At 64.4% G+C, this 57,671-nt stretch carries 51 protein-coding genes and 3 tRNA genes (1 of these 54 running past the window's edge); 27 read left to right on the top strand and 27 right to left on the bottom strand.

The features are described from left to right. Together AC3IMC_RS18220 and AC3IMC_RS18215 are read right to left on the bottom strand one after the other, a co-directional pair. Positions 1 to 531 carry the 5' portion of a histidine phosphatase family protein gene (locus tag AC3IMC_RS18220; protein ID WP_454485447.1) on the bottom strand. Its footprint begins 54 nt before the window's first position, so 531 of the gene's 585 nt are visible here — the first part of the coding sequence; its start codon is at positions 529 to 531; the stop codon falls past the left edge of the window. Then, on the bottom strand, positions 528 to 2,033 hold the full coding sequence (locus AC3IMC_RS18215; RefSeq protein ID WP_490920146.1) for a CCA tRNA nucleotidyltransferase: 1,506 nt from the start codon (positions 2,031 to 2,033) through the stop codon (positions 528 to 530). Before AC3IMC_RS18215 ends, AC3IMC_RS18220 begins: the two co-directional genes overlap by 4 nt. A 208-nt stretch (positions 2,034 to 2,241) precedes the next feature. Here AC3IMC_RS18215 and AC3IMC_RS18210 point away from each other — a divergent pair, with 208 nt between their 5' ends. The 5 genes from AC3IMC_RS18210 to trxA all read left to right on the top strand — a co-directional run bounded on the left by AC3IMC_RS18210 (position 2,242) and on the right by trxA (position 8,341). Further along, positions 2,242 to 2,742, top strand: coding sequence for an NUDIX hydrolase (locus AC3IMC_RS18210; RefSeq protein ID WP_175317151.1), 501 nt, complete (start codon positions 2,242 to 2,244; stop codon positions 2,740 to 2,742). A gap of 58 nt (positions 2,743 to 2,800) precedes the next feature. After that, positions 2,801 to 4,939 (top strand): murein biosynthesis integral membrane protein MurJ, encoded by a 2,139-nt coding sequence (gene murJ / locus AC3IMC_RS18205; RefSeq protein WP_490920145.1) that lies wholly within the window; start codon positions 2,801 to 2,803, stop codon positions 4,937 to 4,939. Between the two features lie 163 nt (positions 4,940 to 5,102). Further along, positions 5,103 to 6,752, top strand: a complete 1,650-nt coding sequence (locus AC3IMC_RS18200) for an ABC transporter substrate-binding protein (RefSeq protein WP_490920143.1) — start codon at positions 5,103 to 5,105, stop codon at positions 6,750 to 6,752. A 270-nt stretch (positions 6,753 to 7,022) separates the two neighbouring features. Then, positions 7,023 to 7,979 carry a thioredoxin-disulfide reductase gene (trxB, locus tag AC3IMC_RS18195; protein WP_490920141.1) on the top strand — a complete coding sequence of 319 codons (957 nt, stop codon included), beginning with the start codon at positions 7,023 to 7,025 and terminating at the stop codon, positions 7,977 to 7,979. A 35-nt stretch (positions 7,980 to 8,014) separates the two neighbouring features. Continuing rightward, positions 8,015 to 8,341 (top strand): thioredoxin, encoded by a 327-nt coding sequence (trxA, locus tag AC3IMC_RS18190; RefSeq protein WP_490920139.1) that lies wholly within the window; start codon positions 8,015 to 8,017, stop codon positions 8,339 to 8,341. A gap of 4,425 nt (positions 8,342 to 12,766) precedes the next feature. Here the strand turns inward: trxA and AC3IMC_RS18185 are convergent. From AC3IMC_RS18185 to rpmH, 8 genes are all read right to left on the bottom strand, one after another. Beyond that, positions 12,767 to 14,110: a ParB/RepB/Spo0J family partition protein gene (locus AC3IMC_RS18185; protein WP_490920137.1), complete on the bottom strand. Its 1,344-nt coding sequence runs from the start codon at positions 14,108 to 14,110 to the stop codon at positions 12,767 to 12,769. Positions 14,111 to 14,176: 66 nt separating this feature from the next. Next, a complete protein-coding gene (locus AC3IMC_RS18180; protein ID WP_490920136.1) occupies positions 14,177 to 15,244 on the bottom strand; it encodes a ParA family protein in 1,068 nt (355 codons plus the stop codon). Between the two features lie 89 nt (positions 15,245 to 15,333). Beyond that, on the bottom strand, positions 15,334 to 15,984 hold the full coding sequence (gene rsmG, locus AC3IMC_RS18175) for a 16S rRNA (guanine(527)-N(7))-methyltransferase RsmG (RefSeq protein WP_490920134.1): 651 nt from the start codon (positions 15,982 to 15,984) through the stop codon (positions 15,334 to 15,336). Between the two features lie 12 nt (positions 15,985 to 15,996). Continuing rightward, positions 15,997 to 16,560 (bottom strand): Jag family protein, encoded by a 564-nt coding sequence (locus AC3IMC_RS18170; protein WP_490920132.1) that lies wholly within the window; start codon positions 16,558 to 16,560, stop codon positions 15,997 to 15,999. Further along, positions 16,560 to 17,528, bottom strand: a complete 969-nt coding sequence (gene yidC, locus AC3IMC_RS18165) for a membrane protein insertase YidC (RefSeq protein WP_490920130.1) — start codon at positions 17,526 to 17,528, stop codon at positions 16,560 to 16,562. Before yidC ends, AC3IMC_RS18170 begins: the two co-directional genes overlap by 1 nt. Before the next feature lie 15 nt (positions 17,529 to 17,543). Continuing rightward, the gene (gene yidD / locus AC3IMC_RS18160) at positions 17,544 to 17,936 is read right to left on the bottom strand and encodes a membrane protein insertion efficiency factor YidD (protein WP_490920128.1); all 393 of its coding nucleotides are present in this window, start codon (positions 17,934 to 17,936) and stop codon (positions 17,544 to 17,546) included. Then, entirely contained in the window at positions 17,929 to 18,339 is a 411-nt protein-coding gene (gene rnpA, locus AC3IMC_RS18155) for a ribonuclease P protein component (RefSeq protein ID WP_490920126.1), read from the bottom strand. The genes yidD and rnpA overlap by 8 nt, the downstream gene beginning before the upstream one ends. A 39-nt stretch (positions 18,340 to 18,378) precedes the next feature. After that, entirely contained in the window at positions 18,379 to 18,516 is a 138-nt protein-coding gene (gene rpmH, locus AC3IMC_RS18150; protein WP_003800212.1) for a 50S ribosomal protein L34, read from the bottom strand. Between the two features lie 469 nt (positions 18,517 to 18,985). On the opposite strand from rpmH, the gene dnaA reads away from it, so the two are divergent. The 12 genes from dnaA (at position 18,986) to AC3IMC_RS18090 (ending at position 32,240) form a co-directional block, all read left to right on the top strand. After that, positions 18,986 to 20,407: a chromosomal replication initiator protein DnaA gene (gene dnaA, locus AC3IMC_RS18145; protein ID WP_490920125.1), complete on the top strand. Its 1,422-nt coding sequence runs from the start codon at positions 18,986 to 18,988 to the stop codon at positions 20,405 to 20,407. 539 nt (positions 20,408 to 20,946) lie between these two features. Then, positions 20,947 to 22,071 (top strand): DNA polymerase III subunit beta, encoded by a 1,125-nt coding sequence (gene dnaN, locus AC3IMC_RS18140; protein WP_490920124.1) that lies wholly within the window; start codon positions 20,947 to 20,949, stop codon positions 22,069 to 22,071. A gap of 51 nt (positions 22,072 to 22,122) precedes the next feature. Further along, positions 22,123 to 23,031, top strand: coding sequence for a phosphogluconate dehydrogenase (NAD(+)-dependent, decarboxylating) (gene gnd / locus AC3IMC_RS18135; protein ID WP_490920176.1), 909 nt, complete (start codon positions 22,123 to 22,125; stop codon positions 23,029 to 23,031). Between the two features lie 45 nt (positions 23,032 to 23,076). Further along, positions 23,077 to 24,288, top strand: coding sequence for a DNA replication/repair protein RecF (gene recF, locus AC3IMC_RS18130; RefSeq protein WP_490920122.1), 1,212 nt, complete (start codon positions 23,077 to 23,079; stop codon positions 24,286 to 24,288). Beyond that, on the top strand, positions 24,272 to 24,832 hold the full coding sequence (locus AC3IMC_RS18125; RefSeq protein WP_490920118.1) for a DciA family protein: 561 nt from the start codon (positions 24,272 to 24,274) through the stop codon (positions 24,830 to 24,832). Before recF ends, AC3IMC_RS18125 begins: the two co-directional genes overlap by 17 nt. A gap of 377 nt (positions 24,833 to 25,209) precedes the next feature. Continuing rightward, positions 25,210 to 27,294 (top strand): DNA topoisomerase (ATP-hydrolyzing) subunit B, encoded by a 2,085-nt coding sequence (gyrB, locus tag AC3IMC_RS18120; RefSeq protein WP_490920116.1) that lies wholly within the window; start codon positions 25,210 to 25,212, stop codon positions 27,292 to 27,294. A 55-nt stretch (positions 27,295 to 27,349) separates the two neighbouring features. Beyond that, positions 27,350 to 30,028 carry a DNA gyrase subunit A gene (gene gyrA / locus AC3IMC_RS18115; protein WP_490920115.1) on the top strand — a complete coding sequence of 893 codons (2,679 nt, stop codon included), beginning with the start codon at positions 27,350 to 27,352 and terminating at the stop codon, positions 30,026 to 30,028. Next, positions 30,021 to 30,710, top strand: a complete 690-nt coding sequence (locus AC3IMC_RS18110; protein WP_490920113.1) for a DUF3566 domain-containing protein — start codon at positions 30,021 to 30,023, stop codon at positions 30,708 to 30,710. Before gyrA ends, AC3IMC_RS18110 begins: the two co-directional genes overlap by 8 nt. Positions 30,711 to 30,807: 97 nt before the next feature. Beyond that, positions 30,808 to 30,881, top strand: a tRNA-Ile gene (locus AC3IMC_RS18105). 71 nt (positions 30,882 to 30,952) lie between these two features. Further along, on the top strand, positions 30,953 to 31,069 hold the full coding sequence (locus tag AC3IMC_RS18100; protein ID WP_221384434.1) for a DLW-39 family protein: 117 nt from the start codon (positions 30,953 to 30,955) through the stop codon (positions 31,067 to 31,069). A gap of 72 nt (positions 31,070 to 31,141) precedes the next feature. Then, positions 31,142 to 31,217 (top strand) — tRNA-Ala (locus AC3IMC_RS18095). An 81-nt stretch (positions 31,218 to 31,298) separates the two neighbouring features. Continuing rightward, positions 31,299 to 32,240 (top strand): DMT family transporter, encoded by a 942-nt coding sequence (locus AC3IMC_RS18090; RefSeq protein ID WP_490920111.1) that lies wholly within the window; start codon positions 31,299 to 31,301, stop codon positions 32,238 to 32,240. 23 nt (positions 32,241 to 32,263) lie between these two features. On the opposite strand, the gene AC3IMC_RS18085 is transcribed toward AC3IMC_RS18090, so the two are convergent. Then, positions 32,264 to 33,109 (bottom strand): glycosyltransferase family 2 protein, encoded by an 846-nt coding sequence (locus AC3IMC_RS18085; protein WP_490920110.1) that lies wholly within the window; start codon positions 33,107 to 33,109, stop codon positions 32,264 to 32,266. 125 nt (positions 33,110 to 33,234) lie between these two features. Continuing rightward, complete coding sequence (locus AC3IMC_RS18080) at positions 33,235 to 34,185, bottom strand: hypothetical protein (protein WP_490920109.1); 951 nt, start codon at positions 34,183 to 34,185, stop codon at positions 33,235 to 33,237. Positions 34,186 to 34,340: 155 nt separating this feature from the next. On the opposite strand from AC3IMC_RS18080, the gene AC3IMC_RS18075 reads away from it, so the two are divergent. From AC3IMC_RS18075 to AC3IMC_RS18065, 3 genes are all read left to right on the top strand, one after another. After that, on the top strand, positions 34,341 to 34,886 hold the full coding sequence (locus AC3IMC_RS18075; RefSeq protein ID WP_490920107.1) for a peptidylprolyl isomerase: 546 nt from the start codon (positions 34,341 to 34,343) through the stop codon (positions 34,884 to 34,886). Between the two features lie 9 nt (positions 34,887 to 34,895). Then, on the top strand, positions 34,896 to 35,774 hold the full coding sequence (locus AC3IMC_RS18070) for a rhomboid family intramembrane serine protease (protein WP_490920106.1): 879 nt from the start codon (positions 34,896 to 34,898) through the stop codon (positions 35,772 to 35,774). Between the two features lie 610 nt (positions 35,775 to 36,384). Beyond that, entirely contained in the window at positions 36,385 to 36,795 is a 411-nt protein-coding gene (locus AC3IMC_RS18065; RefSeq protein WP_490920175.1) for a carboxymuconolactone decarboxylase family protein, read from the top strand. Between the two features lie 203 nt (positions 36,796 to 36,998). Here the strand turns inward: AC3IMC_RS18065 and AC3IMC_RS18060 are convergent, their stop codons facing one another. Both AC3IMC_RS18060 and AC3IMC_RS18055 read right to left on the bottom strand, forming a co-directional pair. After that, positions 36,999 to 37,604: a DNA-3-methyladenine glycosylase I gene (locus AC3IMC_RS18060; protein WP_490920105.1), complete on the bottom strand. Its 606-nt coding sequence runs from the start codon at positions 37,602 to 37,604 to the stop codon at positions 36,999 to 37,001. Between the two features lie 62 nt (positions 37,605 to 37,666). Further along, on the bottom strand, positions 37,667 to 37,918 hold the full coding sequence (locus tag AC3IMC_RS18055; protein ID WP_490920104.1) for a cell division protein CrgA: 252 nt from the start codon (positions 37,916 to 37,918) through the stop codon (positions 37,667 to 37,669). A gap of 172 nt (positions 37,919 to 38,090) precedes the next feature. Between AC3IMC_RS18055 and AC3IMC_RS18050 the strand changes: the two genes are divergently transcribed. Further along, positions 38,091 to 38,885 carry a class E sortase gene (locus AC3IMC_RS18050; RefSeq protein WP_490920103.1) on the top strand — a complete coding sequence of 265 codons (795 nt, stop codon included), beginning with the start codon at positions 38,091 to 38,093 and terminating at the stop codon, positions 38,883 to 38,885. 169 nt (positions 38,886 to 39,054) lie between these two features. Then, entirely contained in the window at positions 39,055 to 39,693 is a 639-nt protein-coding gene (locus AC3IMC_RS18045; protein WP_490920102.1) for an aminodeoxychorismate/anthranilate synthase component II, read from the top strand. Between the two features lie 50 nt (positions 39,694 to 39,743). On the opposite strand, the gene pknB is transcribed toward AC3IMC_RS18045, so the two are convergent. Genes pknB through AC3IMC_RS18010 form a run of 7 tightly spaced genes read right to left on the bottom strand, consistent with a single transcriptional unit; the run spans position 39,744 to position 49,179 of the window. After that, positions 39,744 to 41,696: a Stk1 family PASTA domain-containing Ser/Thr kinase gene (gene pknB / locus AC3IMC_RS18040; RefSeq protein WP_490920101.1), complete on the bottom strand. Its 1,953-nt coding sequence runs from the start codon at positions 41,694 to 41,696 to the stop codon at positions 39,744 to 39,746. 15 nt (positions 41,697 to 41,711) lie between these two features. Further along, positions 41,712 to 43,430: a serine/threonine protein kinase gene (locus AC3IMC_RS18035; RefSeq protein WP_490920099.1), complete on the bottom strand. Its 1,719-nt coding sequence runs from the start codon at positions 43,428 to 43,430 to the stop codon at positions 41,712 to 41,714. Next, positions 43,427 to 44,887 (bottom strand): peptidoglycan D,D-transpeptidase FtsI family protein, encoded by a 1,461-nt coding sequence (locus AC3IMC_RS18030; RefSeq protein WP_490920098.1) that lies wholly within the window; start codon positions 44,885 to 44,887, stop codon positions 43,427 to 43,429. Before AC3IMC_RS18030 ends, AC3IMC_RS18035 begins: the two co-directional genes overlap by 4 nt. Next, positions 44,884 to 46,272, bottom strand: a complete 1,389-nt coding sequence (locus AC3IMC_RS18025; protein WP_490920096.1) for an FtsW/RodA/SpoVE family cell cycle protein — start codon at positions 46,270 to 46,272, stop codon at positions 44,884 to 44,886. The genes AC3IMC_RS18030 and AC3IMC_RS18025 overlap by 4 nt, the downstream gene beginning before the upstream one ends. Next, positions 46,269 to 47,957, bottom strand: coding sequence for a PP2C family protein-serine/threonine phosphatase (locus AC3IMC_RS18020; protein ID WP_490920095.1), 1,689 nt, complete (start codon positions 47,955 to 47,957; stop codon positions 46,269 to 46,271). The genes AC3IMC_RS18025 and AC3IMC_RS18020 overlap by 4 nt, the downstream gene beginning before the upstream one ends. 2 nt (positions 47,958 to 47,959) lie before the next feature. Next, complete coding sequence (locus AC3IMC_RS18015) at positions 47,960 to 48,442, bottom strand: FHA domain-containing protein FhaB/FipA (RefSeq protein WP_221384447.1); 483 nt, start codon at positions 48,440 to 48,442, stop codon at positions 47,960 to 47,962. Continuing rightward, complete coding sequence (locus tag AC3IMC_RS18010; RefSeq protein WP_490920094.1) at positions 48,439 to 49,179, bottom strand: FHA domain-containing protein; 741 nt, start codon at positions 49,177 to 49,179, stop codon at positions 48,439 to 48,441. Before AC3IMC_RS18010 ends, AC3IMC_RS18015 begins: the two co-directional genes overlap by 4 nt. 373 nt (positions 49,180 to 49,552) lie before the next feature. Between AC3IMC_RS18010 and AC3IMC_RS18005 the strand changes: the two genes are divergently transcribed. Then, positions 49,553 to 49,635, top strand: a tRNA-Leu gene (locus AC3IMC_RS18005). Between the two features lie 163 nt (positions 49,636 to 49,798). Here AC3IMC_RS18005 and AC3IMC_RS18000 read toward each other — a convergent pair. The 3 genes from AC3IMC_RS18000 to AC3IMC_RS17990 all read right to left on the bottom strand — a co-directional run bounded on the left by AC3IMC_RS18000 (position 49,799) and on the right by AC3IMC_RS17990 (position 52,456). After that, the gene (locus tag AC3IMC_RS18000; RefSeq protein WP_490920093.1) at positions 49,799 to 50,503 is read right to left on the bottom strand and encodes a FadR/GntR family transcriptional regulator; all 705 of its coding nucleotides are present in this window, start codon (positions 50,501 to 50,503) and stop codon (positions 49,799 to 49,801) included. A 24-nt stretch (positions 50,504 to 50,527) separates the two neighbouring features. Then, positions 50,528 to 51,655 carry an L-talarate/galactarate dehydratase gene (locus AC3IMC_RS17995; protein WP_490920092.1) on the bottom strand — a complete coding sequence of 376 codons (1,128 nt, stop codon included), beginning with the start codon at positions 51,653 to 51,655 and terminating at the stop codon, positions 50,528 to 50,530. 102 nt (positions 51,656 to 51,757) lie between these two features. Continuing rightward, entirely contained in the window at positions 51,758 to 52,456 is a 699-nt protein-coding gene (locus AC3IMC_RS17990) for a TetR/AcrR family transcriptional regulator (protein ID WP_490920090.1), read from the bottom strand. Between the two features lie 136 nt (positions 52,457 to 52,592). Between AC3IMC_RS17990 and AC3IMC_RS17985 the strand changes: the two genes are divergently transcribed. Together AC3IMC_RS17985 and AC3IMC_RS17980 are read left to right on the top strand one after the other, a co-directional pair. Next, positions 52,593 to 53,984, top strand: a complete 1,392-nt coding sequence (locus AC3IMC_RS17985) for a flavin monoamine oxidase family protein (RefSeq protein ID WP_490920088.1) — start codon at positions 52,593 to 52,595, stop codon at positions 53,982 to 53,984. Between the two features lie 66 nt (positions 53,985 to 54,050). Beyond that, positions 54,051 to 54,533, top strand: coding sequence for a pyridoxamine 5'-phosphate oxidase family protein (locus AC3IMC_RS17980; RefSeq protein WP_490920086.1), 483 nt, complete (start codon positions 54,051 to 54,053; stop codon positions 54,531 to 54,533). A 30-nt stretch (positions 54,534 to 54,563) separates the two neighbouring features. Here AC3IMC_RS17980 and AC3IMC_RS17975 read toward each other — a convergent pair whose 3' ends face one another. Together AC3IMC_RS17975 and AC3IMC_RS17970 are read right to left on the bottom strand one after the other, a co-directional pair. Further along, a complete protein-coding gene (locus AC3IMC_RS17975; protein WP_490920085.1) occupies positions 54,564 to 55,172 on the bottom strand; it encodes a DUF6919 domain-containing protein in 609 nt (202 codons plus the stop codon). Between the two features lie 60 nt (positions 55,173 to 55,232). Beyond that, the gene (locus AC3IMC_RS17970) at positions 55,233 to 55,847 is read right to left on the bottom strand and encodes a hypothetical protein (protein ID WP_490920084.1); all 615 of its coding nucleotides are present in this window, start codon (positions 55,845 to 55,847) and stop codon (positions 55,233 to 55,235) included. Positions 55,848 to 56,017: 170 nt separating this feature from the next. On the opposite strand from AC3IMC_RS17970, the gene AC3IMC_RS17965 reads away from it, so the two are divergent. Beyond that, positions 56,018 to 56,398, top strand: coding sequence for a VOC family protein (locus tag AC3IMC_RS17965; protein ID WP_490920083.1), 381 nt, complete (start codon positions 56,018 to 56,020; stop codon positions 56,396 to 56,398). Between the two features lie 3 nt (positions 56,399 to 56,401). Here AC3IMC_RS17965 and AC3IMC_RS17960 read toward each other — a convergent pair whose 3' ends face one another. After that, positions 56,402 to 56,806 carry a DUF5997 family protein gene (locus tag AC3IMC_RS17960; RefSeq protein WP_490920082.1) on the bottom strand — a complete coding sequence of 135 codons (405 nt, stop codon included), beginning with the start codon at positions 56,804 to 56,806 and terminating at the stop codon, positions 56,402 to 56,404. Between AC3IMC_RS17960 and AC3IMC_RS17955 the strand changes: the two genes are divergently transcribed. Then, positions 56,805 to 57,593, top strand: a complete 789-nt coding sequence (locus AC3IMC_RS17955; protein ID WP_490920080.1) for a LysR family substrate-binding domain-containing protein — start codon at positions 56,805 to 56,807, stop codon at positions 57,591 to 57,593. The genes AC3IMC_RS17960 and AC3IMC_RS17955 overlap by 2 nt on opposite strands. The last annotated feature ends 78 nt before the right edge of the window (positions 57,594 to 57,671 follow it).

The following is a 57,671-nucleotide window of genomic DNA, read 5'->3' as shown; positions in this document are numbered from 1 at the left end:
GACCTTTGCCGTTCCCAGGATGAAATGCCGCCCTTCCGTGGCGGGGAGTTCCAGCCACCGTGCAGTGAGGATGCGGGAGAAATGCCCGTGCGCCACGATCAGCACGTTATCCATGCCGGATTCCAGGACGCGGCCAATGATCTTGTCCGCCCTCGCGGCCACCTCGTCCAGCGTCTCGCCGTTGGGGACCCCGTGCGTCCAGATCAGGTAGTCGGGGTTGTCCTTGCGGATCAGGTCCGAACTGATGCCCTCATAGTCCCCGTAGTTCCATTCCACGGCGAGGGGCTCGTGCCGCGCGTCGGGAAAGCCTGCGAGTTCGGCGGTGCGGCGGGCACGGCGGAGCGGGGAGGTGAGCACCAGGTCAAAGTCGACGTTGTCCAGCACCTTCCTGGCCTCCACCGCCTGCTGTTCGCCTTCCACGGTCAGCGGCAGGTCCGTGAGGCCGGTGTACTGCCCGCTCTTGGACCACTCGGTTTCACCGTGCCGAAGGATCCAGAGCTGGGGGCGCGGTGCGAAGGCGGCGTTGGTCACTTGGACTCCTCGGTGGAAGGTTCGACGGCGGCAGGAGAGGTCCCTGCGTCCGGTGCGGCAGGTGCAGATTCAGGTTGTTCGGCCCACCAGCGGAGCAGGCGGGCCTCCGCTTCCTCGAGGGGCAGGGGCCCGTACTCCATCCGTTCATTAAGGAGGAACTTGTAGGCCCGGCCTACCAGCGGTCCCGGCTTCAGGCCAAGCAGCTCCATGATCCGCGCGCCGTCCAGGTCCGGGCGCACTGCGTCGAGGGATTCCTGTTCGCGGAGGGCGGCAATGCGGGACTCGAGGTCGTCGTAGGCAAAGGACAGGCGCTCGGCCTTGCGCTGGTTGCGGGTGGTCACGTCGGAACGGGTGAGCCGGTGCAGGCGCTCCAGCAGCGGACCGGCGTCGGTCACGTACCGCCGGACTGCCGAATCGCTCCATCCGGCGTCACCGTAGCCGTAGAAGCGCATGTGGAGCTCCACGAGCCGGGCAACGGCCTTGGTGGTGTCGTTGTCGAACCGCAGGGCCTTCATCCGTTTGGTGGTGAGTTTGGCTCCCACCATGTCGTGGTGGCGGAAGCTCACGGCACCGCCCGGTTCGAAGCGGCGCGTCGCCGGCTTCCCGACGTCGTGCATCAATGCCGCAAAGCGCAGCACGAAGTCCGGCCCGGGCACAGGCCCGTCCGCGCCGGTCTCCAGTTCGGCCGCCTGTTCCAGGACCTGGAGGGAGTGCTGGTAGACGTCCTTGTGCCGGTGGTGCTCGTCGGATTCGAGGCGGAGGGCGGAGACTTCGGGCAGCACATGTTCGGCCAAGCCCGTTTCCACCAGGAGGTCGATTCCTGTCCGCGGCCGGGCTCCGCAGACCAGCTTGACCAGTTCATCCCGCACCCGTTCCGCGGAAATGATCTTGATGCGGTCCGCCATGCCCGTCATGGCCTCACGGACGTCGTCCCGGACAGAGACACCCAGCTGCGAGGCGAAGCGGGCGGCACGCATCATCCGCAGCGGATCGTCGGAGAACGACTCCTCCGGGGCTCCCGGCGTGGCGAGCACGGAAGCGTGCAGGTCACGGACGCCGCCGAAGGGATCCACCAGCTCCATGGACGGCAGTTTCAGTGCCATGGCGTTAATGGTGAAGTCACGGCGCAACAGGTCATCGGCCAGGGAAGAGCCGAAGGCCACCACCGGCTTGCGGGAGTCGGGGTCGTAGGCTTCGGCGCGGTAGGTCGTGATCTCGATCTGGAAACCCGCCTTGCGCATGCCGATGGTGCCAAAAGCCCGCCCGATTTCCCAAAAGTTGTCCGCCCACTTCTTGATCAGCGCCACGGTCTGGTCCGGTGTCGCGTCGGTGGTGAAGTCAAGGTCCGGCGAGGTCCGGCCCAGGAAGAGGTCGCGCACGGGCCCGCCCACCAGCGACAACTCATGGCCGGCATCCACGAAGCGCTGCCCGAGCTCCAGGACCACCGGGGCCACCTTGAAGTCGACAGTGTGGGAATCGATCTTGTGATGTGCGTGCGCCATAGTTCCTTAAGCTTGGCAGAAACCAGCGCCCGGGCAGTCCAAAAAGCTGCCAGGACCGGCGTTCTTTCCATTACGTCCCCGCAAAGTGCGTCATATGCCGTCCATGTTGGTGTCATGTTCCGGTCATCAAGAACGGGCAACTGTCGTTAGAGTGGACTCCATGGCCCATCCAGTACCGAGCGCTCCAGGCAGGAGGACAAACGCACCATTGCCGTCGGCAATCGGTGCGCACGTCGCCCCTGCCCAGCAGTCGGCACCGGCGTCGCTGCCCACGGTCGAGGAAGTCTCCGCCGGCGGCGTCGTGGTGGACACGTCCGACGCCGAGCTGCGGGTTGCGATCATCGCCCGCCTTAATCGCGGCGGACGGCTCGAGTGGTGCCTGCCCAAGGGGCATCCGGAGGGCAAGGAAAACAACGAAGAGGCTGCGGTTCGGGAAATCGCCGAGGAAACCGGGATCGAAGGCAGCATCCTGGCGCCCCTGGGCAGTATCGACTACTGGTTCACCGTCAGCGGCCACCGTGTCCACAAGACCGTGCACCACTACCTCCTGCGAGCCACGGGGGGAGAATTGACCATCGAAAACGATCCCGACCAGGAAGCCGTGGACGTGGCATGGGTGCCCATCCAGGAACTGGCCCGGAAGCTGTCATTCCCCAACGAGCGCCGCATCGCAGACCTCGCCCGCGAGGTCCTTCCCGGACACCTCTAAAAGGCCCACGCCGCCGTCGTTGCCGTGTAAAGCGACGGCGGGTGAGACGATGAACTCGATGTCAGCTACCAACTTCCCTTCCGACAGGTCCGGCCGGCCGGACGACGCGGCGCCGGACGGCGTCCCCCCGGAACCGGCCTCACCGGACATTGCCCAGCCTGCGGCTGCCGGCGCCAGCGAGACCCGTTCCAGCGCCATCATGGCTGCCGGGACGCTCGTGTCCCGCTTCCTGGGCTTCGGCAAGACCTGGATGCTCGGCACAGCCCTCGGCCTGGGATCAACGGTCAACGACACCTTCATCAACGCCAACAACCTGCCCAACCTGATCTTCCTCCTGGTGGCCGGCGGCGTCTTCAATGCAGTGCTGGTGCCGCAGATCATCAAGGCCAGCAAGGCGCCGGACCGGGGAGCCGACTACATCAGCCGGCTGCTGACGCTGGCCGTCCTGCTCCTCCTGGGCCTTACTGCGATAGTGACCCTGGCAGCGCCGGCGGTCATTGAGCTGACCACTCAGGGCTATTCGCCACAGCAGAAGGCACTGGCGGTCACCTTCGCGTTCTGGTGCCTGCCGCAGATCTTCTTCTACGGGCTCTACGCCCTGCTCACGCAGGTCCTGAATGCCAACGGCGCTTTTGGCCCTGCTATGTGGGCTCCCATCCTGAACAACGTGGTGGCGATCGCCGGTCTGGGCATGTTCATCTGGATTTTCGGCACCAACGAGTTCAACCCGCACACTTTGGACAACTGGGGGAGCACGCAGACACTTTTTGTTGCCGGGTTCTCCACCATTGGTGTGCTGTCCCAAACCGCCATCCTGATGGTTCCGGTGATGCGGCTGAAGCTCGGACTCCGTCCCCGTTTCGGGTGGCGCGGCGTGGGACTGGGCCACGCAGCAAGGCTGAGCGTGTGGACGCTGCTGACTGCCGCCGTCGGCCAGCTGGCCTTCCTGTATGTCATGCGCATCGCCACCATTCCCGGCGCCGAACGCCTCCGGCTGCAGCAGGCGGGTGACCCGTCCGCCGCCACCCTTCCGGGCAACGCGGTGCTGGAGGTGGCCAGCCAGCTGTACCTGCTGCCGCACTCAATCATTGCGCTGTCCCTGGCCACGGTCCTGTTCAACCGCATGACCCGCGCATCCCAAGACGGCAACCGGGCGGAACTGCGCGACGCGCTCTCGCACGGCCTGCGGACCATGGCTGTTGCCACGGTTTTTGGCGCCCTGGCGCTGTTCGCCCTCGCCGGTCCGCTGGGCATGTTTTTCTCCGGCGGCCTGCGCCAGGACGGCGTGATGCTGGCCCAGACGCTCACCATCCTGGCGCTCAGCACCCCCTTCATGAGCGCAAACTTCATGATGTCCCGCGTGTTCTACGCCAACGAAGATGCCCGCACACCGTTCTATGTCCAGCTGCTGCTGGCGGTGGTGTACGTGGCCGGCGCCTTCGCCATCCAGTTCCTCCCCGTCAACCAGATCATTTACGCCATCGCCGTCCTCTACATGGCCGGCAATATCCTCTCGGTGGTCATCAGCGCCTTCTTCCTGCGGCGCATGCTGGGCCATTTGGACGGCGCGCGGATCGCCAACTCCTACATCCGGATGGGGTACGCAGCCCTGGGCTCGGCGATCGCCGGCGCCGGCGCCCTCTGGCTCATGGGCAGCTACAGCCCGGACGGCTTCGCCTGGCAGAACCGGATCACAGCGCTGGTGACCGTCATCGTGGTGGGGCCCATCATGCTGGTGGTCTACTTCTTCCTGCTCAAGCTGTTCCGGGTCTCCGAACTGCGCGACCTGCTGCGCCCGCTCCTGGGGCGGCTGGGCCGCGGCCGCCAGGACGGCCCCCCGGATGCCGGGACCCCGCCGTCGTCCGCCCCCGTCCACGCCGGCGCCGGGCGCGTTCAGCGCGCCGAGCGGGCCACCACCTCGGTGGACACGGGCCTGATTCCCCGCATTTCCGGCGAATTCGACTCCGTTTCCTTCCGCGCGGGCCCGGACCCGGAGCGAGGTGCGGGGCGCCGGGAGACGTACGACGACGGAACGCACCACGGTGCCGACGACGGCTATTTGCCGGCGGAGGACCAGCCGAGCACCGCCCGCGGTGGCCTGCTCCGTGATCAGATACCGCTTCCGGGGCGCCGCACGTTCCAGGGCAGGGCCGGGGAAAACCCGCATTTCAAATCCCGGCGCAGGCGGAAGAAGTGATACGCGCGCGGTTTGAGAACCGTCTTCTCCGCGGCCGTCCGGGCCGGATCGGCTAGGATCGAACAGGTACAGGGGTAGTTGCATTCAGGGTTAGCCGCACGCGGAACCTGAACGGCGGTTGCATCATCCAAGCCGGCGATTCCGGACAGCCTAGGAGGAACACGTGTCCAACCCGATCGATGTCGGATCAGTACTTGGCGGCCGCTATAAGGTCACAGCCACGGTACTGGCCTCGCACGACCACGATCTGGTGCTGGATGGTGTGGACCAGGTCCTCAACCGCCCGGTCAGCATCCTGGTTGCCGGACCGGAAAACACCGAACAGGTGGCGCAGAGCGCCCGGGAGGTTGCCACCGGCGAACGCCCCGGCACCGTGCAGGTCCTGGACCTTGGAGTCACCGACGCCGCCACCTACCTGATCACCAACCACACGTCAGCCGCTGACCTGCTGGATCTCGTGGTGGCCACCAACCCTCCCTACGTTGAGCCGTTCTTCACTGACACCCTGGGCAGCGAAATCTTCGGCCAGCCGCGCTCCCACGAGCCCGAGCCGTACGACGAAGAAGACAACGTCGAGGCCGGCTACATCAACTACCAGGACGCGCACCCCAGCCAGGTTGATCCTTACCGTTCTTCTCCTGCCGTGCCTCCCCGGCCTCCCGTCCGTCCTGCGGCGGCCGCCGGAAGAGGAGCTGCTGCAGGTGCTGCCGCCGGTGCAGGTGCCGCTGCGGCTGCCGCTGCCGCCAAGTCGGGTTCCGGTGCATCGCGGGTCGATCCCGATGCCACGGCAGCCCAGCCGGTGCAGCATGCCGCCGATGACGCCGCTTCTGCGGCCGGCTCCGGCTCCGGTTCCCGGCAACTGGACACCGGACCTGTGGAAACCGGACCTGTGCCTACTGCTCCAGCCACCGGGACGCCCGGTTCCGGCGGCCCTGCCGGGGATCGTCCCGGGGCCGAACAGGCCAGTGCTGCAGGGAAACCGAAGGTTTCCCTGTGGTCGGATGACGATTACGCGCAGGCGGGGGATCAGGACCGTTACGAAGGTATCGACGATGACGGCGATTCCCGGCCGGTCAAGGGCAAGTCGGCGCTCTTTGCCCGGACCGCAGCGCCCGCGGCAGCCGGTGTCTCCTTCGCGGACCGCGACGATGACCGCGATGAGTCCGGGAAGCAGCCACGTTCCATGCGGTGGCTGGTAGGCGGCCTCCTCGCTGTTGTGCTCATTGCCGGCCTGGTTTTCGCTGTCACCAAATTGGGCAGCCTGTTCACCCCCGAACCGCAGGCCAAGGTTACATCCCCGGTCAGCAACGCGCCGCAGGCCTCCGCGCCCGCAAGCCAGGCACCCCCGTCCGCGCCGCCCGCGGCACCGCCGGCCATCGAAAGTGTCATCCGGCAGGGGAACTTCGACTTCGCAGCCACCTTCGACCGCGATCTGGTCAAGGCCTACGACGGCAACGCAGCCAGCTACTGGTCGGACATGGAGTTCGCGAGTGAAAACTGGGGCGGTCTGGCCCCGCAGGGCGTGCAACTGGTAGTGAAGCTGAAAGCCGCCGCAGCCGTGTCTTCGGTTACCCTTTCCCAGCTCGGTGGATCAGGCGGAAACATCACTGTCTACACCAATAACCAGCCTTCCTTGGACGGCGCCAAGACTGTGGGGACCAACAGCTTTACCTCCACCGATCTGAACATCCCCGTGGGGGAGCCTGTTCAGGCCCAGTACGTGATTGTCTCCATCAATTCGCTTCCCAAGCTCGCTGCGCCGAAGACGCGTTACGGATACGGCCTCCGCCTGGCGGAGATCAAAGTCCAGTAGCCTGCTGCCGCCGTTGCAAACCCAGTGGCCGTTGCCGTCCAGGCAACGGCCGCTTTTGTGACCGACCGCGCTTGTGCGCTCTGTTACCCCCGGCCTAAACGTACGCCCGGGGGACTGTAATCTGGGAAGGGCGCCCGGCCGATGGACCTGTGCCGTCTTCGACGGATCACCTTGCCCGGGCGCTGGAATATTCAGCATGCAGCCGCAGTTGTGCCATGTGGCCGGCCTCCACCGGGAGGCGAGTCGAACAAGGAAGAGGTTCACCGTCCAGTGACCATCGCAGAAAGCACGGCGTCCGACGTACGTGATGTCATCATCGTGGGCTCGGGCCCGGCAGGCTACACGGCGGCCGTCTACACCGCCCGCGCCAACCTCAAACCACTGCTGTTCGCAGGATCGGTGACCGCTGGCGGTGAGCTGATGAACACCACCGACGTGGAGAACTACCCCGGATTCCCGGAAGGGATCATGGGCCCGGACCTGATGGAGAACTTCGAGAAGCAGGCGGCCCGCTTCGGCACGGACATCCAGTTCGAGGACGTCACCGCACTCGAGCTCGAAGGACCGGTCAAGTCCGTCACGATCGGCACTGGTGAAACCTTCAAGGCTAAGGCGATCATCCTCTCCACCGGCTCGGCATACCGCGAGTTGGGCCTGCCCAACGAAAAGCGCCTTTCAGGCCACGGCGTCAGCTGGTGTGCAACCTGCGACGGTTTCTTTTTCAAGGACCAGGACATTGCAGTCATCGGCGGGGGAGACTCCGCCATGGAAGAGGCACTGTTCCTCACCAAGTTCGCCAGGTCCGTAACGGTTGTACACCGGCGCGACACGCTGAAGGCCTCGAAGATCATGGCCGACCGGGCCCTGGCTCACGAGAAGATCAATTTCGTGTGGAATAGCACTGTTGACGATGTCCTGGGCGGAGACAAGGTCACCGGTTTGCGAGTCAAGAATCTTGTGGATGGAACCCTGTCCGAGTTGTCGGTGACCGGGGTGTTCGTGGCCATCGGCAACGATCCCCGCACGGACCTCGTCAAGGATGTTTTGGAGCTCACCCCCGAGGGAACCATCGCAGTGGACGGCCGCAGCTCGAGGACCAGCGTTCCGGGTGTCTTTGCAGCCGGTGATGTCGTTGACCCTACCTACCGCCAAGCCATCACTGCGTCCGGCTCCGGGTGTGTGGCGGCCATCGACGTAGAGCACTACCTCGCCGACCTGCACGCATAGTCCGCGTCACTGATATCGAAAAGAAAGAGAAGGTCATGAGCAACGCAAAAGACGTAACTGATGCAAGTTTCGGAACCGATGTCCTGTCATCAGACAAGCCCGTCATCGTCGACTTCTGGGCTGAGTGGTGCGGTCCCTGCCGCAAGCTGGGCCCCATCCTCGATGAGATCTCCGTTGAATACGGTGAGAAGGTCGATGTCGTCAAGGTAAACGTCGATGACAACCCTTCCATCGCTGCAGAGTATGGAATTACTTCCATTCCCGCCGTCTACCTCTTCCAGGGTGGCGAAGTAAAGAACACTGTGATCGGTGCAAAGCCGAAGCAGTTCTTCGAAAAGGAATTCGCCGACGTCCTCTCCTAGAAGTTTCAGGAAGTCGTACAGGATCTGAACCTGTCTTGACGTGGTCACCGCCCCTTGGGTGGTGACCACGTCTTCTTTTAACCACAACCTGGCTTTTGTGATCCGGCGCCGTCCCGAAGCGGGAACTTCTGCCTCAAGTATCGGCGTTTCACGTGAAACATCGCGCAGCTGGTTATCCGGCGGGTAATCCCTCTTTTGACGGTTGATTCCATTCCGCACATGTCAGTGTTCAGCCGACAGTCCCTGCTCGCACCGCCCCTCGCTCCTGCGGTTCCCTTGATGCCACCGGCACACACCATTCACGAGCGGGGCTATCCCCATGCGCGGTAGTTCGTGGGAACTGCTACTGTCAGCAGCGGTTCGGGGATCGGCAATGGAAGCTGGAAGGGATCGGAGTGTGGCGCTCCATCATGGAGACCCCCACTCGCCCAAGGCTGCGCGAGCAAAGAAGCTGGCGTCAGACGTCCGAGCGGAGTGGCTGGGTACGTGGTGCCTGCTCCGTTTCACGTGAAACATAGACATGCGCAGTCGGAAGGAGGCTGGACGAGCAGCATTGCCCGTCTGACCGGCACTCTATTGGCGGCCTGGGCCTCGGGCTCTAACGTAACACCACACGGTCGACTGATCTTTTCCTTGGGAATCACCGGCGGCGGCTCCTGGCATCCATCCGTTCCATCTGTGCCCGACATATAGGGTCGCAAGCGACAACTTGCGTTTCCCTTCGTCAGAATGCAGTTGCTCGGCAGTGTAGGAGGTGAATATTCGTAGGGGGTGAATGTTCCGGCTACGAGCGAACTCTGCACATCTCGTGTGGGGAAACGCCTGGCACCCTAGTGGTGTAACGCCGGCAGGCGGCCACGACCCTGCGGTGCAGCGGCGCTCTTGCCGCAGAGAGAAGGGGCGCTAATCCGCTTCCTCCTCCTTAGTCTTCGTCGAAAGCCAACAGCACTCCAATCCTGCTGCCCCATCCTCAAAGTACGAACAACACTGTTCATCGCTTCCGCATGTTCCAGGAACGGCGGAGCTACGGCCCTACGGGACAGAAGGGTCCGACTGGATACGCAAGTGCCGCTCCAAGAGTGCGGGCCTCACGACCGGCATCACGATGTCCGGATGGTGGGGTAGGCTGCGGCCCGGCGGAACACTACCGTCCAAGGTAATGATTCCCGCCCTACGCCCTTCACACCACCTTGAATCCGCCAGCTCGCCTGCGGCACAGAGACCGGCGCGTAGCTGGAAGGACTCCTGCCGGCGGGGGAGGTTTTCCGATCACTGTACCTACCAGGGGCCTCAGGGAGTGGAGCCGACGGCAGAGGCGCCAAACCCGTCAATGACTGTTTCACGTGAAACCACATTGGGACTTGGCGGTCACAGACTGTACCGAGAGTCCGCAGCCGGGCTCCTCGGCAAGCTGAAGACTGGACACCGCAGCAGCCGTGGTCCGGGACCGACGCCGGGCCAGCGCATTGGCAGTCATCGACAGCCACACACGCCTCGGGCTCGTGGATGTAGTGAGCTGTGGTGCGAACCCTGATTGGACCACCAGAAGGATGAACGTAACCGATTCGACGCTTTGGACGGCGAGCATCGCAGCGGAGGCGGTGAACCAACGGCGCGGGTCGCTACTACCGAGACAGGAGTCACATCTCTGTAACCAGGCGACCACACCGGGCAGCTTGAACCGTACTCGCCGCATGCAGTCGTGCTCGCCCAACTGTCGGTGAGCCAGCGGGTGTGCCTGCAGCAATTAGTCTCTACAGGTGCTGTCGCGCCACCCGCTTGCGGCCTGTCTTACCTGATCCAGCCAGGGTATCTACAAGCATGATGGTATGGGTCCGAACACGCGGTGGATGCTGACCCTACCTACAAACGCGTTCCCTGGACGACGACCGCCAGGAGCGCGCAGCAACTGCCAACCACCTGGGTGGTCGGTGTGAACATACCCACATGTTATCCACAGCACGGCCGTATCGTTATCCCCACGGTTATCCACAGGGTCCCCGGACCGACCTGCGCATGTCCCAGCGGATATTTGGCGGCGGATGCAGCAGTGGCATTCGCCGGCCGTCCGCCCTCACGCCAGTACCGCCCTGCAACCTAGGGTAGGCTCGACGTCCCGCGCCGCATCCGGCTCGGAAATCAACCTATCGGCGTACAAGCAACGAAGACGGCGGAGCGGATCTCGCTCACCGTGTTTCACGTGAAACGGATCGTGCCTACACTGACGCGATTTTTGCTGCGATACCCAGACGTCAGCCTTCGAGACCAGCCCACTAGCCTAAGGGCTAGCAGCAAAAGGCGCGGAGTGAGTGGGCCGTCCCGTGGCAACTTATGCACAGCGTTATCCACAACCTTATCCACTGGGACACGGGCGCTTGTGGGAACAGTTGCGCGTCGGTACTCGCCACCGTCAGCCCATCGCCCCGCGCCTCGGAAGGCAAGTCATCACTACAGAAAGAAGTCGGGGCCGGGGGATGGCCCACTCGCTTCGCAAGCATAGAACTACCAGTTGACGAGGACATCTACTGCGGGTGACCAACAGCCCCAACGCCCAGCAGGCGCAGGCGTGAGTGCCGCTTCCGCCCGGTTCTGCGTTGAGCTGCCCCTTCCTGGACGGGTGCGCCAGGGTGCCGCCCAAACGACAGCCGCTCACGTTTGCTGGCATGCCTGCAACGAGAGCTGGCATTACGACCAGCGGTTCCGCTCACCGTTTGGCTGGCCCATGTATCTTCCCTATACGCTTCGTGTCCTACGCGGGGGACCCATCACTGCCAAATAATGTCCGCCCGCAGCGTGGATGCGGGCGGTGAGCTCCACGAGTACCCACACCGACCAATCGCTTCGACAGGACATAGGTTCTGCGGACCCCAGCACTCCGCCCGCTGCGGAACCGACTACCCTCGAAATGGCCCATCGCCAACATCGCAGCTAGAAACCCTACACGGGAGAACAGGCCGCCCTTGGACGCGCACGGGTGGCTGCTTGTGGCCGCCGACGCGGTGCTACAACGACCGGCCCATCGACTCAGTCGAAAAGACAGCAACGTCGTGACAGAACGTTGGGGAGAGCCCGCGCCAAGAGCTCCTGACTGCTGAACGGATCGAGCAGTTTGCAGCTGCACCCGGGATAAGCCAATTGCGTCCATGGCCCACTGCGTGGCGCCACCCCCTCGGACCACCCGCCGCCATTGTCGTCCACCACAGAACCAATGTTGCCCCTGGCTAGCGTCGGAGAGCACGGTGGCATTTCCATCTGCTTACATCTCTGGCGTACAGGTTGTGGTTTTACCCACGTCAAGGAACACGCACATGGGGCAATGCGTTTCACGTGAAACATGCCGCAAACGCGCGCTTCCCTTTGGACGGGAGCCGTCAGCAGCACTTAGATTCGATGCTGATTCTCGCTGAATCAACGACAAACGCGAGAAGGCGTGCGGGAACTTGAAATCGATTTCCGGCCTTCTCCACTGCAGAGTATTCACGAGGGCCTAATCGTCGCGGATGTGCGGACTCGCGATATTGAGGAACCGCTCTAGGGGTCTTACTGCGAGGATAGATAAGACCCCAGGCAACTAGCCTACAGTGGCCGACAAACCGCGCCCGCAGGCAGCAGAGGGGAGTACCGCTGGTCGGTCACCCATCCACTTGCCGGATCGTCCCAGCCCGCTGGGATCCTTGCGGCCGCTTCTCCCGAATATATCGACCGGTGCAATGCACCAGGCCCCTGGTCCTAGACAGTGCTCGTCGGCTGTACGATGCCACGCAGGTTTGGTCCCAGCGTAATGCGCGTCGTGTTTCACGTGAAACGCGGAGGTGGTCGACTGCTAGTAGCACCGACCGTCGACATGTAGCCGTTTCACGTGAAACACGTGCTGCTACCCGTCTCGGCAAGTCCTCTCGTAGTCCCCAAGCTAGTAGAAGCGCCCGCGGCACTGCTTCCAAACGAATGGTCGCGGCAACTATCGATAGTCACTAAAGATACTGGCAATAGAAGGGACTGTGCCGAGGCCGTCAGGAGGACCGCAAGAAGGAAACGAAACCGGCGGGCGAAACGCTGTTTCAGGCAACAGTCGCGACGTCAGATCTAGGGCGGTTCCATTACCCGGACGCATTAAGACGGGATTCTACGCATCCAAGTGCCAGGATGATCGCAGGGATGACGGAAAGAGCATTTACAGCCGGTCTCGAAAGGATCGCAGTCACCGATCAAGTTTGACTGGACCGCAAACCATCGGAAAGTAGCATCCGACAGCCACCCCTGGCCTTGCCCTGTGTGCGCTTCGCAGGAGCCATGAACAAGAGATGCTCATGGCGTCCAGCCGGGCGTATTTCCTTTACTGGCAAAGGCGGCAGGACGGCAGTAGCCCAACCACGCAAAAGAGGGCCGATTCGTGGTGAATCAGACCCTCTTTTGTGCCGAACTTAGTCAATTGGTGGATCCGGGTGCCAGCACGTCCATAATCCGGTTCAGGTCTTCAACACTGGCGAACTCGATACTGACCTTGCCTTTTCGGACACCGAGCGAGATCTTTACATTGGTATCCAGCCGGTCTGACAGGGACGAAGCCAGATAATCGAGACGCTCGTGGCGGGCACCGGGCCTCGGGATGTTGTTCTTGGCCGGTTTCGCGGGATCCTGATAAAGAGTAACGGCTTCCTCGGTGGCACGTACAGACATCCCCTCAGCAACGATTTTCTGCGCCAGGCGTTCCATGGCGGCTGCGTCCGGAAGCGACAACAGAGCACGGGCGTGGCCGGCAGAGAGCACACCTGCGGCAACGCGCCGCTGCACCAGCGGCGGGAGCTTGAGCAGTCGGAGGGTGTTCGAGACCTGGGGCCGGGAGCGTCCAATCCGGTCCGCCAGCTGTTCGTGCGTGGTGCCGAAATCCTCAAGGAGCTGCTGGTACGCCGCCGCCTCTTCCAGGGGGTTCAGCTGGCTCCGGTGAAGGTTTTCAAGGAGCGCGTCCCGCAGGAGGTCGTCATCGGTAGTGTCCCTGATAATGGCAGGGATTGTGTCCAGCCCGGCAGCCTGGACAGCGCGCCAACGGCGCTCGCCCATGACGAGCTCGTAAGGCTCACTACCATCTTCGGTTGATGTACGAACAACAATCGGCTGGAGGACGCCGATTTCCCGTACTGAGTGCACCAGCTCAGCCATGTCGTCTTCGTCGAAGACGTTTCGGGGCTGCTTCCTGTTCGGGTGGATGTCACTGACCGAAATTTCAGCGAAGCGTGCTCCGGGAACTTCCACCAGCTCCACACCGCCATCGGCGTGCTCGACAGGTTCGCGGGGCTCGTCCGGAGTGGGCGCTACAGGCGCCGGCGCCGTTTCGGCCTGCTCAGGCGCGGGGACCGCCGACGGTCCAGCCGGGGAAGGTGCCACAGGTTCGTTTGCTGATGTTTCAGGCCTAACTGCTTCATCAGCAGCAGGTGCCGGCTCCTGTGGCACCTCCGCGGCAGCTTTAGCACCGGTCGCAGCAGCAGCGGGTTTCGGTACGGCACGCTTGGGAGCCGCAGGCTTGGACTTCGAAGGCGCGGACTGCTTGGGGATGGAGGAACGCGGAGCAGGAGACGCGCTCTGCTTCGCATCGTCCTTGAAGGCATCAGCTGCCGGCGGCTGTTCCGCCGGTTCGGCTTTCCTGCGGCCCTCTGGGAAGAAGAGATCCACCGGCCGCGACACCGCTCCGCCATTACCTGCACCAGTGGTTGCGGCGGAACTTGGAATCAGCGCGCCAAGACCGCGGCCTAGGCCCCGTCGCTTCTCGCTCATGGGTAAATCCCTCCAGTGGTAGAGCCAGGCCCCAGCCGGGCTCCAGGCGTTGCAGTTGTGAAGATTTTAGCGTTCGGCTATTTCAGCAGCGGCTTCCAGATAGGAAAGCGCACCGCTGGACGACGGGTCATATGTCATAACGGTCTGCTGGTAGCTTGGTGCCTCGGAAATGCGAACCGAACGCGGAACCACGGCTGAAAGCACCTGCTCGGGGAAGTGCTGCCGGACCTCCGCGGCAACCTGCGCGGCAAGGTTTGTCCGGCCGTCATACATCGTCAGGAGAATCGTGGAGACAACGAGATCCGCGTTGAGATGCTTCTGGATCATCTCGATGTTCTTGAGGAGCTGGCTCAGGCCCTCCAGCGCATAGTACTCGCACTGTATGGGGATCAGTACCTCACTGGCAGCGCAGAAAGCGTTGACGGTCAGGAGACCCAGGCTGGGCGGGCAGTCGATGAAGATGTAGTCGAGCCGCTCTTCACCATTCTTCTCACGCGTCTTTGCGTAGACATCGATGGCCCGGCGGAGCCGCTGCTCACGCGCCACCAGTGAAACGAGTTCGATCTCGGCCCCTGCAAGGTGGATCGTGGCAGGTGCGCAAATGAGGTTGCCGATGTCCGGGCAAGGGGCTACGACGTCAGCCAGCGCGACGTCGTTGATCAGCACGTCGTAAATGCTGTCCACATCTGCGTGGTGTTCGATGCCCAGCGCAGTGGAAGCATTTCCCTGCGGGTCAATATCGATAACCAGGACGTTGAGCCCCGCGGTGGCAAGGGCTGCGGCGATATTCACCGTGGTGGTGGTCTTACCCACCCCACCCTTCTGGTTGGAGACAGTAAAGATGCGGGTCTTCTCCGGCCGGGGGAGCTTTCGACCCATCAGGCGCTCCCGGCGCCTCGTCTCATGGGCAAGTTCCCGCGCAATGGGACTGGAGTCATCGATGGCATCAATGACGTTGGCGCGCCCACCAGAGGTTGTTTCACGTGAAACAGCCAGGGTCGGAGCAGCAGAAGCAACTGATTTCGATTGAGCCCCGGGGCGCGCCGGAACCATGCCCAAGCCAGCGACAGAACGTGCCGACCCCAATGACACAAACGGCGGGATCCGTTGTGCGGAGGCTTCACTACTGGTCACTGGGGCACACTCACTCTCGTTCAGCCAATTTTGCTGCCGTTGTCTAGCCTAACTGCTTCGGCCCGCTGACCGGCGTCAGCGGGACCGCATTAGGACTTCTTTTGGGACTTGTTCACAACGATGCGAACCACTGTGGTGGGCTCCTCCAGGAGCTCCTCACCGACAGTGACGACGGAGGTCTCCACTCCGCCCAGCTTGCGGATGACCTTCGCAGCCTTATCGATTTCCTCAGCGGCGCTGCGGCCTTTGATGGCCACCACTTCGCCGTGCCCGGCCAGGAGCGGAATGGTCATTCCGGCCAGGTTGGTCAACGCGGACACAGCGCGCGCGGTCACCACGTCGGCGTCCACATGTCCGACGGCGAGCTCAGCCCGGGTGCGCATCACAGTGACGTTGTCCAGGCCCAGGTCATCAACCACTTCCTGCAGCCAAATCACCCTGCGTTCGAGGGGTTCAATAAGCGTCAGCTCGAGGTCGGGCCGTGCGATGGCAAGGCACAGTCCGGGCAGTCCGGCGCCGCTTCCGACGTCGGCCACGTGGCTTCCGTGGGCGATCTCGCTCTCGATGACCGCGCAGTTCAGCACGTGGCGGCTCCATAGCCGAGGAATCTCACGGGGCCCGATCAGGCCGCGCTCGGTTCCGGAGGTAGCCAGATGCTCGACGTACCGCTTGGCAAGTTCCAGGCGGTCGCCGAAGATCTTCTCAGCAGCGTGAAGTTCTGCCGCCGTGATGTCAACCATGATCAGCAATCTCTAGTTGGCGGATACAACAATGTGGCGTCCGGCACCTTCGCCCTCGGACTCGCTGACCAGGCCGAGGTCGGCCACGGCGTCGTGCACGATCTTCCGTTCGTAAGCGCTCATCGGCTCAAGGGTCACCGACTTCCCTGTTTCCTTCACGGATGCGGCGGCGTCCTCGGCGATCTTTTGAAGGTGGCCGGAACGTTCCTTGCGGTAGCCGTTGATGTCCAGGACAAGCCGTGAACGGTTTTCGGTGGCGGAAAGCACAGCGAGGCGGGTGAGTTCCTGGAGGGCTTCAAGTACCTCTCCATCCTCGCCCACGAGGCCTTCGAGTCCCTCGGCTTCCTCGTCGGCGACGATGGAAATGTAGGTGCGGCCGTTGCGGACCTCGATGTCGATGTCGCCGTCAATATCGGCGATGTCCAGCAGTTCCTCCAGGTAGTCGGCAGCAATGTCCCCCTCTTCCTCGAGGCGGCTTACGGCGGAAACCTTGGCGGCGGGGGAAGCGGAATCCACGGACCCGTCCTGGTCTTCGATCTCTTCAGAAAAGGCGTGCTCAGAGCTCTCGGCTGACATTACTTCTTCTTCCTGTTCTTGCGCTGGGGCTGGGCGCGCTGGCCCTTGGTCTGGATCGCTGTGGCTCCTGCCGCTTCCGGTGCCTCGTCCTTCTTGCCAGTCAGGACAGAAAGGGCGGGCAAGCCCTTTGCCGCCCGGCGCTCAGCGAGGGCCTTGGCTGCGGGGGAACCGGGCGTCGGCATGCGGCGGATCACGAAGAACTGCTGGCCCATGGTCCACAGGTTGGTGGTGGTCCAGTAGATCAGGACACCGATGGGGAAGTTGATGCCACCCACGCCGAACACGATCGGCAGGATGTAGAGCATCATCTTCTGCTGCCGCATGAACGGGCTTGCCATGGCTTCTTCAGACATGTTCTTGGCCATGATCTGCTTTTGCGTGATGAACTGCGACGCCGTCATGGCCAGGATCATCACGATCGTCAGGATGGTGACGGCAACAGGGTTGCCCTCGGGGTTGTGCAGAAGAGTTGCCGAGAGCGGCGCACCAAAGATGGTGGATTCGTCGAACTGTTCAACCTGCTGGTGGCTCATGGCGCCGATGCCCTGGCCCTTGTCGCGGGCGGCCGATATGCCGGAGAGCACCTGGAAGAGCGCAAAGAAGAACGGCATCTGGATCAGCATGGGCAGGCAGGCAGAGAACGGGTTGGTTCCGTGCTTTTTGTACATTGCCATCTGTTCCTGCGCCATGGCCTGGCGGGACAGCTGGTCGGTCTTGCCCTTGTACTTGTCCTGGAGCTTCTTCAGGTCCGGCTGCAGGAGCTGCATACCGCGCTGGGCCTTGATCTGCTTGACGAAGACCGGGATCAGCGCGGCACGGATCACCAGCACCAGGCCGATGATGGACAGCGTCCAGGTCCAGCCCGAGGCCCCCGGCATGCCAATGGCGCTCAGGCCCTCGTGGAAGCCCACCATGATGATGGACACAAGCCACTTGAACGGAAACATGATTGTTTCAAAGAAGTCCATACTTATCCCTATTCGTCAGGCCGCAGTGCGGCCTTCTCCATCAGTCCGATCAACCAGGTACTTGTCCGGGTTGTTCAGCACAACAATTGTGGGGGTCTGGCCAGCGGGCCATTCCCGGTGGCCGGCGGGGACGTGGTCCACACCGCCGGCGTTCCATGGGTGGCAGCGTCCAAGGCGCCGCAGCGAGAGCCAGCTTCCCTTGACGGCGCCATGGACGGTGACCGCTTCAAGGGCGTAGGCCGAGCATGAGGGAAAGAACCTGCAGACCGGGCCGTACAAGGGCGAAACCACCTTGCGGTAGGCCATCAGCAGAAGAATGAGAATGTTCCGGGGCAGGTTCCAGAGGAACCTGCCCACGGCTGCGGGCACAGTGCGGAAACGGGCGACGACGGCGGTGGCGTTAGGCACGCGTTGTCCCCTCCTGTGTTGTACCGGTCGAACCAGTGGCGGCAGCCCGTAAAGAACGGCCAGCCAGCCGGTTCTGTGTAGTTTCCAGTGCTGCGTTGTAGTCGGCCAACAGCTGGTCCCAGCTGGCGAACGCGGACGCGGGCAGTGCCCGCACCACAATCGCAAGCCCAGTTGCGTGTTCACGCAGCGAGGCAGCAGCCGCTTCCCTCAGTCTCCTCTTAACGAGGTTCCTGGTGACAGCGTTCCCTACGCTTTTGGAAACAATAAACCCGATCCGGCTGGGTTCGTCGGCAGCAATGGCTGCCGCATATAACACTACGTTCCGGCGTCCATTGCGGACACCGGAACGTACGGTTGTTGAAAAATCGGTCGCAGTCCTCAGGCGGTTGCGGGCGGCCAGCACCTTAAACTCGCAAAGGGATGTCTACCGACAAGTCAGTTATTAGGCCGAAAGTTCGGTGCGGCCCTTGCCACGACGGGCTGCCAGGATGGCGCGGCCGGCACGGGTACGCATACGAAGGCGGAAGCCGTGCTTCTTGGCTCGACGGCGGTTATTCGGCTGAAAAGTCCGCTTGCTCACGTTAGTTACTCCAGTGGATCAAAGGTGCGCCCACCCGATCAGTATGGGGAAGAACTGGCCGACGCTAAGTTTTGTATATGCACGCTTTCCCCGACTGCCCAGGCGCGCTGCGACTGGAAGGTTCAGATGGGGCCAAAAAGCGGACACAAAGGACTTCACAACGTTAGGGCAATTTACGGCGCCGAGTCAAACCGGAACGGCCCCGGGGCGCTGTCCCCAACTGTTGCTAAGTTGTCCCCACAGCCTGTGGATGAAGTGGCTCACAGACCCGCTTTGGAAACCACAACCGTGTAATTATCCACAGCCAGTTAGCCAGCTATCTTCTAGGCTTTTCATCCCCTAGAGTGTCCCAGTAGCCGATTATCCACGGGCTGTGCATAAGCCTGTGGATTAAGCGGGGCCAGCACCCTGGTTCCGGACTTGGGGCTGCAGGTAATGCAGGCATAGCAAGTTTTGAGGGAACCGATTGATGACAGTAGACGAAGCCAACCACGCCAATACTGTCGGAAGTTCCTGGCGCCGCGTTGTCAGCCTGCTGGAGCAGGACCACCGCGTTTCGCCCCGGCAGCGGGGCTTTGTCATCCTTGCCCAGGCCCAGGGCCTGATCGGCTCCACCCTCCTGGTGGCCGTTCCCAACGAGCTCACCCGCGAGGTACTCCAGACGCAGGTCAAGGATGCCCTCGACGATGCCCTGCACAACGTCTTTTCCGAGGACATCCGGTGCGCCATTGATGTCGACACCGACCTTGTCCCGATTCACGAAGAGCCGGAGCCCGTCGTCGAGCCTTCCTTTGCGCCCGACCAGCTGATCGAGCAGAAGCCGCAGCCCATGCTGCCCAGCACTTCGCACGAATTCGGCCGGCTGAACCCCAAGTATGTCTTCGATACCTTCGTGATCGGTTCCTCAAACCGCTTTGCCCATGCCGCCGCAGTCGCTGTTGCCGAAGCTCCGGCCAAGGCTTACAACCCGCTCTTCATCTACGGTGACTCCGGGCTGGGTAAAACCCACCTCCTGCACGCCATCGGCCATTACGCCCGCCGGCTGTACAGCGGCATCCGCGTCCGATACGTCAATTCCGAGGAATTCACCAACGACTTCATCAATTCCATCCGCGACGATGAGGGTGCCAGTTTCAAGACCACGTACCGGAACGTGGATGTGCTGCTGATCGATGACATCCAGTTCCTGGCCGGCAAAGACCGCACGCTGGAGGAGTTCTTCCACACATTCAACTCCCTGCATAACAACAACAAGCAGGTTGTGATCACCTCGGACCAGCCGCCCAAGCTGCTGGCCGGGTTCGAGGACCGCATGAAGTCGCGCTTCGAGTGGGGCCTGCTGACCGACATCCAGCCGCCGGAACTCGAAACCCGTATCGCCATCCTCCGCAAGAAGGCGCTCAGCGAGGGCCTGTCCGCACCGGATGATGCCCTGGAATACATCGCTTCGAAGATCTCCAGCAATATTCGTGAACTGGAGGGTGCCCTGATCCGTGTCACGGCCTTCGCCAGCCTGAACCGCCAGCCGGTCGATGTCGCCCTGGCCGAGATGGTCCTGAAGGACCTGATCACCGACGACGGAGCGGAGGAGATCACGTCCAGCCAGATCCTCCAGCAGACCGCGGACTACTTCAAGCTCAGCATGGAGGAGCTTTGCAGCAAGTCGCGGACCAGGACCTTGGTCACGGCGCGGCAGATCGCAATGTACCTCTGCCGGGAACTGACGGACATGTCACTGCCGAAGATCGGACAGGAACTCGGCGGCCGCGACCACACCACCGTCATCCACGCTGACCGGAAGATCCGTGAACTCATGGCTGAGCGCCGTGTGATCTACAACCAGGTGACGGAACTGACGAACCGCATCAAGCAGCAACAGCGCGGCTCCTGAATCCACATCGCACCGCGCACTCTATACCTTATTAACAGGGCCATGTGGATAAGCCTGTGGATACTTAAGGGGACAAGCGCGATTAATGGGCTTAAAACCCTTAAGCCGTCTGTGGATCGTTAAAAATCGGCTTTCGCGTTGTCCCCATCCACACCCTGTTTAAAACCCAGGAAACGCACACACCGTGAACAGGGCTTAACCGCGGATCCATGCGGCGGGACCGGGTTATCCACAGTTTCCACAGCAGTTATTAACACTACGAATCCCAAAAAATCGAAATCCCTCAAACAACAAGATCGAACCGCACGCCTCCCGCGCGGGCCTGCCGGCCCCACGAAGGGCCGGGCCGAGGTTTGGGGGATGGGTTAATCCCGGATCTTCCGGCTAAGCTGTCAGCAGCGCTCCCATCCTTGGGTTTTCGTGTGGTTTCCGCCTGTGCGGACCATGCACCAGCCGCGGCGCCGGCAAGATTTTCCGGAGTTTCCCCGCGAAGTTCGGCGGGTTTACATGGCAACAGCAATGAAAGGCGGCACCCTTCCGTGAAGTTCAGAGTCGATCGGGACGTCCTGGCAGAAGCCGTTACCTGGACAGCCCGTTCCTTGTCTCCGCGGCCGCCGGTGCCAGTCCTTTCCGGCCTCCTCCTGAAGGCCGAAGCCGGAACCGTGAGCCTTTCGAGCTTCGATTACGAAACCTCCGCGCGCCTCGAAATAGCCGCGGACATCCGTGACGAAGGCACTATCCTCGTCTCCGGACGGCTGCTTGCCGACATCTGCCGCAGCTTGCCTTCGGCACCCGTCGACGTCGAAACCGACGGCAACAAGGTCACCCTCACCTGCCGCCGAAGCAGCTTCCACCTGGCCACCATGCCGGAAGCGGAATACCCTCCGCTCCCTTCGCTGCCCGCCATCAGTGGAACGGTTCCGGGCGATGCCTTCGCCCAGGCCGTGTCCCAGGTGATCATCGCCGCCAGCAAGGACGACACCCTCCCGATCCTCACCGGTGTGCGCATGGAGATCGAGGACGACCTCATCACCCTCCTCGCCACGGACCGCTACCGGCTCGCGATGCGCGAGGTGCCGTGGAAGCCCGTCACGCCCGGCATTTCCACCAGCGCCCTCGTCAAGGCCAAAACTCTCAACGAAGTAGCCAAGACGCTGGGCAACAGCGGCGACATCAGCCTGGCCCTGTCCAATGACGACAGCCGGCTGATCGGATTCGAAAGCGGCGGCCGCACTACCACCTCCCTGCTGGTGGATGGCGATTACCCCAAGATCCGGTCGCTCTTCCCCGAATCGACACCCATCCACGCCACGGTGCAGACCCAGGAACTGGTGGAGGCCGTCCGCCGTGTCTCGCTGGTGGCCGAACGGAACACCCCGGTCCGGCTCGCCTTCACTGCAGGCCTGCTGAACCTGGACGCCGGCACCGGTGAAGATGCCCAGGCTTCGGAGGAATTGGAAGCGCAGCTTTCCGGGGACGACATCACGGTTGCCTTCAACCCGCACTACCTGGTGGAAGGCCTCAGCGTGATCGAAACCAAGTTCGTCCGGTTCTCGTTCACCACCGCACCCAAACCGGCAATGATCACGGCGCAGGCCGATGCCGACGGCGAAGACCAGGACGACTACCGCTACCTGGTGATGCCTGTCCGGCTGCCGAACTAGTCCCCATCGGGGCCCACCCACCCATCCACCGGCTCCCAGCCACCGCCAACCATTAGCGCAGAAAAGAGTTCCACGATGCACATCGGACTGATCGGCCTTGGCAAAATGGGATTCAACATGCGCGAGCGGCTGCGCAAGGGCGGGGTGGAGGTCACCGGCTACGACCGGAACCCCGAAGTCACGGATGCCGCCAGCGTTGATGAACTGATTTCAGCGGTCCCGGCGCCCCGGATCATCTGGGTGATGGTGCCTGCCGGGCCCATTACGGACGCCGTCATTACCGAACTTGGTGAAAAGCTCGAACCAGGTGACCTCGTCATTGACGGCGGAAATTCCCGGTTCACGGAAGACCAGAAACACGGCGAGTTGCTCACGGCCAAGGGCATCCGCTTCGCGGATTGCGGTGTATCCGGCGGGGTGTGGGGACTTCAGAACGGTTATGGCCTGATGGCCGGCGGGGACGCAGCGGACATCGAACGTGCCCTGCCTGTTTTCGATGCCCTGCGGCCGGAGGGTGAACGGGCGGACAGCTTTGTGCACGTCGGCGGAATCGGTGCCGGGCACTACGCCAAGATGGTGCACAACGGCATCGAATACGGGCTGATGCAGGCATATGCCGAGGGCTACCAGCTGCTGGCGTCCAAAGACATCATCAATGACTTGCCCGGCACATTCCGCGCCTGGCAAAAGGGCACTGTGGTGCGGTCCTGGCTGCTGGACCTCTTGGTCAAGGCGCTGGATGAGGACCCTGGCCTGCAGAACATCGACGACTACGTCGAGGATTCGGGCGAGGGAAGGTGGACCGTGGAAGAAGCCATCGCCAACGCCATTCCGGCGCCCGCCATCACGGCCGCGCTATTTGCCCGTTTTGAATCGCGCGAGGACAGCTCGCCGGCCATGAAGATGGTGTCCGCACTGCGCCACCAGTTCGGTGGCCACGCCACCCGTCCCGCCAAGTAGCAACCAGAGGGAACCCGCGAGGTTCCCGGAATTGCCTAAATCTCCGTGTACCTGGAACACCTTTCACTGACCGACTTCCGCAGCTACGCCCAGGTCGACCTCGCCCTGGGGCCGGGCGTGACGGTCCTGGTCGGCTACAACGGCATCGGCAAAACCAACCTGATGGAAGCCATCGGCTACCTGGCCACGCTCAGCTCCCACCGCGTCAGCTCCGATGCCCCCCTCCTGCGGTTCGGCACAGAGCGGGCACTCGTCCGCGCCCGCCTCGTGCGCGGCAACCAGACCACGGTGCTTGAACTGGAAATCAACGCCGGCCGCGCCAATCGGGGACGCATCAACCGCAGCAACCCGGTGCGGGCACGCGACCTTCTCGGCATCTGCCAGACTGTGCTTTTCGCCCCCGAAGACCTCGCCCTGGTCAAGGGGGATCCCTCCAACCGCCGCCGCTTCCTTGACGAACTGCTCGCCAGCCTCATTCCGCACCACGCTGCCACCCGCGCGGACTACGACCGGGTCCTGAAACAGCGCAACGCCCTGCTCAAGTCGGCCAGGGCCGGTAAATTCACGTCCGCTCATGAGGCAACCCTGGATGTCTGGGACCAGCACATGGCCAAGGCCGGCGCGGAGCTGCTGCATGCGCGCCTCGAACTGGTGGAGCGGCTGCGGCCGCACCTGGCCAGCGCCTATGCGGGGTTGACGGATGGGTCCAAGCCCGCTGACGCCACCTACCGGTCCACGCTCCAGAACCAGATGGACGACGACGGCGTTCCCACCGCAGCTGGGCACCGCACCGCGGCTGGAGATACGAAAGCCGAGAACGAAGACTTGCGCCTGCTTTCGGTCGAACAACTGGCCGGAAGGTACGTCCAGGCCTTCGCCGAATCCCGCAAGAAGGAACTGGAACGCGGGATTTCCCTGGTGGGCCCGCACCGCGACGACCTCGAGCTGACGCTCGGGCAGGCACCGGCGAAAGGCTATGCATCGCACGGCGAAACCTGGTCCATGTGCCTTTCCCTTCGGCTCGCCTCGTACTACGTAATGCTGGACGATGCCCGGACCGGCGGATCCGCCCCCATCCTGATCCTCGACGACGTTTTTGCCGAGCTGGACGTCCAGCGGCGGCGTAAACTGGCGGCAATAGTCTCCGGCGCGGAACAGGTCCTGGTGACCGCCGCCGTCGACGCCGACATTCCGGAAGAACTGTCCGGGCGGCGGGTGAAGGTCATCCCGGGAGGTATCGATGAGCAGGGACAGTGACCCTTCCGGCGGACTGCAGCCCGGCCGTGAACCTGACAACATCGACGCCCCGCAGGCCGCACTCAACAGGGTGCGGGAGGCTGCTGCCGCACGGGGGGAAATCCGTCGGAAAGCCCCGGGCCCGGGAACACAAAAGGCCAAGCGCGGCCTCCGTGACACCCGCGGCTTCAGCCAGTTCCATGCCACGGGACGGGACCCGCTGGGACTGGGCAAAGTTGTAGGCCGGCTGGTGGCCGAGCGGGGCTGGTCCTCGCCAGTCGCCGTCGGATCCGTCATGGCGGAATGGGCCACTTTGGTGGGCCCGGATATCTCCGCGCACTGCACACCCGAAAGCTTTACCGGCACCACGCTGCACGTGCGCTGCGACTCCACCGCCTGGGCCACGCAACTGAGGCTGCTCAGCACCAGCCTGCTCGAGAAGTTCCGCCGCGAGCTGGGCGACGGCGTCGTCACCACGATCCAGGTACTGGGTCCGACGGCACCCAGCTGGCGAAAGGGCGGGCGGAGCGTCAATGGGCGTGGCCCGCGGGACACGTACGGATAAACACGGCCGGGTCTTGAAACTGCGCCCTGCGGCGTGTAGAGGCCTGCAAGGCCGGGCGCGTGTATAGGCACCCGGAGGCCCTACCGCTGGGCCGCCCTAGGCGGGCCCAAGAGCTTCGCACAGCCATGTCGGCGGCCGCCCACGGCCCGGGAATGCGGGGATATGGGCCTGTTCGCGGTAGAATTGTCGCAGATAACTGGGCGCGGGTAAAACGTTGACTGAGTCCGTTTTCCGCGCGTATCCGCACGCGGAAAGTGGATCACCAAACCGTCAGCGAGCCACCGGCGCCATAAGTTTGTGCCTGTTGGCGGGTGCCCTTTCCCAGTGGAAGGGACACCGGCCGGCCATCATCGAGAACAGAGGAGTCGACAGCGCCTGTGGCTAACGACAATACAGACATTCTGGCAGCTGAAACCGCAGTTGAGGATGGCCGCACGCCCGATACGGCGGGATCCCCAACTCCCCGGGAGTACGGCGCCAGTGACATCACTGTCCTGGAAGGCCTCGAAGCTGTCCGGAAACGGCCCGGCATGTACATCGGCTCCACCGGACCCCGTGGCCTCCACCACCTGGTCTATGAAGTGGTGGACAACTCAGTTGACGAGGCTTTGGCCGGTTACTGCAGCCACATCGAAGTAGTGCTGCAGGCGGATGGCGGCGTCAAGGTCGTGGATGACGGCCGCGGGATTCCCGTCGACATGCACCCCACAGAGCACAAACCCACGGTTGAAGTGGTGATGACCATCCTGCACGCCGGCGGCAAGTTCGGCGGCGGCGGCTACGCTGTCTCCGGCGGCCTGCACGGCGTGGGTATCTCCGTGGTCAATGCACTTTCCAGCCGGGTGGACACGGAGGTCCGCCGGCAGGGGCACGTATGGCGGATGTCCTTCGCCAACGGCGGCAAGCCCCAGGGCAGCCTGGTCAAGGGCGAAGAGACGGACGCCACCGGCACCACCCAGGTTTTCTACCCGGACCCGGCCATCTTCGAGACCACCGAGTTCGATTTCGAGACGCTGCGCGCCCGCTTCCAGCAGATGGCATTCCTCAACAAGGGACTGCGCATCACGCTGACGGATGAACGCGACGCGGCCACCGACGACGCGGACGCCGATCTCGACCTCGACGAGCTGGTCACCGAGGGTGAGGTCAAGGCCGAACACCGCACCGTGGTGTACCAGTACAACGAAGGCCTGCTGGACTACGTCAAGCACCTGAACTCCGGTAAGAAGGTGGAGGTTGTCCACGAGGACGTCATCGCCTTCGAAACTGAGGACACCGAGCGCCGCATCGCGCTGGAAATGGCAATGCAGTGGACCAGCGCCTACTCCGAGAGCGTGCACACCTACGCCAACACCATCAACACCCATGAGGGCGGCACCCACGAAGAGGGGTTCCGCGCCGCCCTGACGTCGCTCATCAACAGGTATGCCCGGGAAAAGGGCATTATCAAGGAGAAGGACGACAACCTCACCGGCGACGACATCCGCGAAGGCCTCACCGCTGTCATCTCCGTCAAGCTGTCCGAGCCGCAGTTCGAAGGCCAGACCAAGACCAAGCTGGGCAATTCCGAGGTGAAGGGCTTTGTCCAGCGTGTGGTCACCGATGGCCTGGGTGACTGGCTGGAGCGCAACCCCGGCCCCGCCCGTGACGTGATCCGCAAAGCCATTTCCGCCGCCCAGGCTCGAATGGCGGCGCGGAAAGCCCGTGACAACGCCCGGCGCAAGAGCCCGCTGGAGTCCTTTGGCATGCCCGGCAAACTCTCCGACTGCTCCTCCAAAGACCCGGAGAAATGCGAGGTCTACATCGTGGAGGGCGACTCGGCCGGCGGTTCCGCCAAGCGTGGCAGGAACCCGGAAACGCAGGCCATCCTGCCGCTGCGCGGCAAGATCCTGAACGTGGAGCGTGCCCGCCTGGACAAGGCCTTGGGCAACGCCGAGGTCCAGTCGATGATCACCGCGTTCGGCACCGGCATCGGCGAGGACTTCGACCTCGCCAAGCTGCGGTACCACAAGATCGTCCTGATGGCTGATGCCGACGTCGATGGACAGCACATCACCACGTTGCTCATGACCTTGCTGTTCCGCTACATGCGTCCCTTGATCGAGAACGGCTATGTGTATTTGGCGCAGCCGCCGCTGTACCGGATCAAGTGGTCCAACGCCCCGCACGACTACGTCTACAGCGACCGCGAACGTGACGCGAAACTGGTTGCTGGCCAGGCAGCAGGCCGCCGCATCCCCAAAGACAACGGCATCCAACGCTACAAGGGCCTGGGCGAGATGGACTACACCGAACTCTGGGACACCACCATGGACCCGGACCACCGCACGCTGCTGCAGGTGACTATGGACGACGCCCTCGCAGCCGACCAGATCTTCTCCGTCCTCATGGGCGAAGACGTGGAATCACGCCGCAACTTCATCCAGCAGAACGCCAAGGACGTCAGGTTCCTCGATATCTAAAGCCCCTGGCCAAAGTATTCGGAAACCGGCATATACCTGAAACGGAAAATACATAATGAGCGACGAAACACCCGAGACCCCCGCCCCCGAGGCCGGGAATCCGGACACCGTTCTTGAGGGCGACGTGCTGATCGACCGCGTGGAGCAGGTGGACCTGCAGACCGAAATGCAGCGGTCTTACCTGGACTACGCCATGGCGGTCATCGTTGGCCGTGCCCTTCCTGACGTCCGCGACGGTCTGAAGCCCGTACACCGCCGCGTCCTGTATGCGATGTTCGACGGCGGCTACCGTCCCGACCGCTCCTTCAACAAGTGCGCCCGCGTGGTGGGCGAGGTCATGGGCCAGTACCACCCGCACGGTGACACGGCAATCTACGACGCCCTGGTGCGCCTGATCCAGGACTGGACCATGCGCTACCCGCTGGCGCTGGGCCAGGGCAACTTCGGGTCGCCCGGCAACGACGGCGCCGCCGCCCCCCGTTACACCGAAACCAAGATGGCCCCGCTGGCCATGGAGATGGTCCGCGACATCGACGAGGAAACCGTCGATTTCCAGGACAACTACGACGGCAAGAACCAGGAACCCACCATCCTGCCCGCCAGGTTCCCCAACCTGCTGGTCAACGGTTCGTCCGGCATCGCCGTGGGCATGGCCACCAACATCCCCCCGCATAACCTGCGCGAAGTGGCCGACGGCGTCCAGTGGTACCTGGCCAATCCGGGTGCCAGCCGCGAGGAGCTGCTCGAGGAACTCCTGCTCCGGGTCAAGGGGCCTGATTTCCCCACCGGCGCCACCATCCTGGGCCACAAGGGCATCGAGGACGCCTACCGCACCGGCCGCGGTTCGGTCACCATGCGTGCCGTGGTGGCTGTCGAGGAACTGCAGGGCCGCACCTGCCTCGTGGTGACCGAACTTCCGTACCAAGCCAACCCGGACAACCTTGCCATCAAGATCGCCGAACTGGTCAAGGACGGCAAGATCCAGGGCATCGCCGACCTCCGCGACGAAACCTCCGGGCGCACGGGCCAGCGCCTCGTGATCGTGCTGAAGCGCGACGCCGTGCCCAAGGTGGTGCTGAACAACCTCTACAAGCACACCGAACTGCAGAGCAACTTCTCCGCGAACATGCTGGCGATCGTGGACGGTGTGCCCCGGACCCTGAGCCTGGACGCGTTCATCCGCCACTGGGTGACCCACCAGATGGACGTCATTGCCCGCCGCACCCGGTACCGGTTGCGGAAGGCGGAGGAGGAAGCACACATCCTCCGTGCCCTGTTGAAGGCACTGGACATGCTGGACGAGGTTATTGCCCTCATCCGGGCATCCAGCACCACCGAGACCGCGCGTGACGGACTCATGGAGTTGCTGGACATCGATGAGCTCCAGGCGCGGGCCATCCTTGACATGCAGCTGCGCCGGCTCGCTGCGCTGGAACGCCAGCGCATCCAGGAAAAGCACGCCGAACTCGAAGCACTGATCGCCGAATACAAGGAGATCCTCGCCTCTGAGCAGCGCCAGCGCGAGATTATCAGTACCGAACTCGGTGAGATCGTCGAAAAGCACGGCGACGACCGCCGCACGAAGATCCTCATGGGCTATGACGGGGACATGTCCATGGAGGACCTCATCCCCGAAGAGGAGATGGTGGTCACCATCACCCGCGGCGGGTACGTCAAGAGGACCCGCAGCGACAACTACCGTTCGCAACAGCGCGGCGGCAAGGGCATCAAGGGTGCCCAGCTGCGCGGCGACGACGTCGTGGAGCACTTCTTCGTCACTACCACGCACCACTGGCTGCTGTTCTTCACCAACCTCGGACGGGTGTACCGCGCCAAGGCGTACGAGCTGATGGAGGCGGGCCGCGACGCCAAGGGCCAACACGTTGCCAACCTGCTGGCATTCCAGCCCGAGGAACACATCGCCCAGGTCCTGGACCTCCGGGACTACCAGCAGGCGCCGTACCTGGTCCTGGCCACCAAGAACGGCCTGGTGAAGAAGACCCGGCTGGAGGACTACGACACCAACCGCTCCGCCGGGGTCATCGCGATCAACCTGCGCGACGGCGACGAACTGGTATCCGCCCAGCTGGTCTCGGAAACCGATGACCTGCTGCTGGTGTCCCGCAAGGGCCAGTCCATCCGTTTCACCGCGAGCGAGGACGCGCTGCGCCCCATGGGGCGGGCGACGTCGGGCGTTACCGGAATGAAGTTCCGCGAGGACGATGAGCTGCTCGCTGCCAATGTGGTGACCGACGGTTCCTTCGTCTTCATCGTCACGGAAGGCGGCTACGCCAAGCGCACGGCGGTGGAGGAATACCGGCTTCAGGGCCGCGGCGGACTGGGCATCAAGGTCGCCAAGCTTGCGGAGGAACGCGGCGACCTGGTGGGAGCCCTCATCGTCCAGGAAGAAGACGAGGTCCTGGTGGTCATGGAAGGCGGCAAGGTTGTCCGCTCCTCCGTCGCCGGGGTCCCTGCCAAGGGACGTGACACCATGGGCGTTATCTTCGCCAAGCCGGACAAGAACGACCGGATCATCGAGGTGGCGCGCAACAGCGAACGCGGTCTCGAGGACGAGGAATCGTCCGGCGATGACGTAACGTTGGCTGAAGATGGCGGGCCCGCTGGGGACTCCGCCGCGCCAGCAATGGCAGAAGAATCACCGGCCGTTGAGTCAGAGGACGCCTCGGGCGACGCTGAGCCGAACGAAGACAACACGGAGGTAACGAGTGAGTAATTCCGACTCATTTCCCAAGCCGAACAGCACTGTTCCCGGTGGCGACCGGCCTTCAGCGGCACCCCGCGTGAACGCCCCCGTCCGTCCGCAGCAGCGTCCGGCAGCCCCTGCCGGTGTTCCCGGCCAGCGTCCCGCTGCGCCGGCACAGCGGCCGCAGCAGCAGGGTGAGCGCCCTGTGCAGCCCGGCCAACGGCCGGTTGCCGGACAGCCCGGCCATCGCCCGCCGGCGGCGGGCCAGCGCCCCGCGGGGGCGCCCTCCGGCCAGGGAAGCACCGGCCAGGGCACGCCCGGGCTCGTCAAGCCTGCGCCGAAGGCCAAGGTCCGCCGGGCCCGGCTGCTGATCAGCAAAGTGGATCCGTGGTCAGTGCTGAAGATGGCGTTCCTGCTCTCCGTGGCTTTGGGGATCGTTACCGTGGTGGCCGCCATCGTCCTGTGGACGGTCCTGGACCTCACGGGCATCTTCGACCAGGTGGACAGCCTGCTCGGAACCCTGGCCGGATCCGAAAGCGGCGGCTTTGAGCTGAAGAAGGTGGCATCCCTGGGGCAGGTGGCATCCTTCGCCACCATCATCGCCGTCGTCAACGTAGTCCTGCTGACGGCACTGTCCATGCTGTCCGCGGTCCTTTACAACATCGCCGCCACCCTGGTGGGTGGCATCGGCGTGACCCTCACCGACGATTAGGAGACCGTTTCCAGCGGTCCCCGGCCGGTGGAAACGCCCGATTTGAGATCGGGCCGGGATGTGCTGTAAAGTCATGTCTCGGCCCGATGAGGCATCGGGGCGTATAGCTCAGGCGGTTAGAGCGCTTCGCTGATAACGAAGAGGTCCCAGGTTCAAGTCCTGGTACGCCCACGGAACCTGTGCAGGTTTCAAACGGAGGTCAGGTTCGGATTCGTCCGCAGCCCGGCCGGAACGGGGAGCATGTGAAGAAGTTGCTTGTAGTGGCAGCGGCGATCGCAGGCGTCCTGCTCTACCGGAAGGCACAGGAATCCGAAGCCCGGAAAACAGTTTGGAGCCAGTCAACCGACACGGTGGACTAGGCCGGACACCCGGTCTGGAAGCTGGTCAAAGGCCTCCAGGTTTCAGGGTATGATGGACGGGTTGCTTCTTATGGGGGCATGGCGCAATTGGTAGCGCACCTGCTTTGCAAGCAGGGGGTTCGGGGTTCGAGTCCCCGTGCCTCCACCATAGGAAAGTCCCGGTCAGCGGAAACGCAGACCGGGACTTTTGCTTTCCATCTCCCATCGGGACGGCCAACAGGGGTATGCAATGAACTTCTTCTTCGCGGCCCTCGGAGTCCTCGGCGTTGCTTCGTCCGGCCCGTTGATCGCGGCCACCCTTGGCGCCACCAGCGTGAGCGCACTCGCTATTGCCTTTTGGCGCAACGCCATCGCGGCGGCCGTCATGGCCACGCCAACCCTGGTGCGGGAGCCGGGACAGTTCCGCAGGATCAACCGCCGCGAGTTCCGATGGTCCTTCGTGGCAGCCATCGCCCTCGCCCTGCACTTCGCCTGCTTCATCACCTCGCTGCAACTGACGTCCGTTGCCGCCGCCACGGCCCTGGTCTGCCTCCAGTCAGCCTGGATCGCGGTCTTCCAGCTCATCCGAGGGACCCGGCACCGCTGGCAGGTCCTGGCCGGCCTGGGCGTTGCCTTCGGGGGCGTGGTGGCCATCACCGGGTTCGACCTCGGGTCATCGTCCCAGGCGCTGCTGGGTGACCTGCTGGCCCTGGCGGGCGGGGCCCTGGCTGGCCTCTACACCCTGGCGGGTGGCAAAGCCCGGCAGAGCATGACCACGGGGACGTACACCACGCTCTGCTACGGAATGTGCGCCGCGTTCGTTGCGGTCATGGCTGTACTGTCAGGGCAGCCACTGGCGGGCTTCGAGGCGGCCGGGTGGCTCGGTATTGCGGCGATCACCGTTTGTGCCCAGCTGGTGGGCCACACAGCATTCAACCATCTGCTGGCCACCATGAGCCCGCTCCTCGTTTCGATGATCATCCTGCTCGAGATCCCCGGTGCTGCACTGCTGGCGGCCCTGTTCCTGCACGAGACTCTCCCTGCGGGCACCTACGCCGGACTCGGCCTGATCCTGGCGGGACTCGCCGTCGTCGTCCTTGGCCAACGGAGCGGCAGGGGCAACAGGCGCGGAACGGCACCCGGCGACGAGCCGCCGTCGGACCGCCCGCTGGTGGAGCTCGGTACGGACTGAAGGCGCCTGAAGGCGACTGAAGGCTACTGTCCGCCGCGGCGGACCGGCTGGGCCGTATTGACCGTGTGGATTGCGCGCAGGAGCTTGGCCGGGAAATACACCGAGAAGAACACCACCATGGGGGCCTTCAGCGCCATCTTCCGGACGTTATGGGCCTTGTACGTCCGGTCGAACCGTGTGACGTAGTAGCGGTAATCGCGTGGTGAATCCTCCAGCCGCCGAGCAGACATCCCGGAAACCATTTGCGGACAATAGCGGACCGGAAGGTCATGGTCGGCCAAATGCAGGGACAAGTCGATGTCCTCGTGCATCTCGTCCTTCTCGTCCCGGCAGGTCTCATCCCTGATGGCCTCCCACGCACTGGCGCGCAGGGCCATGTTGGAGCCGAAGAGGAAGTGATACTGGTGCTTGGCCAGCTTCAGCATGAGCTGGCGCATTTTGTCGTCCGCTTTGAGGCCGAAGCGGCGCATCGGCATGTCGTAGTAGACCACCGGGCCGGTGGCAGCCTGGACGGCGGGGTCCGCGAAGGCCTTCTGCACCTGCTCCACCCAGTCCGGCTCCAGGACGGAGTCGGCGTCGATGCGGCCCAGGATGTCACCGGTGGCACTGTCCAGGCCGAAGTTGCGGGTGGGAATCAATCCCTGTTCCTTGTCCTGGCTCAGCAGAAGGATGCGGCTCTCGGGGTACTCCAGCTGCATCTGCCGGACAATGGCGGCGGTGCGGTCCTTGGAGAGGTTGTCCACCACGACGATCTCGTGGGCCGGCACGGACTGGTATATGGCAGCGATGAGGCACTGCCGGATGACGCTCTCCTCGTTGTACGCCGGGATGACGATGGATACGCGGAGCTGCTCGGCTGCGTCGTTCAAGGCATCCCCAGAGATAGGTTGGCTGGCATCAGTTCAAATCTAGCACCCGCGCCTTTTCCCGACGGCGAAGCGCACGGCATGCAAAAGGGGCCCCGCCGAAGCGGAGCCCCTGGCAGCAGCGGTGCCTAGGCTTCGCTGGTGCCTTTGCCGTTGTTGCCGATGTTGGAAGCGATGTTCCTGGTGGCGGTCTTGGCGTCGGTGGCTACGTCGGAGGTGCCCTCGGTCGAAGCCTCTGCCACGTGCTTTGCCTTGTCAGCGGTTTCGGCGGACTTTTCCGTGGCATCGGCGTCGGTGGCCTTGTCAGCAGCGGCACCGGCAGCAGTTCCGGCCACGTCTTCCTTCACGTCGCTGACAGTGGTAGCCGGCACCGGAGCGGGCGTCGGAGTGACGGGCGAGGGGGTCTTCCACGGGTCTTCCACCGGCTTGGAGGCCTTCCATGCGGCCACGCCGGCGGCAACTGCCGCAGCGACGACGCCAAAGACCAGCCAGCCGCGCTTCTTGGGCTTTTCCGGCTGGGCAAGCTGAACGCCTACGGTCCGGCCCGCTTCAGTGGCAGCTGCCTTCAGCTGGGTGCCGGTGGCCTGGGCCTGTTCCTGGAGGGCGTGGATGAGTCCCACGTCGCCCAGCTTCTGCGCCACTGCGTCCACCCGGGCCGGTGTGTTCTCGAGGGTGCGGTGCACTGCCTCGGAAGCGACACCGATCTGGTCCGAGAGCCGGGGCAGGTATTCCACCACCACACGGTCGCGGGCATTGAGGACAACCGGGGTTGCCTTGTCCAGGGCTTCGTGCAGCCTGGGCGATGCGCCCTCCACAACCTCATTGATCTTGGGGGCCAGATGGGCCAGCCCGTCCTGGATACGCGGCGTCACCGTGGCCACGCCGTCCGCCAGGTTGTGCGCGGCGGATTTGAGGCCTTCCTGGATCTTGGGAGAAGCAGTGTCCAGGCCGTGCTGGAGCCTCGGAACCGCCCACTCCACGGCAGCTTCCACCCGAGGAGCCGCCCAATCCTTGGCATTTTCCACCGCACTGGTGACCGACTGCTCAAGGTCACGGGCAATACGATCCGATTTCTTCACAACTACCTCCCGATTAATGTGACGGTTCTGTCGCTAGCCTACGTGCCCAGATCTTCACGGGCTATTCACTCTGCGGATTTTAGGGAGATTTCACCCAGCGCGGAACTGCTGCCGCAGCCAGCCCTGCCCATAGCCGCCATGGAAGAATGGGCCCTATGACTGCCATCGCAACTGCAAAAGCAACCATCCACACCAGCCTCGGCGACATCGTGGTTAACCTGTTCGGGAACCACGCTCCCAAGACGGTCAAGAACTTCATCGGCCTCGCCACGGGCGAGCAGGCGTGGACCCACCCGGAGACCGGCGAGGACAAGACCGGGACCCCGTTGTACAACGGGACGATCTTCCACCGGATCATCAAGGACTTCATGATTCAGGCGGGCGATCCCCTGGGCCGCGGCACCGGCGGACCCGGCTACCGCTTCGATGACGAAATCCACCCGGAGCTCAGCTTCAACCGGCCCTACAAGCTGGCAATGGCCAACGCCGGCATCCAGATGGGCAAGGGCACCAACGGGTCACAGTTCTTCATCACCACCATTCCCACGGACTGGCTCCAGGGCAAGCACACCATCTTCGGTGAAGTGGCTGACGAGGAATCCAAGAAGGTAGTGGACGCCATCGAGGGTGTCCGCACCGGCATGGGCGACCGCCCCGTTGAGGACGTCACCATCAACAGCATCGACATCGAAAAGCTGTAACGTCCGGGAATGAGTTACGGAATTCCGTCGGCTGAGCCGTCCGCGCAGGTTCCGGTCTGCCCGCGGCACCCGGACCGGCCCTCGTACGTGCGCTGCCAGCGTTGCGGCAGGCCGGCGTGCCCTGAGTGCCAGCGGGCGGCCGCCGTCGGATTCCAGTGCATTGACTGCGTCAATGAAACGCAGCGGACGACGCCGGAGGTACGCACGGTCTATGGCGGCGCCGTCGCCACTGGCCGGCCTTTGGTGACGTTCGGCATCATCGCCGCCTGTGCGGTGCTGTACGTACTGCAGTGGCTGGTTCCAAATGATGCGGTGTACCAAAGCCTGGGCTTCGCGAACGTGTACGCGGAGCCCCGCTGGGGCGAGTTCGAGCCCTGGCGGATGCTTACCTCTGCATTCCTGCATTCGCAGGGCTTCATCCTGCACATCGCCCTGAACATGTACATGCTTTGGGTGTTCGGCCAGGCCCTGGAGCCGCTCCTGGGGCGCCTGCGGTTCCTGGTGCTTTACCTGGTGTCGGCATTTGGCGGTTCAGTGGGCTACCTGCTCCTCACACCGCTTTATCTGCCCGGCCAGCCCTTGTATGGAGTGGTGGGTGCCTCGGGTGCGATCTTCGGCCTCTTCGGTGCCATGCTCCTCATCCAGCGCCATCGCGGCGGGGACACACGCCAACTCTGGGTACTCATCGCCATCAACGGCGTCATCGGCTTCCTGATCCCCCAGATCGCCTGGCAGGCGCACCTGGGCGGCCTGGTTGCCGGCGGCCTGTGCGCCGCGGTGTTCGCCTATACCCCGCGCGGCCGCAGACAGGGGCTGATCCAGGCCCTCGGCGTCGCAGCGGTTTTGGCGCTGCTCATCGCTGTGAGCTGGGTCCGTGTGACCCTCTAGCATTTCCTTTGCGGCTTCGGCCCCACGCGTGACCCCGGTACCGGACGGTGCTGGGGTTTTCGTTTTCCACAGCTCTTTTCCACAGTGTTAATAACTTACATGCCTGTAGTTCTCGCAGCTTGTGGCCCCGATCCGCGCGATGGCGGAGTGGCGGCTCCAGCACCGAGCGCCTTTTCCACACCCGTGGATAACCTGTGGGGATAGTGGTGTGCGTAAGTGGATAAACAGGCGGTTTGGCTCCCGTATGTGGATATGCAGGCCTGCGGCGGGAAGATCAGGGACCTTCTACCCTGTGCAGGTGGCCCTTTCAACACGTTATGCACACTGTTAATAACTGACAGTCCTGTAGTTTGCCGGGGCAAATATGCCGCAGGACTAGGCAGGATCGGGTCCAGGTCGGGTTTTTCCCCGAGGTTTCCCACAGCTGTGGATAAGTTGTGGGTATTGCGATGTTGGTAAGTGGATAAGCGCTCCCCATCGGGGGACGGGCGTGATCCTAAGATGGTTACCTGTGGTTACCTGCCACCCAGGATCGACACGAAGGGCCGCCGTGACGCGCACTACTGAGCACCTCTATCTGGATAAGCAGCACCCGGCCCTGTGGAAGGCCATGAGCGCACTGGGACTCAAGGTCCAGGAAGCGGCAGAAGAGGCAGGCATTGGCAGGGGCCTGCTGGAACTCCTCAATGTGCGCATCTCCCAGATCAACGGCTGCGCCTACTGCCTGGACCTCCACGTCCGGAAGGCCAGCGAGGCCGGAGAGACCGCGCAGCGGCTGGCGGTGCTCCCGGCATGGCGGGATACAGCCCTGTTCACGGACAGGGAGCGTGCTGCCCTGGCCCTCGTGGAAAGCATTACGGAGTTGCCGGACCAGCAGTCCAGGGAACGGGAGGAAGCCTTTGCCCGCGAGTGCCTTTCGGCGGAGGAGTATTCCGTGGTGAGTTGGCTGGCCGTGACCATGAATGCTTTCAACCGGGTCTCCATCACCAGCCACCACCCGGTCCGGCGCAACCGTCCGTGAGCCGCGGGCGCAGAAGCTGCTTTATCCACAGGTATTCCACACTGTTAATAACCGCATGGCGGGGGCAGGTTTCCACTGCAAACCCGGTGGCCGCCGGACAGTGGGAGGAACGCCGGGATGCGGCGGAAAGTTCTCCACAATGTGGATAACTTTCCCAACAGCTGGGGACAACCACCCTTGCTGGCAGCCAGGACGGCGAAGAATCAGGACGGCCAGATTCCGGACGACCCGCGCCGGTGGCTCGCCAGCAGGTGTGTATCCACGATCCCCACCGCTTCCATGAGGGCGAACATGGTGGTGGGTCCCACAAAGGAGAAGCCCCGCTTCCGCAGCGCCTTGGACAGGGCGATGGACTCCGGGGATTGGGTGGGGATATCGGCAGGCGTCGTCGGCGCCGGCGTACTGGCCGGGCGGAAACTCCACACGAAGTCCACCAGTCCCCCATCGCTGCGGAGATCAAGCGTCGCCCTGGCATTCCTGATCGTCGCGTTGATCTTGAGGCGGTTCCTGATAATGCCGGCGTCCTGCATGAGGCGGTCAATGTCCGCTTGGCCGTAGCGCGCCACGGCATCGGGGTCGAAGTCCGCGAAGGCGGCGCGGAAGGCGGGGCGCTTGCGGAGTATGGTGGCCCAGGACAGCCCTGCCTGGAAACCCTCCAGGCAGATGCGTTCGTAAAGCCCCTGCTCGTCGGTGACGGGCAGGCCCCATTCATGGTCGTAGTAGGCCCGCAGCAGCGGGTCGGTGGAAGCCCAGGCGGGCCGGGCGAGGCCGTCCTCGCCCACAATCACGCCAACAGGATCGGGAGCCAAGTTCGATCCTCCTATGAGTGGCGACGGCTTAAGTGGCGACGGCGGGAACAGCAGGAAGCTGGCTAGGAACGCCAGCGGGTGGTCATCAGGAAGCCAACGATGGCGATGCCGAAGCCGGCCACGATGTTCCAGGACTGCCATGCCTGGACCGGGAAGCGGCCCTCGCTGATGTAGAACGTGATGATCCAGAAGAGCCCGATGATCATCAGACCGAACATCACAGGCTTGAACCAGACCGGATTGGGCTTGTAGGCCTCCGGGGCAGCCGGCCCGGCGGTGCTGGCGGTCTTCTTGCGAGGCTTTGACTCGGGCACTGGCTCTCCTTGGCGGGCTGGGCAAGCTCGGCGTCCCGGGCTTGATATCCTGCAAGAAGGAAGTTGCCAGCGGTCTGCGCGATCTTGGTCAAATCTGGATTCTTACTAGCAGCCAATTCTACCGGCAGTTCATGGGCAGCCAGTGCCCAGCCTAAACGTCCGAGGAGAGCGCGTGGTATTGCAGGAGAAGGCGGTGCGTACCGCCGCCCCGGCGCCGCGCCGCGCCTTCCTCCGCGGAACAGTCCAGATCCTGGGCGAACTGCTCATCACCGCAGGGATCATCCTCCTGCTCTTCGTCGCCTGGCAGTTGTGGTGGACCAACGTCGAGTCGGATGCCAAGCAGAGCCAGGTCATTAAGGAATTCGCCCAGGACCTGGCTGCGCCTGCCCCCACTGAACCGGCACCCGGGGCCACAACTCCGCCAGCCGCTGCTGAGGACTTCGGCACGCCGGTGGTGGGCACGGCCCCCGGGCATGCCGGAACGATCGGCATCATGTACATCCCCAGGTTCGGCCCCAGCTATACCAGGCCCATCGTGCAGGGAACCAGCCAGGACGTCCTTGACACCCTGGGCCTGGGTCATTACAGCAACACGGCCATGCCGGGCGCGGTAGGAAATTTCGCCGTGGCCGGCCACCGGCAGACCCACGGCGCCGTGCTGGACAACATTCACACCCTGGTACCGGGCGACAAGATCTACGTACAGACAAAGGACGGGTTTTACGTCTACGTCTTCCGCAACAACCAGATAGTGCTGCCCTCGCGCACCGATGTCCTTGAACCGGTACCGACGCAGCCAGGTGTTGCCCCCACCGAAAGCTACCTCACCATGACCAGTTGCAACCCCCGCTTCGGCGCCGAAGAGCGCATCATCGCCTACGCCCTGCTGGACAGTTGGCGTCCTGCGTCGGCCGGACCGCCGGCTGAAATCGCGGCCCAGGTGGCGGCGGCAACGGGACGGGGCTGAGCATGTACGCCTGGATCTTCCGCCACCTCCCGGGGCCGCTTTGGCTGCGGATCGTCTTCTCACTGGTACTCATTGCCGTTGCACTGGTATTGATGGTCCAGTTCCTTTTCCCCTGGATGTCCCACTTCACCCAATTCACCGACTCAACGATTGGTTCCGCAGACCAGCCATGACAACCAAGATCCTGGTAGTGGATAACTACGACAGCTTCGTCTACACCCTGGTGGGCTACCTCCAGGAACTCGGCGCCGAAACCACGGTGGTCCGCAACGACGACGTCACGCTGGCCGAGGCCATTGAACTGGCCAGCACCCGCGATGGCGTCCTGATCTCCCCGGGCCCCGGCAATCCCGCCGAAGCCGGTGTCTGCATCGACCTGATCAAGTGGTGCGGCGAAAACAGCGTTCCCATGTTCGGCGTGTGCCTGGGCCACCAGGCGCTGGCGGAGGCTTTCGGCGGCAAGGTGACGCACGCCCCCGAACTCATGCATGGAAAGACGTCCTTGGTGGAACACATTGGCACCAGCGTCTTCTCCGGCCTGCCCTCCCCCATCACTGCCACCCGCTACCACTCCCTGGCGGCCGTGCGGGATTCCATCCCCGATGTCCTGGAAGTGACTGCCCAGACCGCATCCGGCGTGGTCATGGGCCTGCAGCACCGGACCGCCCCCCTCTGCGGGGTGCAGTTCCACCCCGAATCAGTGCTGACCGAGGGCGGCTACCAGATGCTGGGCAACTGGCTGGAGTCGCTCGGCATGAAGGGTGCCGCCGCCCGCGCTGCGAAGCTCAGCCCGCTCATCCAGCACTGAGCCCGCTCCCTGGACAAAACCGGATCAGGCAAGCCCAGGGCCCGCCTCCGTCAGCCCTTCTTCGTCGACGTCGGGGTCGGGGTCGGCGTCGGCGTCGGGGTAGGCGTGGGTGTTGGCGACGGCGGCGCCTTGGCCACCACGATGGTGACGGTCTTTCCCTGCTCCACGGCGGCGTTGACGGGATCGCTTTGATCGGTCACCCTGCCGGGCTCCACCTGCGCGTTCTCCACCTCGATCACTGCTGGGACCAGGCCCAGCTCCTTGAGCGCGGCTTCCGCCTCTTCCCGGGTCCGGCCGCGGAGCTCCGGAACCGCCACCTTGCCGGTGGAAACCACGAGTTCGACGGTCGTTCCCACGCCAACGCTCTGCCCCGGCGCAGGGCTGGTGGTGATGACGATCCCGGCGGGCACGGTGGCGCTGTTCGCCGTCGTGGTGGAGGGCGCCCCCACCAGCCCCACTTGCCGCAGGATGTCGCGTGCGGCCGCTTCTGTCTTCCCTGGCAGGTTGTCCGGGACCTTCACGGAGCTCGGGCCGTCGGAAATGTTCAGCACCACTTCGGCGCCGGGATCCAAGGTGGCACCGGCGGCCGGATCCGTGCCGATGGCGGTTCCCTTGGGCACGGTGTCGTTTTGCGAGCGGGCGATCCTGGGTTTCAGGTTCGCGTTGTACAACTCCTGCAGGGCAGCGGTTTCGGTCATGGCGGCCACCGCAGGTATCTGCACCTTTGGTGCAGGCGGTGCAGGCCGGTTGACCGTCGCGTAAAGCCACAGGCCGGCGCCCGCGAGCACCAGGAGCGTGAAGACCACAAGGGTGGCAATCCACGCACGACGCCGGGAATTCCGCCGGGGGCTCTGCTCACGTTCCGGCCGCAGTCCCAGGGGCGCCGGCTCCGCTGCCGTGCGCCTGTCCATTCCCTGCGCGGCAACTATCGCTTCGTCGTCGTCATGGAACATGGTTGCGGCGGTCAGGATGCCGGTGGGCGCCTCGTCCCGGACGCCCGCGCCCGTGGCGGCAAGGGTCTCGGTGGCCGGGGCCGGGGCTGCAGGAACGTGGTCGTTGGGGTCGGTGGGCGCTTCCGACGCGGGAAGGGCAGGAACGGCAACACCGGCCCGGGCGGCCCGCAGGGCGCGGCGGAAGGCGGCGGCATCCTGGAACCGGTCATCGCGGTTTTTTTGCAGCGCCTTGGCAATCACGCTGTCCAGCGCGGGCGAAACGTCAGGATTGAGGCTGCTGGCCGGTTCCGCGATTTCACGGACGTGCTGGTACGCCACCGACACCGGGCTGTCGCCGATGAACGGCGGCCTCGAGGTCAGCATTTCGTAGAGCAGGCAGGCGGCGGAATAGAGGTCGCTGCGGGCGTCCACGGTTTCGCCCCGGGCCTGTTCGGGCGACAGGTATTGGGCGGTGCCCACCACTGCCTGCGTCTGGGTCATCGTGGCCGAGGAGTCGGCGATGGCGCGGGCGATCCCGAAGTCCATCACTTTCACCGAATTGGTGCCCTCGCAATACATCACGTTGGCAGGCTTGATGTCCCGGTGCACGATGCCGGCCTTGTGGCTGTACTCCAGCGCGCCGAGTACGCCCAGGCAGTAGTCGATAGCCTGCCCGATGCTGATCTCGTTCGCGCGGATCAGGTCACGGAGGGTCCGGCCCTCCACGTATTCCATCACGATGTACGGCACCCGGACGTCCTCGCCGGAGCCGTCATGGACCAGGTGCTCGCCGGTGTCGAAGATGGCAACAATCGAGGGATGGTTCAGCGCAGCCACCGCCTGCGCCTCCCGCTTGAACCGGGCCTGGAACTGTGGGTCCCTGGCCATGTCCGGACGGAGCAGCTTGATGGCGACCGTGCGGCCCAGCCGGGTGTCAGTGCCGCGGTAGACGTCGGCCATGCCGCCCCGGCCAATGAGACCGCCCAGCTCGTACCGGCCGCTCAGGATGCGCCGGTTATCCACCGGCAGGCTGTCCTCCCGGTGCAACGGTGTGCGTGGTGACTCATTCACTGGTGATCCCGGCGGCTAAGGAGTACAGGCCGGCGGCGTTCCCGGCACCTGGCCGGTGGCACAGGTTGGCAGCGGCGAAAGGGGGGTGGGACCCGCCTGGGAGGATGTTGTGGGCGTAGGGGTGGGTGCCGCCGTGGTGGGCGCAGGTTTGGGGGCTGTCGCATAAACGACGGTAATGAGCGAACCCTTGGGAACTGTTCCAGTGGGGTTCAGTTCCAGAACGGTACCGGGGGCGTCCGTAGCGCTTTCCTGCGGCAGGACAGTCACCTGAAGTCCCAATCTTTCAAGCTGTGTCCGTACCTGTTGAACATCCTTGCCGAGGTAGCCGGCTGCCACAACGCTGACCGTGTCCTGTGTGGGGGTCGGCGTGGGCGTTGGCGTGTTCCGGGTCTGGGTGGGTGTTGCCGACTGGGTGGTCCGGGTGGGGCTGGCCGAGGTCGACGCGGCACTGCTGGTGCTGCCGGAGGTGGGATTGCCGGACGGCGAGAAAAGGCCCAGCTGGCTCAGGAGGAAGCCAGCCAGGGCGAACAGCAGCAGCAGGATCAACGCCACCAGGGGCCAGGTCCAGGGGCTGCGGCCCTTGCGCCGCGGTTCATCGGCCGGTCCGTCGTCGTACGTTTCCTCTTCCTGGTCCCAGCTCCGCTCGGCCGCCATCGCGTTGCTCCGGGCAAGCGGTCCCTGGGCGCCTTCGCCCTCGGCTGCAGAAGCCCCCGCGGCCCCTGCTGCCATCCCGGCCGCAGCACCGGCCGCGCCGGCACCAAGCACGGGCAAGGCGGAGGTGGCGGCGGGAGAGGAATCGCGCTGGGCGCCAATGACACCGGTGGGGGCGGTGGTGGTGTCCACCGGGGCGGTGATCGGGCCCGTGTCCGCATCAAAAAGGAGCATTCCGGGGACGGCGGCGCGGGCGGCGCCGATGTCGCCGTTGCGGATGGCTTCAGCGGCCTCGGCCAGCTTGATGGCGTTGGCAGGCCGGTTTTTCGGATCCTTGGCAAGCATGGACATCAGGAGCGCACGGACAGGGGCAGGCAGAGACTCCGGCAGTGGCGGCGGGGCGTCGTTGACCTGGGCAAGGGCGATGGCGATCTGTGACTCACCCGAGAAGGGCCGGTGGCCCGACAGGCACTCGTACCCGATGACGCCCAGGGAATAGATGTCGGACGAACCGGTGGCGGTCTGGCCGGTCGCCTGCTCGGGCGCAAGGTACTGGGCGGTGCCCATCACCTGCCCGGTCTGCGTCAGTGGCACTTGGTCTGCCAACCGGGCAATGCCGAAGTCGGTGACCTTGACCCGTCCGTCGGGGGTGATCAGCAGGTTGCCGGGTTTCACGTCCCGGTGGACCAGGCCCTGCGCGTGCGCAACCGACAACGCGCGGGCGGTCTGCGCGATAATCGACAGCGTGCGGTCCGGCGAGAGCACCTGCTCGTGCTCAATGATGCTGCTCAGCGGCTGCCCGGGCACCAGTTCCATGACGAGGTAGGCTGAGCCCTCCTCTTCGCCGTAGTCGAAGACATTGGCAATTCCCACATGGTTCAGCAGTGCGGTGTGGCGGGCCTCCGCCCGGAACCGCTGGAGGAAGCCGGGGTCGCCGGTGTATTCCTCCTTGAGCACCTTGATCGCGACGATGCGGCCGAGGACGAGGTCTTTGGCTTTCCAGACTTCCCCCATGCCGCCGATCGCGATCCGTGTGGTCAGCTGGAATCTGCCGCCGAGGGTGATTCCGGTTGTAGGCCTCACTTATTCAACACCGCCTCAAAAATCTTCTTCGCGTTCGGACTGGTCAGCTGTGCGCCGGTGGTGATGTTCACGCCCTCCATGACGATCGTGACACTCACCTGCGGATTGTTTGCGGGGGCAAAGCCGGTGAACCAGGAGTTGTTGGTTCCGTTCCCGAGCTCTGCTGTTCCTGTCTTGCCGGCCACCTGGACGCCGGGGACCGCAGCACCCTTGGCAATGCCGTCACTGACGGCGCTGGCCATCCACTCCGTGATCTGGCTGGCGATCTGCGGGGTGGTGGACGTGCGCAGCTGCTGGGGCTGCGGTTCGTCGATGACGCGAAGGTCCGGGGAACGCAGGGTCTTGATGAGCTTGGGCTGCATCTGGACGCCCCCGTTGGCGATGGCGGAGGTCATCATGTTGATCTGCAGCGGCGTGGCGCGGACGTCCTTCTGCCCGATGGCCGACTGCGCCAGTCCCGGCGCGTCCAGGTTGTCCGGGAACCCATTGCCCTGGGCGTGGCCCAGCTTCAGCTGGTCGCCCACCTGTTCGCCGAAACCGAACTTCTTGGCCTGCTCCGCGATCGCGTTGCGGCCCAGGTCCAGGGCAATGCTGGCGAAGGGCGTGTTGCAGGACTGCTGCAGGGCGAAGGCAAAACCGGCGGTATCGCGGGTGTAGCAGTTGCCGCCGGCGTAGTTGGGCAGCTTGTACTGGATGCCATCGAATGGCATCTCGGCCGGGTTCGGGAGCACGCTGTCCTTGTTGTACTTGCCGGAGGCAAGCGCGGCGGCGGTATCCACGAGTTTGAAGACGGAACCGGGGGCCAGCAGTTCACCAGTGGGACCGCTGACGTTCTGGTTCAGGTTGATGCCCGGCACCTTCACCAGCTCGTTGATATTGGCGCTCTCGGCGGTCGCATCCTGGGTGGCCACGAGGTTCGGGTTGTAGGACGGCTTGGAAACCATGGCAAGGATGGCACCGGTCTTGGGGTTGGTCACCACGATCGACCCCCGCTGGCCGTCCGGAATCAGGCTGTACGCAAGCTGCTGGATCTGGGGATCGATGGTGAGTTCCACCGACGCGCCCTTGGGCTGGTTCCCCAGGAAGAGCTGCCCCACGCGGTCCAGGAACAACTGGTCGGAGTCTCCTGCCAGTTCGGAGCCCATGCTTTGCTCCAGGCCGGTGGCACCGTAGTTCTTGGAGAAGTAGCCGGTGAGCCCGGCGTACAGTTCCGGCTGCGGGTATGTGCGCTGGAACTTGCACGTCTCCGAGCCGGTTTCCACTGATTCGGCCACAGGGCTTCCGCCAACGATGATGGCGCCGCGATCATTGCAGTAATTCTGCAGGATGGCGCGCTGGTTCAGCGGATTGGTCTTGAGGTCGTCCGCACCCACCACCTGCACAAAACTGATGGCGCCAAAGAGCAGTGCGAACATGGCGACAGCCGCCACCCACGAGTGCCTGATTGCCTGGTTCACGCCTGCTTCACCGCCTCGGTGGGAGTGTCAATGCCGGTTGCCGCCGCGGCGCCGGCCGGAGGCAGCGGGGTGGTGTCCACCGGGCCGCGGGCCGCATGGGAGATCAGCAGGAGCAGTCCAACGATGATCCAGTTGGCCAGCAGCGAGGAGCCGCCGGCGGCCAGGAACGGTGTGGTGAGTCCGGTCAGCGGGATGAGCCGGGTGACGCCGCCGATGACCACGAAGCACTGCAGTGCCACCGCGAAGGACAGGCCGCAGGCGAGCAACTTTCCGAAGGCGTCCCGCGTACCCAGGGCCGCGCGGAATCCGCGGGTGAAGAAGAGCAGGTAGAGCAGGACGACGGCGAACAGCCCGATCAGGCCCAGCTCTTCGCCGAGCGAGGCAATGATCATGTCGCTGTTGGCAAACGGGACCAGGTCCGGACGGCCCTGGCCAAGGCCGGTCCCGACCAGCCCGCCGTTGGCCATGCCGAAGAGGCCTTCAATGACCTGGCGGCTTCCGGTTTCGTAGACCTCGGGCGAGAAAGCGTTAAGCCAGCCGTAGACACGCTGCTGGACGTGGGAGAACACTTGGGCTGCTACGAAGCCGCCGCCGAGGATCAGCGCCAGGCCGATGACCACCCAACTGATGCGGCTGGTGGCGACGTAGATCATGACGATGAAAAGACCGAAGAACAGCACGGAGGAGCCCAGGTCGCGCTGGAAGATCAGGACACCGATGCTGACCAGCCACGCGGTAATCATGGGGCCCATGTCCTTGAACCGGGGAAACTGCAGGGGGCCGATTTTGCGGCCGGCCAGCAGGATGAGGTCCCGGTTGGAGGAAAGATACCCGGCAAAGAATATGGCCAGCGTAATCTTGGCGACCTCGCCGGGCTGGAACGTCATGGGCCCGAACCGGATCCACACGCGGGCACCCAGGATCTCCCCGGCACTGATTCCTGGGACAAGCGGCAGGATCAGCAGCAATGCGCTGGCAGCAAGGGATATGAAGGTGAACCGGCGCAGCACGCGGTGGTCCTTGAGGAAGAACACGACGGCGATCGCCACGGCCATGGCCACCAGTGTCCACCGGAGCTGGTTGTTTCCCGTGTCGTCACCGGGAGCGTCCAGCCGGTGGATCATCGCAAGGCCGAGGCCGTTCAGGGCCACCACGATGGGAAGTATTACGGGGTCGGCATATTTGGCACGGAACCGGAGGACGCCGTGGAATGCCAGTGCGGCTGCTGCCAGCAGGCTGGACTGGAACCAGAAGTCTGAGTCGAAAGCCTTCTCCGCGTCAACGCCCACCAGCATATTGGCACCGATTCCCACGGCAAGGGCCAGGATCAGCAGCGCGAGCTCTACGTTGCGGCGAGGCTTGGGCATGGTGTTTACCTGGCTCATTTGGCCGCCTCGCAGGTGATGGTAGGTGTGGGGGAAGGAGTTGGTGCCGGTGTTGCCGTGGCATCCGCAGCGGGCGGCGGCGCGGCGCTGGCCGCCGGGGAGGCCCCGGGCGAAGCGGAGGCCGACGGCGTGGGGCATTCCTGTTCCGGGGAGGTGGTTCCCGTCAGTTCCAGGTTCTTCACGATCCGCTGTGCGTCATAAAGGTCGTTGGCGGGCACGGTCTGGCGGACGCGTTGCTGGGAGAAGGGTGGAAGCGAATCCATCCGGATCTCCGTCACGGCTTCAAGGGAGGACAGCTGGATGGGGCCGAGCCTTTGGGAGACGCCGTTATAGATGGCCACCCGGGAATCAAACTCGCCCACGTAATAGCGCGTCTGGGTCCACGCGTACCCGAGCCAGAGGCCCACGGCCACCACGACGACGACCGCCGCGGCGATGGACCATGCCACCCAACGCCGGGGACGCAGGGGCACCAGGGTATCGGCCGGGTCGCCGGCCGGTTCGGCCTTGTGCGTGAGGAGGGTGGCTGCGCGCCGTGCCACGGTGCGGCCGGCAACGGTGGGGATGGAGCCGGATTCCGCGGCCGCGGCTGCAGCACCGACAAGATGGTGGGGGCGTGAGGCCAGTTCTTCCCGCAGGACCTCGGCGGAAAGGTGCTCACCGAGGTGCGGGTCGGTGCTGCCAGGTTCCGTCGAAGCGGAATCCCCGCCCTTGCCGGAGGCGGCGTCCCGAGCTTCCTGTCCGGAGGCTTCGGCGGACTTCTCCGCGCCGCCCGCCCCCTGGCCGGAAGGCTTCTGGCCACTTGCCGGTTCCACCGCAGTGTCCCTGGTGGCGGGCGGCACCTCCGCCGCGGCAGCGGGCTTGCTGCCTTGCACGGGCGGAACGATCTCGACGGCGGCCGTGCTGACGTCGTCGGGCGTTTCTTCCGCGATGTCCAGCATCACCACGGTGACGTTGTCCGGGGCGCCGGCTTCAAGCGTCAGTTCCACCAGGGTTCCAGCGCACTCCGCCAGGTCCCTGGTCTCCCGGACCGTCCGTTCAACGGCGTGTCCGGCGACGTAGTTCAGCCCGTCGGAGCAAAGGAGCCAGCGGTCGCCCGGTTTCACGTCCAGCGTGTCCAGGTCCAGTTCCGGGCTGGCGTCGACATCGCCCAGGACGCGCATCAGGACGTTCTTGTGCGGGTGCGTCTCCGCTTCCTCAGGCTTGAGCCGGCCTTCGTCGATCAGGCGCTGGACGAACGTGTGGTCCACGCTGATTTGCTTGAATTCGCCGTCCCGGAGCCGGTAGGCGCGGGAATCACCAATGTGTGCGAAGTGCAGCTTTCCTTCCGCCAGCAGGAGGGCGGTGACGGTGGTGCCCATCCCGGCCAGTTTGGGATTGATGTGCACAAGTTCGGAGAGCAGGGAGTTCGCGGTCTGGATCTCGTCAGCGAGGGTGGTCGAGGCGTCGCCTTCATAGTCCGCCCGGTCCAGGTGGATCATGTCCAGGACCGTGGCCGCAGAAGCCACGTCACCGCCCGCATGGCCGCCCATGCCGTCGGCCACGACGGCGAGATGGCGTCCGGCATAGGCCGAATCATCGTTCTTCGAGCGGATCCGTCCCACGTGGGAGCGGGCCGCGAAGCGCATGATGAGGGGCCGCTCTCCGGGCTTGGGTCCAGGTGCGGGGTTTTCGGTGGCCGCCACGGTTACGGCCTCAATTCAATGACCGTCTTGCCGATTCTCACGGGTACCCCTGGCTCGACCGGCAGGGCACGGGTAAGTTGCTGGTCTCCCAGGTACGTTCCGTTGGTGGAGCCGAGGTCCTCGATGAACCAGCGGCTGCCCTGGGGAAAGAGCCTGGCGTGCCGGCCGGAGGCGTAGTCGTCCTCCAGCACCAGGGTTGCTTCCTGGGCCCGCCCAAGCAGAATTGGGCTCGCGGCCAGCGGAAGGGTCCTGCCTTTGAGCGGGCCTTCCACCACCACCAGTTGCCGGGCCTGTTGCTTCACGGGCGTCTGTGGCGGCTCGGCGAGTTCAGGGTTTCGCCGCACCTGGCGTGCGGACGGGGCGCCCGCGGCTGCCTTGCGGCCCACCATGAGGTCGCGCCGCATGGCGGAGACGATACTGAAGATGAGCACCCAGAGGAGCAGCAGGAAGCCAAACCGCAGCGCGGTGATGGTCAGGTCGCTCATGCGTGGCCACCCGGGCTCGCGGGAAGCAGGCGGAAGATGATCTTTGTCCGTCCCATCGTGATGGTGGAGCCGTCAGTGAGTTCAGTGCTTCCCGAAACCCGCTGGCCGTTGACGTAGCTGCCGTTGGTGGAGCCGAGGTCCACGGCGCTGGTGATGCCGTTGTCCGTGCGGATTTCGAGGTGGCGGCGGGATACGCCGGTGTCTTCGACGTGGATGTCGGCCTCCGAGGACCGGCCGAGGATGATGGAGGGCGCGTTCAGCGAATAGCGCTGCCCCTCGATGTCCAGTACCGGCTGGAGCCTGGCCGGCCGGCGGCTGGGTGCGGCGGGAACGGTGGGTCGGGGCTGGGCGGCCCCGGTGCCCTGCGACTTTTCGGTGGCGGAGGCAATCTCGAAATCGCCGGCCCGCAGCCCGGCGTCGCGCCGGAAGGAGATCCGGACCGGTCCCTGCAGCGTGTATCCCTGGCCGCGGACGTGGTTGATCACGACGTCGCAGAGTTCCTCCGCCAGGGGGGTTCCCCATTCCTGGGCACGCCTGAAGTCGTCATCGCTGAGTTGGACGTCGAAGACATTGGGCACGAGGGTGCGTCCGGCGGCCACGGTGAGGGCTTTGTGGTCCACTTCCCGGCGGAGCCTGCTGGCGATCTCCACGGGTTCAACCTGTGCCTTGGATCCGGTGGAGAAGACACCGCGGACGGCCTTTTCAATGCCGCGTTCCACCTTGTCAAGCAGACCCATGGTCCTTCTCCTTTCCCCCCGGCTCCGGGGCAGTATCCGTTGGAGACCAGCACCTGCATGGCAGTTCAACACCGTGTGGTGTCCCTGCAGGCGGCAGCCACTCTTACATCCGATACTACTGGCCAGCCCTGTGAATGGCCTTAATCAGCACCGGGCATGGGTTGGTAAAGGTTCGGATACATCCGGCTTCCAGCGGATCCAGCGGTGACACGGCGCATGCCTTCCGGGAAGGATTCCGTCCGGTTTTCACATGGTGCCGGACACCTTGCGGAGGCCGATTGGTAATTTGCCGCAGATGTCCGTTATGCTTGATCTCGCTGCTTTTACGAGGCGCGGAACCGGGAAACCGGGGCGGCCAAGTGGGAGAAGTTGCGCGCGAGTGGCGGAACGGCAGACGCGCTGGCTTCAGGTGCCAGTGTCCGAAAGGGCGTGGGGGTTCAAATCCCCCCTCGCGCACGCAATGGAAAGAGCCCCGGTCTTCGGACCGGGGCTCTTTTGCGTTTGCGGCACGAAACCCAGGGTCTGCCGGATTGCACCAACCTTCGGAATTCGCACCCGTGTCCGGACTTCGCACCCCCGCGTCCCCTGGTGCTGCGTCCCGTGTCGGGTGTTGCCGCGCCTAGGCCGGTGGGCGCGCGGAAGCCTTGAACCGGCGTCGTGAGCTTGCAAGGTGGCTGCGCATGGCGGCCGCTGCCGCCGCTTCGTCGCCGTCCGCGATGGCATCCAGGATGGACCGGTGCTCCTGCACCACCTGGTCGAAGTGGTCGCGGGCATAATGTTCGACGCCGGTCATCAGGCGGGTGCGCGGCATGGCGATCATGGTCTGGCCCAGGGATGCCAGGCAGTCCGAGTAATAGGGGTTGCCGGACGCCGCGGCCACGGCGCGGTGGAACTCGAAGTCCGCCTTCATGGCATGGGCGGGGTGGCCGGCGCTTTCGGTGAAGGCTTCCAGCGCCGCCGCCACGGCCCGCAGTTGCCGTTCCGTATGGTTGCGGGCAGCCAGTGCTGCAGCTTCCGTCTCCACCCCCATGCGGAACGCCAGCAGGTGCAGCCTGTCCTCGGTGGTGGCCACCGGACGGGCCCCCGGTCCTGGCGAGGGCCCATCGGTGGGCGGCGTGAGCGCGAAGCTGCCGCGCCCCCGCTCGGTCTCCACCAGTCCCTCTGCCTGCAGCCGGGTCAGGGCGGCGCGCACCACGGTCCGGCTGACGCCGAAGTCGCTGATCAGCGTGTTCTCGCTGGGGAGCTTCTCGCCCGGCTGGATGACGCCGTCGACGATGCGGTTGCGAAGGTCGGCGGCGAGGTCCGCAGTGAGGTTCCGGCTCATGGTTCCAAGATTACGGCGTCAACATTAGGCGCCGAACTCCACGCTTTCGGTGGTCCACGCCCGGGCCTGGTCGCTGAGCGTGATGCCAAGGCCTGGGCGGTCCGGGACGATCATCCGGCCGTCCTTGGTTTCCAGCCGTTCGTTGAACAGGGGGTCCAGCCAGTCGAAGTGTTCCACCCAGGGCTCGCGCGGGTAGGCGGCCGCGAGGTGCAGGTGGATTTCCATGGCGAAGTGCGGTGCCAGGCCCAGGCCGCGTTCGTCGGCGAGGGCGGCGAGGCGGAGGAACTGGGTGATGCCGCCGACGCGCGGGGCGTCCGGCTGGATGATGTCGCACCCGTTGGCGGCGATGAGGCCCTTGTGTTCTGCCACGGAGGCGAGCATCTCGCCGGTGGCGATGGGAGTGTCCAGGGCCTGGGCGAGGTGGGCGTGGCCTTCGAAGTCATACGCATCCAGGGGTTCTTCGATCCAGACAAGGTCGAACTCCTCAAAGCGGCGCCCCATGCGCAGGGCCGTGGCCCGGTCCCACTGCTGGTTGGCGTCCACCATGAGCGGCACGTCCGGGCCGATATGTTCGCGGATGCCGGCCACGCGGCGCAGGTCCTCCTTGCTGTCCGGGAGACCCACCTTGATCTTGATGCCGCCGATACCCTCCTCGATTGACTGCGTGGCGCGGGCCTTTACCTCATCCAGCGAAGCGTTCAGGAAGCCGCCGGAGGTGTTGTAGGTCCGCACGGAATCACGGTAGGAGCCCAGGAACTTGGCCAGCGGCAGTCCGGCACGCTTGGCCTTGAGGTCGTACAACGCGATGTCGACGGCGGCAAGGGCCTGGGTGGCGACGCCGGACCGGCCCACCGAGGCGCCGGCCCAGAGGAGCTTGGTGTAGATCCTGGCGATGTCGTTGGGGTCCTCACCAAGAAGGCCCTCGGCGACTTCCTTGGCGTGGGCGTACTGTGCCGGGCCGCCAGCGCGCTTGGAATAGCTGAAGCCGATGCCGCTGTGGCCGAGCTCGGTGGTGATCTCGGCGAACAGGAAGACCACCTCAGTCATGGGCTTCTGCCGTCCGGTGAAGACCTTGGCGTCGCTGATCGGTACGGCGAGGGGCAGCCGGGCGGTGGACAGCTTGACGTGCCGGATGAGGTCGACAGTGCTCATAAGTTCTCCTAAAGGCGGGACTGGGCTCCTTCGCCCACCCGCTTAGGATATAAGTCAACAACTTGTGTTACAAGTGTCTTTTCCCGCGTGGGGCCTTTTGGCTCAGCCGGCCCGGCCGCGGAGTGCACCCAGTCCGGATATGAGCGCACCGAGCCCCAGGCTGAATGCGGTGTCGGCGGCCCGGCCGCGCTCCTTGCCCGCGGAGCTCCGGACGGCGGTGGTGAAGTGAGGGGTGGAATCCGCCATGGATCCGGAGTCGAAGATGTCTTCCGGGGCAGTGACGTCGTAAGCGGAACCGAAAATGAAGGACTCGAGTGCCACGATCGCGGGCACGATCCGCTCCTGCGGAAACCCGGCGTCAGAAAATCCCTTGCTGACGGTCTCATACATCCCCAGGGTCTGCGGTGCGTCTGTGACCGGCAGGACGGCGATCACGGGTATGAGCGGTGTGTGTTCGGCAAAAACGTCGCGGTAGCTCCAGGCCCAAGTGCGGACGGCGTCCTCCCACGGCCCGGTCTTGAAGCCGGACACATCAACGAGGGACATCAGGTGGTCCTCCACGAGGAGCAGCACGTCCTGCTTGGAGGCCACGTGGTTATAGAGAGCTGAGGGAGCCACATCCAGCACTCTCGCCAGCGCGGCCATGGTCAACCCCTCGTAACCCCTGCGGCTCACCAGCTCCAGTGCCGCGGCAGTGATCCCTGACTTGGCCAGCACTGCCGCGGAGGGTCGCCCCGCCCGCCTCTTCTGTGTGCCGCCGTTGCTGGTGATGCTTCCCGTCGCGGCTGGTACTGCCGGCATTGCTGGCCTTTCGTTGATGGTCTCCAGCATTATTCCATCCGGCACTTCCGCTCCCGGCGGGCGCGGGCTATAGTTCTACTAAATGAATGGCATTCATTTAGTGGTTCCTGCCACTAGGGACCGCAGAGAGGACATCATGCTGAACCTGAACCGCGACGTCGTGGTCGTTGGAGCCGGGCCCTGCGGGCTGACTGCTGCGCGTGAACTGAAGAAAGCCGGCCTGACCGTAGCCGTCCTGGAGGCCCGCGACCGCGTGGGCGGCCGGACCTGGACGGACACCGTGGACGGCGCCATGCTGGAGATCGGCGGCCAGTGGGTTTCCCCGGACCAGACTGCCCTCCTCGAGCTCCTGCAGGAACTGAATCTGGAGACGTACCCGCGCTACCGCGAGGGGGAGTCCATCTACATCGGCGCCGACGGCGCACCCGTGCGCTACACCGGTGACTCGTTCCCGGTGGACCCGGCCACCGCCGTCGAGATGGACCGCCTGGTGGCCCTTTTGGACGAACTCGCCGCCGAGATCGGACCTGCTGAGCCTTGGGCGCACCCCAAGGCGCGCGAACTGGATACCATTTCCTTCCACCACTGGCTCCGGCAGAACTCGTCCAACGAGGAAGCCTGCAAGAACATCGGGCTATTCATCGCCGGCGGCATGCTCACCAAGCCGGCGCACGCCTTCTCTGCCCTGCAGGCCGTCCTGATGGCAGCCTCGGCCGGGTCCTTCACCCACCTCACGGACGAGGACTTCATCCTGGACCGCCGCGTGGTGGGCGGGATGCAGCAGGTCTCGTTGCTGCAGGCAGAGGAGCTGGGCGACGACGTCATCCTTGATTCCCCGGTGCGCACCATCAACTGGGAGCCGGACGCGGACGGCGGCCACCGCGCGGCCGTTGTTTCGGACCGCGCCACTGTGGAAGCCCGGTTCGTGATCATGGCCGTGCCGCCCAACCTCTACTCCCGCGTCTCCTTCAACCCTCCGCTGCCGCGGCGCCAGCACCAGATGCACCAGCACCAGTCCCTGGGCCTGGTCATCAAGGTCCACGCCGTGTACGGCACCCCCTTCTGGCGGGACAAGGGGCTTTCCGGCACCTGTTTCGGCGCGGACGCCCTGGTGCAGGAGGTCTATGACAACACGAACCACGGCGATGCGCGCGGCACGCTGGTGGGCTTCGTCTCGGATGAAAAAGCCGACGCCATGTTTGAGCTGAGCGCCGAAGACCGCCGGAAGGCCATTCTGGAATCCATCGCCGGCTACCTTGGCGTCGAGGCCTTGGCGCCGGAGGTCTACTACGAGTCCGACTGGGGCTCGGAGGAATGGACGCGCGGCGCTTACGCGGCCAGCTACGACCTCGGCGGCCTGCACCGTTACGGCAAGGACCAGCACGCCCCGGTCGGTCCCATCTACTGGTCCTCCTCCGACCTTGCCGCCGAAGGATACCAACATGTGGACGGCGCCATCCGCATGGGCCGCACCACCGCCGCCCGCATCGTAGAAGTGGCAAAGATCCCGGTGGCAGCCAACTGGTAAATAAGCATGCTTACTAATAGGCTGGCGGCGGGGAGCGTCCCCGACTTCAGACGAACGAGGTGAGGCATGACTGACGCACAGAGCATCAGCAAGGTTACTGAGATCATCAACGATTCCAGGATCGGAATGGTCACCACCATCAACGAAGAAGGCGCCCTCGTCAGCCGGCCGCTGGCCGTCCAGGAGGTAAAGGACGACGGCGACATGTGGTTCTTCACCGGGCTCGGCACCTCACAGGTTGCGCACGTCCGCAAGGACTCCCGCGTCAACGTCGCCTTCGGGAAGAACACGGAGTGGGTTTCCGTGGCCGGAACCGCCCAGGTGGTCACCGACCGGGCCAAGATCCACGAGCTGTGGAACCAGGCGGTTGAAGCCTGGTTCCCCGACGGCCCGGACACCCCCGAGGTGTGCCTGCTCCACATTGATTCCGACTCCGCGGAGTACTGGACCAGCCCGGGCGGAACCGCGGCAACGGTCCTGCAATGGGTCAAATCCAAGGTTACGCACAGCCGCATGAGCGTCGGCGAAAGCGGCACCGTGGAGCTCTAGCAGTGCCGGAGATTGAAAGGGGCGGAGCGGCTACGGCTGCTCCGCCTTTTTCAGGGCCTGAAGCACCGCCGGCAGCAGCACGCCATTGCGTCCCCAGACCGGATCAAGGATCTCCACATACCAGGAATCCGCGAGCAGGAGGGCCAGGGAGTCGTTGGTTTCCTCCGCCCAGTCCCGGATCTGCTCCTCCTCCACGGGGTTTTCGCTGGAGCCGAGCACGGTGGTGATCTCCGTCCCCGCAATGGTGACCGGAATGGCAGCGCTGCTGGCCTCGCCGGGGGAGTGGGCCACAGTGACCAGTTCGGTGCGGGTGGAAAGGGCCAGGAGGTCCGCCGCCGTGGCGGCACTGCAAAACCCCGTGACATATTCCCGCTGCGCCCCGGCATCGGCAAGGATGCCCGGCTGGGACTCCCTGGTGAACAGGCCGTTCCGATTCAGTTCGGCCAGTGCCGCGGCAAGGGGGCCGGTTTCGGCGTCGAATGCGGGCGCAAAATGTCCGGGCTGGTAGGAGCTGCCACCCTCCAGCCAGCGGGCGGTCAGCTCACCGGCCCCCTCAAGGGTGGTGGCCTGCCGCCAGACCCCGCGGTCCTCCAACAGGCGGCCGTACTGGTCATGGGCCGGGAATTCCTCAGGCTTCATCCTGGGATGCTATCGCCGCCGGCCCGGCCGGTTCCACCGCTGCCGACACAGCAGTTAATGTCAGGCCTGTCCAGCCGCTTGGGCTGGGGGGATCCCTGCCGCCCGTTCCGCCGCGGCGAGGGATGCGGCCAAGCTGCCGACGGCGTCCGGGTAGTCCTGGTGGGGAACGGTGCGCAGCTCGTCTGCCTTCCGCATGGCCTTGATCAGGGCCGACGTCTCCGGGAGCCGCACATCCGTGAGTGCCGGGTAGTCGATGCTGCAGGCCGGGTCCAGTTCATAGCGGCGCCACCGGACCATCAGTTCGTCGTGCCTCGCCCGGGCAACCTGGTGGGCTGCGAGCTCCCGGCGGCGTTCCCGCCGCGCGGTGCGCCGGGCCAGGAGTCGGGGGGTTCCCCGGTAGGCGGCAATCCCGGAAGCGCCGGCTGCCCCGGCCAGGACCAGTCCCGCCCACGGCGAAAACAGCGCGGGGATCAGCAGCGCAGGAAGGGCCACGCACGCACCGAGGAACAGGTCCCAAAACAGCTGGTCCGCACGCTCAGGTTCCCCGTCTTTTGGAGCCAGGGACCGCCGTCGGACCACAAAGACGGTGGCGGCCACACTGGCAACAAGCACCGGACCACACACCAGGACGGCCCACGCACCGTGAAGCAGGCCCTGTACCAACGACTCGGCCACGCCTGACACCCCGTACCTCCAGCGCCCGTTATTTCCCTAGACACTCGGCCCCGGCCGCAAAGCCCGGACTGGTCCTTCCATTGCACCCTCTTCAAGGCGGAGCGTCAATGGCGGCAATTGGGTAACGCAGCGACTGCAAAACGGCCGTGTGCCGGCGGTAGCGTAGGGCCATGAGACTCAAAATGTGCAGCATCCACGTCCAGGATCCAGCCGCCGCCCACGCGTTTTACACAGGAACCCTGGGCTTCGACACGCTCATGGCCATGCCTGAGTACAACCTCTATATCATCAAGGACCCGGGCGCGGACGACAGCTCCGTAGGTTTGCTACTGGAGCCCAGCGACAACCCGATCGGCGCGAACTATATGAACGCCGTGCGCGAGGCCGGCCTGCCCGCCATCGTCTTCGGAGTCCCGGACGTCCAGGCAGAGTATGACCGTCTGGTTGCCGCCGGTGTCAGCTTCAAGACTCCGCCCACCACCGACCAGTTCGGCACCAGCGCCGTGTTCGACGACGGGTGCGGCAACTACGTCCAGATCCACCAGGACTGACTGCTACTTGGCTTGTGCGCGGGCCTTCTTTGCGGCCTTCTGCGCAGCCTCTTCCTTCACCCGCTGCGCCTCGGCCCTAACGGCTGCGTGCGTGGCGCGCTCAGTGACCAGCCACTGCGGGGGAGCCTGCAGCAGCGCGGTGATCTCCGCCGTCGTCAGTGCTTCCTCCACGCCCGCTCGCGCCAGGCCGCTGATGGAGACGTTCAGCTTCTGCGCGACCACCGGGCGGGGGTGGGGACCGTTCCGGCGGAGCTCGGCGAGCCATTCCGGCGGGTTGGCCTGGAGCTCGGCGAATTCCTCACGGGTAATGGTCGAATCCTGGAACTCCTGCGGCGTTGCCGGCAGGTAGATGCCAAGTTTCTTGGCAACGGTGGCCGGCTTCATGGACTGGGAGTTAGCAGAGGTCATGCTTCAAGGGTATCCGGGCGACGGGTACTGTGAAGACGTGCCCGCCGACAATACCCCTCCAGCAGTCAACGACGCCGCGGCTGCCGAGGCAGCCCCCCGCGAACTGCGAATCGCCTATGTTGCCGGAGTGACCCCCGGCAAGTGGATCCGCCGTTGGGAGGAACGGATGCCGCATATACCTCTGAAGGCATTCATGGTGGACGACGGCGACGCGCAGCTTGCGGCGGTCCGCGCCGGAAGTGCGGACATGGGCTTCGTGCGGCTCCCCGTGGAGCGGGAGGGCCTCAGCGTCATTCCCCTGTACGAGGAGCAGCCCGTGGTCGTCGCACCCAAAGGCCATGAGATCTCGGTGTTCGAGGAAGTGGCGCTTGAGGACCTGGAACAGGAGGCGTTCATGGACGTTCCTGCCCTGGGCGGAGCCGGGCCGGCTCTTGAGCTGGTCGCCGCCGGCGCCGGATTGGTGGTCCTTCCCATGCCCGTCGCGCGGCACTTCAACGTCAAGGACACCGTGGCCCGCAGGCTCACCGGGGCGGCCGGAACCGAAATCGCGCTGGTCTGGCCCAGCGACTCCACCGATGAGGTGCTCGAGGAATTCATCGGGATCGTCCGCGGCCGGACGGCCCAAAGCTCCCGCCAGCCCTCGGCGCAGCCGGTAAAGGTGAAGAAGGAGCCAAAACCGGACCGCCGCGGCGCAGCACCCAAAAAGGCTCCGAAAGTTGCGCAGCGGTACGCACCCAACCCGGACAAGGGCAGGGGCAAGGGCTCCCGCAAGAAGGGCAAACGCTAATCCCGGCAGCTCCCCGGAGCCAAGGGTCCAGGACGCGGCACAGCCGGCCCCGCGTTGCGGAGCCGGCTGTGTCAGTTT

It is taken from the genome of Arthrobacter sp. E70 (genome assembly GCF_058266945.1).
This window is presented reverse-complemented; position numbering and strand designations above follow the sequence as displayed.

What these genes read in the sequence shown, in the direction of transcription:
- AC3IMC_RS18215 (WP_490920146.1), bottom strand. Translation starts at nt 2,033, where the DNA reads ATGGCGCACGCACATCACAAGATCGATTCCCACACTGTCGACTTCAAG.
- murJ (WP_490920145.1), top strand. Translation starts at nt 2,801, where the DNA reads ATGTCAGCTACCAACTTCCCTTCCGACAGGTCCGGCCGGCCGGACGAC.
- trxA (WP_490920139.1), top strand. Translation starts at nt 8,015, where the DNA reads ATGAGCAACGCAAAAGACGTAACTGATGCAAGTTTCGGAACCGATGTC.
- AC3IMC_RS18185 (WP_490920137.1), bottom strand. Translation starts at nt 14,110, where the DNA reads ATGAGCGAGAAGCGACGGGGCCTAGGCCGCGGTCTTGGCGCGCTGATT.
- rsmG (WP_490920134.1), bottom strand. Translation starts at nt 15,984, where the DNA reads ATGGTTGACATCACGGCGGCAGAACTTCACGCTGCTGAGAAGATCTTC.
- AC3IMC_RS18170 (WP_490920132.1), bottom strand. Translation starts at nt 16,560, where the DNA reads ATGTCAGCCGAGAGCTCTGAGCACGCCTTTTCTGAAGAGATCGAAGAC.
- yidC (WP_490920130.1), bottom strand. Translation starts at nt 17,528, where the DNA reads ATGGACTTCTTTGAAACAATCATGTTTCCGTTCAAGTGGCTTGTGTCC.
- dnaA (WP_490920125.1), top strand. Translation starts at nt 18,986, where the DNA reads ATGACAGTAGACGAAGCCAACCACGCCAATACTGTCGGAAGTTCCTGG.
- AC3IMC_RS18125 (WP_490920118.1), top strand. Translation starts at nt 24,272, where the DNA reads ATGAGCAGGGACAGTGACCCTTCCGGCGGACTGCAGCCCGGCCGTGAA.
- gyrA (WP_490920115.1), top strand. Translation starts at nt 27,350, where the DNA reads ATGAGCGACGAAACACCCGAGACCCCCGCCCCCGAGGCCGGGAATCCG.
- AC3IMC_RS18090 (WP_490920111.1), top strand. Translation starts at nt 31,299, where the DNA reads ATGAACTTCTTCTTCGCGGCCCTCGGAGTCCTCGGCGTTGCTTCGTCC.
- AC3IMC_RS18075 (WP_490920107.1), top strand. Translation starts at nt 34,341, where the DNA reads ATGACTGCCATCGCAACTGCAAAAGCAACCATCCACACCAGCCTCGGC.
- AC3IMC_RS18070 (WP_490920106.1), top strand. Translation starts at nt 34,896, where the DNA reads ATGAGTTACGGAATTCCGTCGGCTGAGCCGTCCGCGCAGGTTCCGGTC.
- AC3IMC_RS18065 (WP_490920175.1), top strand. Translation starts at nt 36,385, where the DNA reads ATGAGCGCACTGGGACTCAAGGTCCAGGAAGCGGCAGAAGAGGCAGGC.
- AC3IMC_RS18045 (WP_490920102.1), top strand. Translation starts at nt 39,055, where the DNA reads ATGACAACCAAGATCCTGGTAGTGGATAACTACGACAGCTTCGTCTAC.
- AC3IMC_RS18025 (WP_490920096.1), bottom strand. Translation starts at nt 46,272, where the DNA reads ATGAGCCAGGTAAACACCATGCCCAAGCCTCGCCGCAACGTAGAGCTC.
- AC3IMC_RS18015 (WP_221384447.1), bottom strand. Translation starts at nt 48,442, where the DNA reads ATGAGCGACCTGACCATCACCGCGCTGCGGTTTGGCTTCCTGCTGCTC.
- AC3IMC_RS18010 (WP_490920094.1), bottom strand. Translation starts at nt 49,179, where the DNA reads ATGGGTCTGCTTGACAAGGTGGAACGCGGCATTGAAAAGGCCGTCCGC.
- AC3IMC_RS18000 (WP_490920093.1), bottom strand. Translation starts at nt 50,503, where the DNA reads ATGAGCCGGAACCTCACTGCGGACCTCGCCGCCGACCTTCGCAACCGC.
- AC3IMC_RS17995 (WP_490920092.1), bottom strand. Translation starts at nt 51,655, where the DNA reads ATGAGCACTGTCGACCTCATCCGGCACGTCAAGCTGTCCACCGCCCGG.
- AC3IMC_RS17990 (WP_490920090.1), bottom strand. Translation starts at nt 52,456, where the DNA reads ATGCCGGCAGTACCAGCCGCGACGGGAAGCATCACCAGCAACGGCGGC.
- AC3IMC_RS17985 (WP_490920088.1), top strand. Translation starts at nt 52,593, where the DNA reads ATGCTGAACCTGAACCGCGACGTCGTGGTCGTTGGAGCCGGGCCCTGC.
- AC3IMC_RS17980 (WP_490920086.1), top strand. Translation starts at nt 54,051, where the DNA reads ATGACTGACGCACAGAGCATCAGCAAGGTTACTGAGATCATCAACGAT.
- AC3IMC_RS17975 (WP_490920085.1), bottom strand. Translation starts at nt 55,172, where the DNA reads ATGAAGCCTGAGGAATTCCCGGCCCATGACCAGTACGGCCGCCTGTTG.
- AC3IMC_RS17965 (WP_490920083.1), top strand. Translation starts at nt 56,018, where the DNA reads ATGAGACTCAAAATGTGCAGCATCCACGTCCAGGATCCAGCCGCCGCC.
- AC3IMC_RS17955 (WP_490920080.1), top strand. Translation starts at nt 56,805, where the DNA reads ATGCTTCAAGGGTATCCGGGCGACGGGTACTGTGAAGACGTGCCCGCC.
- AC3IMC_RS17960 (WP_490920082.1), bottom strand. Translation starts at nt 56,806, where the DNA reads ATGACCTCTGCTAACTCCCAGTCCATGAAGCCGGCCACCGTTGCCAAG.